The organism is Alcaligenes pakistanensis (assembly GCF_014652815.1).
GTDB lineage: Bacteria > Pseudomonadota > Gammaproteobacteria > Burkholderiales > Burkholderiaceae_B > Alcaligenes > Alcaligenes pakistanensis.
The window spans coordinates 901,708-959,378 of sequence record NZ_BMZN01000002.1 but is presented as its reverse complement, the minus strand read 5'-3'; the positions used below and the strand labels follow the sequence as shown (position 1 = coordinate 959,378).

Genomic DNA, 57,671 nt, shown 5'->3' with positions numbered 1-57,671 from the left:
CTAACTGCTCTCTGTAGCGCTTCGGGGTAAACCCCTGTCTGTGCTGCAGCGAGAAAAGAACTATAGCACGATGAATTTGCGGCTTGCAAGCGTTTTCATAGGGAAAAGCTAGATTATTTGCCCTCACTTTCCCTGAAACTCGTTAAGCCCATGAATTATAAGGAAAAGCTATTTTAATAAATTTTTATACTAGCGCGTGAGTCAGTAGCCCCCCTGCTCCTCGCATTCCACTACTACTGTTTTTCGCCTCCTTTCAACCCATTCAATCCTTGGCTATCGCCTCCCCACCCAGAAAAGTAGTGAAAGTTATTGATTGTGTGACCTGCTCCATCCATCCATCCATCCATCCATCCATCCATCCATCCATCCATCCATCCATCCATCCATCTAGCTGACTGACTGACTGACTGACTGACTGACTGACTGACTGACTGACTGACTGACTGACCAAGCTACAAAAAGAGGTTCTATTCATCCCTCTATATATAGAGGGGCGTAATGGACGCCTTAGCAATCCCCGAAACCCAGGCCGCCATTAGCCATACAAGTACAGGGAAGTGCTAGCAAGCCCGATTAGGGAAGCACTCTCTATCTATAAAGACTCTATATAGTCATAAAGGCGTAGCAGCCTCACAGACTTGGCCCTACACTAGCCCGGAACAGTCATTCCTAAGCGAAACTACTATGCATGAAGACATCCTGATTAACGTTACCCCTTTTGAAACCCGTGTTGCCCTGGTCGAGCAAGGCGCTGTCCAGGAAATTCATATTGAACGCAGCATCCAACGCGGCTATGTGGGAAACGTCTATCTGGGTAAGGTGGCTCGAGTTCTGCCAGGCATGCAAAGTGCGTTTATTGATATTGGCCTGGAGCGTGCGGCCTTTATCCATGTGGCCGATTTGCGGCAAAACCGTGCCGAACGCAATCAAGGCACCACCACTACGCCCATTGAGAAGCTCTTGTTTGAGGGCCAGTCTCTATTAATACAAGTCATCAAAGATCCACTGGGCACCAAAGGCGCGCGCGTCTCCACCCAGATCAGCATCGCCGGTCGCATGCTGGTGTATCTGCCTTTTGATCCCCATATTGGCGTGTCTCAGCGTATTGGCTCAGACGCAGACCGTATTGAACTACGCGAGCGCGTCAGCCGGCTGATGCCTGAGGATGAAAAAGGCGGTTTTATCGTGCGCACTCAGGCTGAATGCGCCAGTGATGAAGAAATTAGTGCTGACCAGCAATACCTGCGTACTTTATGGACACGTATTCAGGAACGCATCCGTGAACAAGGTGCCCCTTCGGTCCTTTATACAGACTTGAGCCTGGCGCAACGTGTTTTGCGCGATATGGTCACCCCAAATACCCAGTCCATCATTGTGGACTCGCGCACAGTCGTGCAAGAGATGAAGGAGTGGGCGCAGATCTATACCCCTTCTGTGCTAGAGCGTATCAGCCACCATAAAGGCAGCCGCGCTCTATTTGATACAGCCCATGTCGACGAGGAAATTAACCGAGCCCTGTCGCGCCGGGTGGATTTGAAGTCCGGTGGCTATTTAATTATTGATCAGACAGAAGCCCTGACGACTGTGGATGTGAACACAGGTGGTTTTGTCGGTGGCCGCAACTTTGATGACACGATTTTTAAGACCAATTTGGAAGCCGCGATCGCTCTGGCGCGTCAACTGCGCCTGCGTAACCTGGGCGGCATCATCATTTTGGACTTTATTGATATGGACGACGCCACTCACCGGGAGTCTGTATTACAAGAGCTGCAAAAAGCCCTGTCCAAAGATCGCACCCGTGTGACTATTAATGGCTTTAGTCAGTTGGGTCTGGTGGAGATGACGCGCAAGCGCACCCGTGATTCGTTAGCACACCAATTATGCGAGCCCTGCCCGACGTGCCAATCGCGGGGCTCGGTGCGCACTGCCCGCACGGTCTGCTATGAAATCCTGCGCGAAGTTCTGCGCGAGGCCAAGCAGTTCAACCCCAAGGAGTTTCGTATCTTGGCGGCCCAGGAAGTGGTGGACTTGTTTCTGGAAGAGGAAAGCCAGCATTTGGCTGTGGCGGGTGACTTTATTGGCAAACCTATCTCGCTGGAAGTAGATCCACACTACTCCCAGGAGCATTACGACATTATTTTGCTGTAAGCGTCATTTTTGGGACGGAGGATTGGCTCTGCAGCCAGTCCTCTCCATGCACCACGCGCCCACCCAACAAGGTCAACAAAGATTGCGTCTGGTGTAATTGACGAGCAGGTACACGCAACGGGTCCTGATTCAATACGGCAAGATCGGCTAACTTGCCTGCCGCCAGACTGCCCCGCTTATCTTCAGCAAAGGCCAGCCACGCGGCGTCTCTTGTGTAGAGCGTCAAAGCCTGTTCGGGTGTGAGCAGCAAATCCGAACGGCGCTGGACGACTCCGCCCAAGGAACGCCCCGTCACCTGATACTCAATGGCCTGCCAGACTCCAGCCACTCCAATACGCGTGGCATCTGTTCCGCCCGCCACCTTCATACCCATGTCTAGCGCTGCCTTAGTAGGCGGGCTTTGCTCGGCGACCCGAGGACCGTTAGCAGCCAGAATGGCGGGGGCTTCGAAGTAAGGCCCCATTTGTACGCTAAAGGCCAGTCCCAGCTTCTGCATGCGCTGCAAAGTTTGGGCTGATCCGGTATTCAAATGCGCCAATGACCAGCGCAAATCCTTGATCGGGTACTCACGAGCGACTTCTTCAATCGCATCGAGAATAGCTGCAGCGCTGTCGTCCGTATAGGCGTGCAGCTCGACGGGAACACGACGCTTTGCGGCATAACTCAGCGCCTTGCGCATCTCCTGTTGATCCCTTGGTGACGATGCAAAACCCGGTTCCATACGAACGGCGTCATTCATCCCCATGATCAAACTCTCACCCAACCCCAAAAAGGCTAGATAGCCATCATCATGGACAGAGGACCGATACGCCATATGGGTCTGAACCCAGGCTGTCTCATTTCCGCCGGGTGGAGGAGACAGGCGATAGCCCACACGGATATTCAGCGCCCCCTGCCGATGAAGTGAAAAAAGAGGCTCAAAAGCAGCAGGGCCACCCGCCGAGGGATCAATAAAGCCGGTCACCCCGCGCGCATTCAAATCCTGAAAAAATGCTAGAAGATTAACTTCCTGATCCAGGCCTTGGCTGATCTGAGCAAACAAGGCATTGAATGACCCTATTCCCCCCAACAGTTTCCCTGTTGCCTTGCCTTCCTCGTCCCGCTCTATGGTGACGCCCACAGGTACCAATGGCTGGGGAGTGTTCAATGCCAACACGGCGATTCCACGACTATTGACCAGAGCGTAGTCATAGAGTGACTGCACATAAACAGGGTGCTCAGGCAAGGCGCGATCCAGATCAACAAGGGTGGGCGCACGTTTTTCTGCAAACTGCTGGGGAATCCAGGACCCGACCACAGCCAGCCACTGATCCGGACTGCGCGTTTGTGCGGCGCGCTGTAGCTCCAAGAGCCCGGCTTGCAGGCTGAGCGCATCGTGCCAATACGTCTCGAACAAGTACGTCTGGCCACCGCGTATGCCATGCAGGTGAGCATCAATCAGACCCGGAATCACGACATGCCCTTTGGCATCCACCACGTGCGTGTCGGGACCTATTTGCGTTTGAACATCCGCATCATCACCGACTGCGCTCAAGTACCCTCCCCGTACCGCCAATGCCGTGGCTCTTGGCTGGTCTGGATTCACGGTCAACACTTGGGCATTACGAATAACGATATCGGCAGTGTCTTTTGTCCGGTTTGCAGCGCTGCCCAGACTATCGGTTCCGGGCTGAGCATAAGCCATAGCACTGCTCAGACTAATAACGGCCAGCAAGCTGCGCACTAGTAAGTGATCAGAGGAAAGGCAGCTCAAGGCATTACTCATCATAGTCAGGGTTTCCTGTTTCGGAGTTTGGACGTTATCAGCAGACAAATAGCGGGCTCAATTAATACCAAGGTAAAGCCACGCTTCAAAGTTTTGTCTGCCGGCGTCTAGTCAGCAGCGAGTCCCAAGAACAAGGGTTACGGGCTAGCCCAAGCTGCTGCATAAAAGCACCAGCATCGCGGAATGGGGAAACTCACTATAAACAGCCGAAAACAAGCTCGGTAGTAGGCATGGGGACACCTCAGCGTCTCATATTTGGAACAATGAGCGCGATCTGGTTGTGATTACCCAAAACTCAAGGGCTTTACGACACAATGCTTTGAGCTTGCCCAGCCTGAGCATCACTTTGAGAATAGGTCACTCTGTGACCGGGTGATGGATGATCTGAAAACCCTCTGACTCTTGAGGCGCCACAAAATAACGGCTGAACAAATCAAACTGCGCCTCGGTGGTTTCAAAGGGATGTTCACCACCCGCATTGCGAGCATGCAAACGCGCCTTGCATATCTGATCCGACACATCCAGGTAATGCAGCTCGTGGGCAGCCGCTGATTGCTCAATCAATCCGCGTGCCCAAGCTCGGGTAGCCAAGGTGTTGGATGGAAAGTCCAGCACTGCCGATACGCCTGCCCGCAGCAAATCTGCAATATGTGCGGCCATTGCAGCACGCAGTTGCGCCGAACAACGGGCGTAATCTTCCAGGGACTTGATTTGACCGGGATACAAGTTCGCCAGCCAAAAGTCCTCACTAATCAGGACCGTCTGCACCTGTTCGGAGAGTTTCCTGGCAAAGGTCGATTTGCCCGCCGCAATTTTGCCGCAAATCAGATAGAGCGTCGCTTTTGTGGTGGCTGTCTGTTTGGGGCTGGGCGTAGAAGCAAAATCCATAATGGTCTCTAGTGATAAGAAGGGCTTGGAAACAATAAACCCGCCTGAAAAGGCGGGTCAAGGTACATCACAGCGAAGTTCGAGAAAGCAGGCATCAGCCACTTGATGAGAGCGAACAAACACCTCCCGAACAAAACCTATGGATTTATACTGGTGCAACGGGGACGAAATCATCCTCGGGCAAGACTTCTTTAGGCGCGTCATCCGGATTACACACGCCAGGTGCTCGGATCGACGTGAAAATCTCCTTGATTTCTGCCTTTACGTCAGCACGATAGCTGTACACCTTGGCATCGACCCAGCCTTTTTGCATCAGAGTCAGGTCAACCAGAATGGATTTATCCCAGCCCGCCCCTGGCTCCAGTTCAAAGCGCAAGGTGCCGTAGCTGGCCTGGCGCTCGTCCATCTTGAACACTGCCGCTTTGCCACATTCGGCCTGATGTTTGAACAAAGCACGCTGAATACCGACAAAATCAGTGTTAATGCGTCGCTCAGTCTTGAAATAACTGGGACGTCGCAAATCCTGTTCTCGCAATTCCCCGGGCTGCGTGGCGCAACCCGCCAAAACAGCCAGCCCGGCCAGCGCAAGAATGATTTTTTTCATGATGTTCCTTATCGTGCAGCACCGGGCTGCTTATTCGTTGAACTGAAACTGCATTTGGTAGAAACCAGCATAGACGCCGTTACGGGCCAGCAATTCATCATGACGGCCCTGCTCAATAATCTGTCCTTCGTCCAGCACCAAAATCTGATCAGCATTTTGTACGGTAGACAGACGATGCGCAATCACCAAAGTGCTACGCCCTTTCATCAGGGTTTCCAAGGAGAGCTGAACCTGACGCTCGGACTCGTTATCCAAAGCCGAGGTCGCTTCGTCAAGAATCAGAATAGGTGCGTTTTTGATCAAGGCACGGGCAATGGCCAGACGCTGACGCTGTCCACCGGACAGGGTGTTAGCGTTCTCTCCCACCATGGTGTCCAGGCCTTGGGGCAAGCCTTCGACAAACTCACGCAAATTAGCTGCTTCCAATGCTTCCCAAATGCGCTCGGGGGGAACGTCGGCACCCGCGCCGTAAGCGACGTTCTGGCCAATACTCGCTTCAAACAGCACCACATCCTGGCTGACCAAGGAAATCTGGCTGCGTAAGCTGCGCAGGCTGAGCTCGTCCAAAGGAATCCCATCTACTCTGACCTGTCCGCTGGTCGGTATTAAAAAGCGCGGCAGCATATTGGCTAAGGTCGTTTTTCCACTCCCCGATCGGCCGACCAAGGCGATGGTCTGACCAGGTTGCACCGCAAAGCTGACATCCGACAGAGTGTCACGATGCGAATTGGGGAAACGATGACGAACCGCTTCAAACTCAATATGCCCACGCACGGGCTGAGTGAATTCGCGGGTCCCGGTATCAGGCTCCGGATCTTGGTCCACCAGTTTGAAGACGCTTTCCGCTGCCACCAGCATGCGCTGCATGGTGCTGGTGATATTGGTCAACCGCTTGATAGGATCAAAAATCTGGCCCAAGGCTGCCATGAAGGCAGCAAAGCTACCAATGGTCAGGGTGCCGGTATTGGCTTGATACAGCGCCACAAAAATGACCCCCGCCACGGCAAAGGACACAAACAGCTGGGTAATGGGTGACAAGGCGGCATCTGCCGACGCCGCACGCATGGCAAAGCGCCGCAGACGTGCGTTCACATACATAAAGCGGGTATTTTCACGCTCGTAACCATCAAACAGTTTGATGACGCGTTGAGCATCAATCGCTTCGCTGACGACACGGGTCAGCTCGGCATTCATATTGACGGTGTCGCGGTTGATGCGTCGCAGACGGCGTGACACCAGTTTGGCAACGAACACCGAGGCGGGCATTACCAAAAACACAATGACGGTCAATTGCCAGGACATGTAGAGCAGAACGCCCAGCAAAGCAATGACCGTAAGGGTTTCACGCACCACAACGGTGATGACTTCCGTGGCAACCCCGGTCATCGTGCCGGCATCAATCGTGAAGCGATTGAGCAAACGGCCTGTATCACCTTGTTTGAACTCTGAGTCCGACAAACCGAGCAGCCGGGAAAACATATCCGCCCGTAAAGTCAGCAACATTTTGTTGGCGACCCAGGCAAACAAATAAGAGCTACCGTAACTGGTCACACCGCGCACAAACATCAGCCCGATCACCGCCAGCGGGATGGACCAGATATAGTCAGGATTGGTGCCTGTAAAGCCACCGTCCAGCAGGGGCTTCATGATCACCGCCAGCACGGGCTGTGTCGCCGAGGAGATACTGACCAGAATCAGCGCCAAGCCGACTACCTTCCAATAAGGCAGCAAACGACTGTAAATGCGCTTCCAGAGATCAGATTTGACGGGATCGTGCCCAGCAGGCTTGATTTTGGTTTCTATGGCGTTGGACAACGAGGACACCTATATACTATCTAATTGTGTTTATTCTAACGCTCATTGCCTGAATCAAGCGTCCCCGCTCTCTTTCGTTATGCCTAGTTGTCCTGTTCATGTCTGATCCCTCTGCCCTTTATTTGCGATTGCCTAATTGGCTAGGCGATGTATGTATGAGCCTGCCATGTCTGCAGACTCTGCTGGACACGGGTGTACCAGTGGTCGTTTGCGCCCGTCCATGGGCCCGCGAACTGCTGTCCGCTTACCCTTTGCATGGCTTCATTCCCATGACCAGCCACTGGCGGCAAGATGCCAAAGCCATACGCCGCTATCGCCGCCAGCACGGTCACCGCAACGCCTACGGCGTCCTGCTTCCTGACTCGCTCAGCAGTGCCCTTAGCTTCAAGCTGGCCGGCCTGCCCTCTTGCGGTTACCGCGATGATGGCCGTAGCCTTTTATTACGTTGGCCTTTAAATAAGCCGCAAAACCAGTTGCACGCGGTGCAATCCTGGTTCTATATTGTTCAACAGGCACTGGGCCTGTGGAATCTGGGCCCAGTCCCTGAGCAAGCCCCGGCCACCCTGGATTTAACGCTTAGCCCCCTGCAACGGCAAGAAGGTGACAACAGCCTGCGCCAAGCCGCCCTGCGCCCCGGCGACTATATTCTGATCGCCCCCACCGCAACGGGATTGCATAAAGGCCGCGTTAAAGTCTGGCCTTATTTCGACCAACTGACCCGCCATCTGCAAGCCCAAGGCAAAACCGTCATTATGTGCCCCCCGCCCAACGAGCATGAGGCTGCCCTGCACAATGCGCCCAGCGCACGTTGCTTGCCGCCCCTGCCTTTAGGGGCCTTTGCACGGATTTGCCAACAGGCGCAGTGGGTTATTTGCAATGACTCTGGTGTCTCGCATATTGCCGCGGCCATCAAGGCCCAGCAGCTGACTTTGTGCGGCGTAACCAACCCTGAGGACACTGGTCCCTGGTCACCCCGGGCTCTTTCCCTGGGTCGTGACGGCCAATGGCCTACGCTGGACGAAGTGGTGCATGTCCTGGAGTCAGAGCGGGAGCACCCATGAATGTATCAACCATCCTGACCAGCCTGGTCATTCCGCTGAATTTGTTTGCCGCCCTCTTGTTGGTGGCTGTCTTGCTGTTCATCGTGCGACTGCGCAAAACCGCTGTTGCCCTGGCTCTGGCAGGTTTGCTCTGGACAGGTGCCTGGTCCTTGCCAGCGACCAGCCTGTATGCCGGCGGGTACTTGGAAAGAATGTACCCCTACCAGGCGGCTGACCAAGTGGCCGAGGCCGATGCCATTGTGGTTCTGGGCGGCCATACGGCCCAAAACCGCAGCAATTGGTTCCTGCCTCAAACAGCACAGAAAACCTCGGCACGGGTAGAACGAGCAGCGGATCTGTATAAAGCAGGCCGCGCTCCCTATATTGTTCTGTCGGGTGCGGCTTTGGACGGCGGAATCAGTGAAGCCCAAGTCATGGCTAACACCTTGAAAAATCTGGATGTTCCTGCCTCGGCCACCTTAATGGAAAACAATAGCCTGACCACGCAGCAAAACGGCGAATACACCGCCCACCTGCTGCAGGAAAAACAGGCCAAGCAGGTACTGCTGGTAACTTCTGCCCTGCATATGCCGCGTGCTATGGCCATTTTTCGCAAACAAGGCGTGAGTGCGATTGCTGCAGGTGCCGCTCCCCAGCTGACCGTACCGAATGATCCTGAGTTTTCCATGTGGAAACCCAACTTGATGGCCTTGCAGTCCAGCCGTTCCATCATCAAGGAATACGTAGGGATTCTGGTTTACTGGTCTCGAGGCTGGGCGTGATTTGTCGTTCTGAATGTGGAGCCTGCTGCATTGCTCCCTCTATTTCCAGCCCCATTCCGGGCATGCCTCACGGCAAACCGGCCGGCGTGCCCTGTATTCAATTAGATGAACAACTGCGCTGCCGGATTTTCGGTCAGCCAGAGCGACCTGCTTGCTGCTCTGGCCTGCAGGCCTCGCAAGAAATGTGCGGCAGCCAACGAGGAGAGGCCCTGATCTGGTTGGCCGAACTGGAAGCCCTGACCGCTCCACCTATCAAGAACTGAACATAAAAAAAGGCGTTCTGAAATAAACCCAGAACGCCCTTTTTATCAGAACCCAAGCCCACTGAGCCTTATAGCGCTCGCGCTTTCAAGTAGGCCTGATAGGTATCAACTGAAAAACGCTGCGCATCAAAGCGCATCTCTGCCCGTACCCTGGCCCGCTGACCCACTGTTTTCAAACAGTATTTTTGACACAGCATTTCCCGCAGGTGGGCTTCGATGGCATCTACATCGCCAGATGGCACCACCCAGCCTTCATGCAAATGCTCGATGCTCTCAGGCAAACCGCCAGCATTGGAAATAAGCACAGGCAAGCCCAAGGCCAAAGATTCGTAACAAGCGTAGGACGCTGACTCTTTGTAAGACAGAACAAAGCCCACATCACAGGCTGCCAGCACTGAGCGTACATCCTTCACCAGACCAGGAAAGACCACTTGCGCCGCGCAGCCCAGAGCCTGCACTTTCTCGCAAACAGCGGCCGTCGGCGGGTCTCCCGCAACCAGAATACGAACCCGCTGCTTTAACTCCGGCTCCAGACGAGCAACGGCCTCCACCAGCAGCATCCAGCCTTTTTCCAGATCCGTTCCTCCCACTGAGCCCAGAACCAGACAGTCCTCGGGTAGATCCGGACCAAAAAGCGCCAAACGGGCTTCCTGCTTTTCCTGCGAGGGGACAGGGCGGTAATGGTCCAGATCCAGCCCGTGATAAATCCGTTCAACCTGACAACGCCGGTAATCGGAATTTGCCAGTTGCCGGGCGACATAATCGCTGACCGCAATGCAAAGATCCGTTCCAAAGCGCGCCCGTAAACGGTTGCCCATGCTGTGAAGGCGATTCGTATTGTGTTTGGTCCAGATAATGACCGGGGGATTGGGCAAGGTCTTACAGGCAATCATCACATGGCGGTGATCGGTACTGCCATTGCAATGCACAATATCAAAGGCTTCGCGCTGAAGAAAACCGCGCAAACGCCATATTTCTGACAAGGCGCGACCTATACGGGCTGTATAGAGCCCCGGCAGCACTCTGACACCCGGTATCTGCAAGGCCTCACGATACAGTCGGCCCGTTGCTGGCGCTGCCAGGGTGAATTCACACTGATCAGCCAAACCACGCAACAAACCCAAAATGTAGGTGACATGGCCGCCGCCATTCCCATGGTGAATATCAGTGATCAGAACCTTCAAAACTCGCTCCGCCAGCGGCTGGCAATGACAGACAAATGCTCAGGCCGAGCATCGATAGGCCACAAAGTGTATCCGCTATTACGTAAGCTGAACAATGACTGAACAGCAGTTTTGACGTTTTAGTACCAGCAAGAGAGAAAACAGCGTTTCAAAGCCATTAAGCTTGGCGGCGTTGCAACACTTTTTGATAGAGTTCCTGATACCGAGTCGCGACCGCTGGCCAACTGAACTGAGCCAGCAGCTCGCGGGAATTCTCGACCAGATTACGGGCCATGACCGGATCCCGGCTTATTTTTTCTATGGCCTGGGCCAGTTCTTCAGCATTTTCCGGATGCGTCAGCAACAAGGCGTGATAGCCGCCCTGAACATATTGAGCAAAGCCGCACCAGGGGCTGGGACTTAAGACAACCGGCAAGCCATAGGACATAGCCTCCAGGGGCGCCATGCCAAAGCTGTCGTTCAAGGTTGGATGCACATAGACATCCGCAGCGCGATAAAAGGGTTCGACATTAGATGTTTCGCCCTGCAAGATCACGCGATCTTGCATATTCAAAGCCTGCAACTGCTGACGCATCTGGTCACGCAGGCCCGGCTTGCCTCCCACTACCAAAAGGCGGTAATGAGACGGCAGTTGTGCCAAGGCTTCCAGCACCGTATTCAAGCCTTTACGCAGCGGATTGCGTGCCACCAATAAGCAGACGACCTGATCTTTACTAAAGCCTAAGGACTCGCGAACCTTGGCTCGTTCCTCGCCGTGGTGATCGGCCTGCGGCAAGGCAACGCCTGGAGCGATAACCGGATATTCATGCACGCTGCCATATGCCTGTTGCAACTGCTCGGCAATCAAGCCAGAAACAGCGACAACTGCATGGGGGCCGGGGCGCAGACGGCGCTTTTCCAGACCCAGATATCCCCAAACCCGAGGGCTAAGATACGAGCCCAGTTTTTTAAGCCAGGGCAGCGGCCGCACACGCCAGTTAAAACGTACGGGGGTGACATGAACCACTTCCACATCCCCACACCAGCCATTCATGTGCGAGTGCACAATATCGAAACCTTGGGCCGTGGCTTTAGCCGCCTGACGGGCAAACAAGATGCCGCGTATCCAGCCGGGCCAATGTGACCAATGGCGTATAGGTACATAGGCCAGTTTCAAATCACAGCGGCTGTCGTATTCACGCGCAAACACCGTGATTTCGTGTTTTTGGACCAGCTCGCGCATCAACTCCACACCATAGGCTTCAGCACCACCAAAGCGGTTGCCGAAACGATCGACGACAAAGGCAATGCGCAGGCGTTCCGGGACAGGGTTGTCGTGAGCTTGGTCGGGGTTCATGAGCGGGAGACCGTTCTGCGCTTGTCTTCCAAGCGTGTCACGCACTTTTGCACGAAGCGCAAAATATTGGTGGAACGCGAGACGGTGACACGTGGCAGATCAAATAAATCATCATCTGAACGAACCAGCCCACGATTGGTCGTGGTGGCATTCAGATAACCGGCCTGGCGCACCTGTTCACGGATAGCCTGATTCTGATCACCATAGGGATAGCAAAAGGCACTGACGTCCACTTGCAGCGCATCTTGCAGCTCTGCTTTGGATTGCACTATCTGGTAGTGAGCAATCTCGGAGGATACGTCGGTCAGATGCACGTGATCCAGCGTGTGCGAGCCCGCTTCATGGCCTGCGTTCACCCAAGCACGCAGCTCAGGTAGAGACATCAGGCCGGAATGCGGTACACCTTTAGGCTGATCCCAAAAGTTGGAGCCGTCCAGATGCCGGGCGACGATGTAATTGGTGGCCGTAAAGCCCAGTTCGTCCAGCACCGGCATGGCATTTTGAAAGACGTTGCGGTAGCCGTCATCAAAGCTGATTCCCACGACCTTGCCTTGCTTTTCACCACGCAAATACGGCATTAACTGCGCCATGGACAAACCACGGTAGCCCAAGCGCTTCAACCAGGTCATCTGGCGTCGGAAATCGGTGGGGTGCACGGTCAAACCGCGATACGGCGAGCCCTTGGGAGCAGGCACCCCGACCTGGTGGTACATAAGAATCGGAATCATAGGCGGCATTATAAGGGGCTAATCAGACTTCTGACGGGTGTAATACCAGAGCTTACTATAACGAAACAGGCTGCCAGAAGCGGCCATACACGCCAGGATAAAGCCTTGCGGGCCGTCCAGAAAACCTCTGCGCACCACGTAATGCCGCACAAAGGTCCAGCTGGCATGAGCAGCAATGCCCGGCAGGCTGGTGGTCTTGCCCTTGGCCTGCATCTGACGTGCCGCGTCCGAAGAATAGCGGTTGATCTTGTCGATGAAGACTTCAAGGCTGGCGTAAGGGTAATGTAAAAAATGACCATCCAGAACCAAGACAGGATGCTCGGTTTGCACACTTTCATGGACTTGGGCGTCGTTAAAGCGGGCCGTGCCGCGCTTGAACAGGCGCAAGACCCGGTCTGGCCACCAGCCACTATGGCGCATCCAGCGTCCGGCAAATTCGGACAGGCGGGAGATTCGGTAAGCCATAGCGCGCGGCTGGGCTATTTCCTGCTGAATCAACTGGGCCAGCTCCGGGGTGACACGCTCGTCCGCATCAATGGACAGCACCCAGTCGCCCGTTGCCTGATCCAGAGCACGGTTTTTTTGCGGTCCAAATCCGGGCCAGTCCGGGGTAATAGTGACTTTCGCCCCCATAGACCGGGCAATTTCCACAGTGTCATCGCTACTGCCTGAGTCCACCACGATGATCTCGTCCGCAAAAGACACTGATTCCAGGCACGCACGAATATGAGCCTGCTCATTTTTGGTAATCAAGATAACGGACAGGCGCTTGCCGGAGCCAGACACCCCGCCGTGGTCTACTTCTGTCGTTGACGACGACGCCATGCTTTCCACCTATTGAAAATCGGACCAATCACGGGGTGTATCGCCACGTTCAGCCTGCGCCCTATCGATACGCCAGTGGTATCGCGCACGGCAAAACGATAAATATGCAGCGGGTCGCTACCGGGCTGGTTGGAGCCGAAGGCTTTAGTCGTATACAGGTAGCGAAACCCCGCCTGCTGAGCGATCTGTACGTAGTCAGGATCAAAATAGCCCTGCGGCCAGCACAACTGATCGGAAACGCTACCCATATTAGCCATCAAGGTCTTGCGAGACTGCTCCAGCTCCCAGCGCATCTTGTCATTCTTTTGATCACGCTGCTCACTTAAATCCCAGCGGGTATGTGTGTGCGTGTGGCTGTGGAACTCAAATACGCCCTCGGCCTGCATGGCGTGGATTTCACTCCAGCGCAAAATAACTTCGTCGCTACGTCCCTGCTCGATACGCGCTTCACATTCGCGGTGTACCGGACACGCTGGCAGGTCCTGAGCTTGACCCCGATAAGGGCGCACCGGGCCGTCTTTGATCCAATCCGTCACCAGAAAGATCACTGCATTGAAACCATATTTTTTCAGCAAAGGGTAGGCATACACCCAATTGTCCAGGTAGCCGTCATCAAAGGTGATCAGCACCGATTTGGGTGGAACGCCCTGCCCTTGCAGATGGCCCACAAACTGTTCCGTTGTCAGGCTGGTCCAGCCATGGCGCTGCAACCATTGCAGATGCTGCTCGAAATGCTCGGGGCTGGCATTGATCATGCCCCCTTCAGGGGTGACATGGTGGTACATCATGACGGGTACCGTGCTGGCTACTTTCATCCCTGCAGCTCCTTTAACCAACGGTAATATGCGCTTTCGAGCCGATCGCCCATGGCAATAGGCGTAAAGCGCTCGTCGCTGCGGCAAAACACTCGGCCGGCGGCTCCCATTTCCTGACGTAGTTCGGAGCTTTGAATCAGTTTCTCCAAAGCGGCACGCCACTGTTGGGCATCATGCAGATCCGCCAAGAAGCCGCTGCGGCCTTCCTGCATCATCTCAGACACACCGCCTACGCGGCTGCCCAGCACTGGAATGCCTGCACTGCCAGCTTCTACAAATACGGTACCCGAGGCTTCCATATGTGTCGCCAGGGCAAAGATATCCAGATTAGGCAGAATCGACGGCACGTCCGAGCGAGCGCCCAATAGATGTACCCTGCCCTGCAAGCCAAATTCGGCGATCAAAGCCTGTAGCTGCTCATAACCTGGCGAACCGCCCCCGACCAAAACCAGATGCAATTGGGGATAGTGGGCAAACAAAGGCTGCATGGCGGCGATCAGTTCGTGATGGCCTTTTTCGCGTCGCAATACAGCGACGCAACCCACCAGCAAGGTATCCGCTGCCAAACCCAACTCAGCACGTAAATCTAAGGCTGGGGCAGCATCGATCACATCAGGATCGACACAGGGATACACCACCTGCACATGCTCGGGTTTGATCCCACGCTCAATCAGATGGTCGCGCACATAATCGCTGGGGGTAATAACTCGTTTGGGCACAATGGTGTAGGACATCAAGGAGCCTACTTTCTTGGCCAGATGGCGTGTACGCACAATCAGCGGCGTACCAGCCAGACGTCCCGCCACCCCCGCCAGCATGGTGTCCCGGCGGCTATGGCTATTGAGCACATCAAACTTTCCCTGACGTAAGACTCCACGCAGCTGACGTACACCACGCATATAGTTGGCCGGCCCGTCCATCAACAAGGTATGAACCACAAAGCCTTCTTCGCGCAAGCGCTCGGTCAACTGGGCATGAGGTTGGCACGCGGCCTCCACCTGGTGCCCACGATCGCGCAAGATACGCATGGCACGCAGGATGTAATTCTCCTGACCGCCAAAGCTGGTGGCCGCTTCCGAGTGCAAAATGCGCAACGGCCTCATCGGTAGCTGATCTCCACCTCGTGCGTGGCATCCCATCCTTCCAGCTGCTCGAGCAGAGAATCTGCCAGACGGACACGCCATTGCGGGCCTAACTGCACCACGCATTCGTAGTCAGGACGCAGTAGCTGCACTTCAACCGGCACGCCACCTTGCTCTTGAGCCCGATGCGGTGTCAGCAAGGTCTGCAGGCGTTGTGCATCCGCATTATTATTCAGGCCAATGCTCAGGCAACTGGCACGCGCTTCACGGGCCAACTGCAGGTCAAAAATCAAATCAGCATTGATACGCAAACCGCCGGTGTAATCATCGTTACTGACCTTGCCCTGGATGATGATCAACTGGTCTTCTTTCAGACGCTGACGGTGCTCTTCAAATAATTCATTGAAGATAGCCACTTCCAGCTGGGCCGAACCGTCGTCCAACATGGCATACAGCATCTTGCCGCGACGGGTCATACGCACGCGCACGGCGGACAGCACGCCCGCAAACCACTGCGGGCTGCGTGAAGCTTCCAGGCGGGCCAAGGGCGTAGGTGCGAAACGGCGAACTTCATCACGCCAAGCATCGAACAAGTGGCCACTGAAGTAAAAACCCAGGGCCGTCTTTTCCTGACGCAAACGATCTTGCAGGCTCCAGGGGGCCACTTTCGCGACCTCACCTTCCACAATATCGTTGGAGTCATCAGCAAACAGCGAAGACTGATTCGCGCTGCGTTCAGCCTGATCAGCCGCTTCTGTCGCTGCGCCAATGCTGGCCAGCAAAGCGGCGCGGTTTTCATCAATCGAATCAAAAGCACCGGCGCGGACCAGGGCTTCAATAGTGCGCTTGTTAACCTGATGACGGTCCACACGGCGGCAGAAATCGAACAGGCTGGTGTAGGGCCCAGCTTCTTTACGTGCCTGCACAATGGCTTCCACCGCAGACTGCCCGGTTCCTTTCACCGCTCCCAGACCAAAACGCATGGTGCGAGGTGGCAAGCCTTTTTCGGTGTAGCTGTCCTGGACAGGCTCAAAGCGGTAGTTGGACGCGTTGATATCTGGTGGCAGCACGGCCACACCGTTGGCGACCGCATCTTTCCAGAAAATCTGCACTTTGTCGGTATCGTCCATATCGGACAGCAAGGTTGCCGCCAGGAACTCTGCCGGATGGTGCGCCTTCAACCACGCTGTTTGATACGCAATCAGTGCATAAGCCGCCGAGTGACTCTTGTTAAAGCCGTAACCCGCAAACTTTTCCATCAGGTCAAACAGCTTGACCGCCAACTCGGGGTTGTGGCCTTTTTTAACCGCCCCTTCCTCGAACAAGACCCGGTGCTTGGCCATTTCCTCGGGCTTTTTCTTACCCATGGCGCGACGCAGCAAGTCGGCGCCACCCAGCGAGTAGCCACCGATAATCTGCGAGATCAGCATCACCTGTTCCTGGTAGACGATGACCCCGTAGGTGCTGCTTAGCGTGCTCTCCAGATCCGGATGGAAGTAATCGACTTCGGCGCGACCGTGCTTACGGTTCACGAAGTCCACGACCATGCCCGACTCCAGTGGCCCCGGACGATACAGGGCCAGCATGGCGATAATATCTTCAAAGGTGGAGGGCCGCAGGCTGCGCAGCAGCTCTTTCATACCACGCGATTCCAGCTGGAACACCGCCGTGGTATTGCCCTCACACAAGATCTTGTAGGAAGCGTCGTCATCCAATGGCAGGGCCATGATGTCGAAATCACGCTTGTCCGCATTGAACTGGCGCACGTAGCGCACAGCCCAATCCAGAATGGTCAGGTTACGCAAGCCCAGAAAGTCGAACTTGACCAGGCCGGCGGCCTCCACATCGTCCTTGTCGAACTGGGAGACGGCATTGGCATCGGGGCCAGGCTGTGCATACAGGGGGCAGAAATCAATCAACTTGCCCGGAGCAATCAACACGCCCCCAGCGTGCATACCTACGCTACGGGTCAGGCCTTCCAATGGACGGGCCAGATCAATCAGGGCTTTGACTTCCTCGTCGTTCTCGTAGCGCTCACGGAAGGCGGGCTCATCGGCCAGCGCACGTTCCAGCGTCCAGGGATCGGCGGGATTAAAAGGAATCAGTTTGGACAGGCCGTCGCACAGACTGTAGGGTAGCTCCAGCACCCGGCCTACGTCGCGCACGACGGCCTTGGCGCCCAAGGTACCAAAAGTGGCGATCTGGCTTACCGCCTGACGGCCGTATTTCTGTTTGACGTAATCAATGACGCGTTCGCGGTTGTCCTGGCAAAAGTCCACGTCAAAGTCAGGCATGGAAACCCGCTCGGGGTTCAGGAAACGCTCAAACAGCAAGTCATAGCGCAAAGGGTCCAGATCGGTAATGCCCATGCTGTAGGCCACCAGAGAGCCGGCACCCGAGCCTCGACCCGGCCCCACTGGCACGCCGTTGTGCTTACCCCAGTTAATGAAGTCCGCCACGATCAGGAAGTAGCCGGGGAAACCCATGGAAATAATGGTGTTGCATTCCCACATCAAGCGCTCTTCGTAGGTCGGACGCTGTTTTTCGCGCTCGACAGGATCGGCGTACAACTGCAGCAGACGGGTCTCCAGACCTTCTTTCGCTTGTTGAATCAGGAAGTCGCCCAGCGACATACCTTCAGGCGTGGGGAAGTCCGGCAAATAAGGTTTACCCAGCTCCATTTCCAGATTGCAACGTTTGGCAATTTCCAGCGTATTTTCCAGCGCAGCAGGCACATCAGCAAAACGCTGCTGCATGTCGTCCGTGCTCAGGAAATACTGCTCAGGCGTAAAACGCTTCACACGCTTTGGATTAGCCAGTTGTTCGCCTTCGGCAATACACACGCGCACTTCATGAGCGCGGAAATCGTCAGGAGCAATAAACTGAACCGGGTGCGTAGCCACCACGGGCAAATCCATATCTGCAGCCAGCCGCATGGCGGCCTGCACATACTGTTCGTCACCGTCCGCACCGCTACGCTGCAATTCAATATAAAAAGCGCCCGGAAACAGGTCTTGCCAGTGGCGGGCACAGTCGCGTGCCTGTTCCAGGTTGCCATCGGCCAAAGCCTGCCCCACATCACCCATACGTCCACCAGACAGGGCAATCAGGCCACTACACTCTTTCAGCCAGGCACGCTGTACTTCCGCCCGCCCCTTGTACTGGTTACCCAGCCAGGCACGCGTCAAAATATCGCACAGGCTTAAATAGCCCGCTTCGTTTTGCACCAGTAAAAGCAAGCGCGACGGTTTTTCACGGTCTTCCTCGTTCTGTAGCCAAATATCACAACCCATGATGGCTTTCAGCCCGGCTTTACGCGCCGAGGTATAGAACTTGATTTGTCCAAACAAGTTGCACAAATCCGTCAAGGCCAGTGCAGGCTGCCCATAGGCCTGCGCTTTTTTGATCATTTCGGGAATACGGGAGATGCCGTCCACCACGGAGAACTCCGAGTGGGATCGCAAATGGACAAAGGAAGGGGTGATTTCGCTCATGATGGAATTGTACTTAAGCCGATAGACATTGGTGACCCTGTTAACAAAAACCCTAGCGCTGCAGCGCCGCCCAGGCTTTTTCCAAGCGTTTGACCGAAACCGGCATGGGCGTACGCAACTCTTGTGCAAACAAGGACACTCGCAACTCCTCCAACATCCAGCGGAAATCCCGCAACCCGCTATCGCTGGCCCCTTTCAGCGCCGCCACGGCACGCTGATACTTCGTCAACAGAACAGACATATCCTGCATCAAGCGTTGATCACGGGCCGGATCGGCACGCAGCTTGTCCACCCGCGTCTGCACTGCTTTCAAATAGCGCGGCACATGCGCCAGCTGCGCGTATTCATTACTTTCCAAAAACAAAGTGGGCATCAAGACATTCAATTGTTGCTGTATGTCTTTCAACGCTTCTGGGTGGGCTTTGATCTGGGCCAGTTTTTTCTGTGCGGCACTCCATTCGATCAGGATTTGTCCTGCCAGACGTGCGACCTCCTGGGCTACCAAGCCTAAACGACTGCGGCCTTCCTGCGCCCGCGCATCGAACTCGGCCTGGTTTTTCGGCCAGGGCTCCATCATGCAGGACTGCTCCAGAGCCACATCGATAATCTGGTCACGCAATTGTTCCTGTGTCCCCAGATTGATGTACAGCATGCTGATACGGGTCAGGTCCGTAATGTTCTTTTCCAGAAAACGCACCTGCTCGCGTAAGGCAAGGCGGAACAAACGGCGTAGTCCTTGGCGATGCTGGCGTTGGGCCTGGGCCGGATCGTCAAACACATCCAGGTCACAATGGGTTTTCTTGTCGATCAAGGCAGGGTAGCCAATAAAGCTGCGGCCTTTGCGCTTGATTTCCATAAGCTCCGGCAACTCGCCAAAACTCCAGCTGGTGAGCTGCTCGTGATCCAGCACCTGTGCCACCTGCTCGTCACCAGCAGCCATTTGTTGGAATGACGCCTGGGCCTGACGGCCATGCTCGGCCTTGAGCTGGTCCAGATTGCGCCCGCCGGACAACATGCGGCCATGCTCATCAATGACCCGGAAGTTCATGAACAAGTGTGTTGCCAGGGTTTCAGGCTTGAAGTCACTGCGTTGCGGTCTTTGTTTGACCTGCGTCCACATATCCTGGGAAATGGCATCCAGCAGACTCATGCCCGGATCGGCCGCTTTTTCAAACCAACGCTGGTGGAAGGCAGCGGCGTAGTCGGGCAAAGGCACGCAATGACGGCGGATACGCTGCGGTAAGGACTTCAACAAGGCCAGCACTTTTTCCTTGAGCATGCCAGGCACCAGCCACTCGCAACGGGCAGCATCGATCTGGTTCAAGGCGAACAAAGGCACACTGAGCGTGACACCATCACGCACCGAACCCGGCTCGAAGTGATAATCCAGCGCCATCTTCACGCCCTGCCACTCCACTGAGCGCGGGAACACCTCGGTGGTGATACCGGCCGCGTCGTGTTGCATCAGTTCGTCGCGATTCAGCTCTAGGCCTTTCGCTTCTTCTTTGGACAAGCCCTTGAACCACTTTTCCAGCGTGGCGGTCTGGTAGATGTCCTGGGGAATGCGCTGATCGTAGAAAGCGTAAATCAGCTCCTCATCCACCAAAATATCAGGACGACGAGACTGGTGCTCCAAGCGTTCGACGGCTTGAATCTGCTGCCGGTTATGGCGTAGGAAAGGCAGATTGGAATCAATCTCGCCCGGTACCAACGCTTGGCGCAAGAACAGTTCACGGGACTGAGCCGGGTCAATACGGCCAAAGTGAATGCGTCGGCCACTGTAAATCAGCAGGCCGTAAAGCGTGGCACGTTCATTGGCCACCACCTGCCCGGCTTTTTTCTCCCAACGCGGATCACCCCAGGTTTTGCGCATCAAATGCGCGCCCACCTTCTCAATCCATTGCGGCTCGATACGAGCGATGCAACGGGCAAACAGGCGTGTAGTTTCCATCAACTCACCGGCCAGAATCCAGCGGCCCGCTTTTTTGACCAGCTTGGAACCGGGGTGAATGACAAAGCGCAACTCACGCGTTCCTTGGTAGACACCAGTTTCTTCGCTCTTGTAGCCAATATTGCCGATTAGCCCTGTCAACAGGGCCAGATGCACCTGCTCGTACGTGGCAGCGGAGGGGTTGGCGACCCAGCTTTGCTCCTGCACCAGACTACGCAACTGGGTGTGCACATCACGCCACTCCCGAATTCGCAAGGGTGACAGCAAGGCTTGTTTCACACTATTGGCAAATTTGCGCTGCGAGCTTTGTTCCTGCGACAAGTCCTCCAGCCAGTTCCACAATTTCACGTAGGACAGAAACTCGGACTTGTCGTCATTGAAACGGGCATGGGCTTGATTGGCCGCTTCCCGCTCATGCACGGGGCGATCACGCGGATCTTGCACCGACATGGCCGAGGCCACAATCAGCATTTCTGTCAGACAATGATGTTCGTGACCAGCCAGAATCATACGGGCCACACGCGGGTCTACTGGAAGCTTCGCCAGGGAGCGGCCTACCTTGGTCAGGCGCTGCTGTTCATCCAGCGCGCCCAGCTCTTGCAGGATTTGATAGCCATCGGCAATCGCACGGCCAGTAGGTGGCTCTACGAAAGGAAAGGTTTCCACATCCTCCAGATGCAGGGCCTTCATGCGCAGAATCACCGAGGCCAGGGAGGAACGCAGAATCTCCGGATCGGTAAAGGGAGGACGGCTCTTGAAGTCTTGCTCGTCGTACAGACGAATACAGATACCGGGGCCAATACGGCCGCAACGTCCTGCCCGCTGGCTGGCCGACGCCTGGCTGATCGCTTCAATGCGCAGCTGCTCGACCTTGTTGCGCCAGGAATAGCGCTTGATGCGAGCCAAGCCGCTATCGACCACAAAACGAATGCCGGGCACTGTCAGCGAGGTTTCAGCCACGTTGGTGGCCAGCACCACACGGCGGGCATTGCCTTTGGGCCGGAAAATACGTTCCTGATCCGCCTGCGACAGGCGCGCAAACAAGGGCAGGATCACAGTATTAATGGGTTTTTCTTTTTCCAGCGCCTCCGTGGCTTCACGGATTTCGCGTTCACCCGGCAGGAAAACCAGAATGTCGCCCGTACCATGCCGTGCACACTCTTTCACAGCATCCACAATGCCCTGCATCAGATCGCGCTCTTCCTCCGAGGCAGACCGACGCTCCTCGGTATCGACCAAAGAGGGGTCCTGAATCGGGCGGTAGACAATATCGACCGGATACAGACGTCCCGAGACTTCGATGACGGGGGCGGCCTTGCCCTTTTGGGCAAAGTGCTGCGCGAAGCGATCGGCATCAATGGTTGCCGAGGTAATGATCAGTTTCAGATCACGACGGCGTGGCAGCAACTGTTTTAAAAATCCCAGCAGAAAATCAATGTTCAGACTGCGTTCGTGGGCTTCGTCAATGATGATGGTGTCGTAACGACTTAATAAAGGATCTCGCTGGGACTCGGCCAGCAAAATCCCGTCCGTCATCAATTTGATGGCCGAGCGCGGCCCGGTCTTGTCGTTAAAACGAATTTGGTACCCTACCCAGTCACCGATCTCGGACTGCAGTTCCTGGGCAATGCGCTTGGCCACGGAAGTGGCCGCCAGACGACGGGGCTGGGTATGGCCGATAATCTTGCCCTTGAGCCCACGGCCCATCTCCAGGCAGATTTTGGGTAGCTGAGTGGTTTTGCCCGAGCCGGTTTCACCACACACAATGACCACCTGATGGTCTTTGATCGCCTGCGCAATTTCGGCCCGTCGGGCGCTGACAGGCAGGTCATCAGGGTAGGAAATTGTTGGTAAAGAGTGTGGGTTTTCAGTCAATTCGTCGGACTCGTGCATGAAAGGTAGTTTCTGGTACAGACATCATTATAATTTTGGCTTGAAACCATTTGGACGCAAAGATCCCCCGCAATGAACACAGACATCCCCGACTCGTACAACGCCATCGAACCACCTGATGAATCCCAGGCACAATTTGTGCGATGGTTCAGGGAAGTGGCGCCTTATGTACACGACTTTCGTGGCAAGACGTTCGTAGTGGCCTTTGGGGGCGAGCTCATCAATGATGGACTGCTCTACACCCTGATCCCGGACTTGTCGCTGCTGTCGGCCTTGGGCATCAAGCTGGTGCTGGTGCACGGCTCACGCCCCCAGGTCAATGAGCAACTACGCCTGAAGGGCGAGACCACGCAATTTGGTCGCGGTACGGAACCCACCAGCGCCGTCGCTCTGGAATGTGCCAAAGAAGCGGCCGGTGAGATTCGCCTGGATATTGAAGCAGCTTTCAGCCAGGGTTTGCCCAACACACCGATGTCACACGCCCAGATTCGCATTATTTCGGGCAACTTTGTAACGGCGCGTCCGGTGGGCGTCATTGACGGCCTGGACTTCAAGCATTCGGGTGCAGTGCGCAAACTGGATGTGGATGCAATGCGCGTCTTCATGAATCAAGGAGCGCTTATTCTACTCTCCCCATTGGGTTTTTCCCCAACTGGCGAGGCCTTTACCTTGGACATGGAAGATCTGGCAACCAGCACAGCCATTGCCCTGCGTGCAGAAAAACTGATTTTCCTGACGCCTGAGCATATCGGTCACTCCAATAATCTGGATATTGACTCGGAACTGGCGCGTGCCGATGCCGACGCCCTGCTGGCCTCGGGCAAGCTGGACGAGGACTGCTCCACCTTCTTGCACTACGCCTCTCAGTCCGTCAAACGCGGGATTGCCCGTGCCCACCTGGTGCCCTACAAGCAGGACGGCAGCATTCTGCTGGAAATCTTCACCCACGATGGGGTGGGCACCATGGTGGTGGAAGACACACTGGACGATTTGCGCCCAGCCAACCTGGATGACGTCGGGGCGATTGTGCAATTGATCGAACCGCTGGAGATCGACGGTACGCTGGTACCACGAGGCCGCTCCGTGATCGAGCGCGAAGTGGAACAATTCACGGTTCTGGAGCACGACGGCATTATCTATGGCTGCGTGGCCCTGATCCCTTACGAAGAAGACAGCATGGCCGAAATGGCCTGTCTCATCGTTCACCCAGAATGGCAAGGTTCGGGCGAAGGCGAAATCCTGTTACGCCACACCGAGGCCAAAGCCCGTGCGGCCGGTTTCAAGCGTCTATTTGTACTGACGACCCGAACCTCACACTGGTTTATAAAACGGGGTTTTGTACAAGGTGGCGTGTCGGACCTGCCCAAGGGTAAGCAGTCGCATTACAACCGTTCGCGTAACAGCATGGTTTTTATTAAAAAGCTGTAAGCCGGTTTGACCCCTCTACCCCCCTCAGTACAATACGCCCATCCAAGAATTTGATTGAAAAGGAACGCATATGGCACGCATGATTCACTGTGTGAAGCTGAAACAGGAAGCCGAAGGCCTGGATTTCCCACCCTACCCCGGCGAACTGGGCACCAAGATCTGGCATTCGATCTCCAAACAGGCCTGGACCAACTGGATGGATGTGCAAACTCGTCTGGTGAATGAAAACCGCCTGAATCTGGCCGACGCTCGCGCTCGCACCTACTTAAAAGAGCAGATGGAGCAATATCTGTTTGAAGACAAAGATGTGGAAGCCGACGGTTTTAGCGCCCCTAGCGCATAAAGAACCCTGGCCGTATCCGAATACCTAAGCCCTGAGCAGGCTCTTACTGCTCAGGGCTTTTTATTTCACATTTGCTATAGCACCAAGGCTTGTTGAGCACTATCACTGCACAATAAATAGAATTTATCCAAGACGCGGTCACCCTCATTATCTGCCCGTGTTTCCTGAAAGCTGGCCAGCCTGCCGATACGCACCATGAAGGCTTGAACAATCCACAGGTACGGTCAGCCAGCGGCCCCTGGGCTTAGCCACGGACTTGTTCCAAGCTCCCCCACAATCCAGTCAGCAAACGCCCGTGTCTTGGCGGGAACCAGCCTTGCGGAAGGATGCACCAGGTAAACCGTCTCTTTGCTATCAACGGGATGATCAGGCAACACCGGGAGCAGCCGACCACTCCCTAGTTCAGGCCCTGCCAGCCAGTCGGACACCATGGCAATACCCGCGCCTAACACAGCCGCTTGCACCAGACTTTGTGCATCGTCCGTCACCAGCGGGCCCGTAACCCGAACTGACACCGTTTTATCACCATCTTGCAGATGCCAAAGAGGATGCGATGCCAGACGAGAGAACCCCAGGCAGGCATGCTCGACAAGATCAGTCGGGTGCGAGGGCGTACCATGCGCATGTAAATACGAGGGTGATGCACAGAGCATACGGCGCGATGGCGCGAGCCTGCGTGCCACCAGCCTGCTATCGCTCAATGTTCCGATGCGAACAGCCACATCAAACGACTCTGCCACGAGATCAACATAACGATCCTCGAAGGCCATTTCAACAAACAGCTCCGGGTAGGCGGCCAGGAAGGCAGGAAGAATCGGTGCAACCCACATTCGCCCGAAGGCGGCGGGCAAGGCGATACGCAGCGTGCCGCGCACCCCCACCGCGGCTGCAGCGGTATCCTGCTCGATTTCCTGCAAAGTACGCAGAACAGGCAGCATGCGTTGATAAAAAATTTCACCTGCTTGCGTCAATGCAATCCTGCGTGTCGTGCGCTCCAGCAGACGTACTCCCAACCGTTTTTCCAGCGCCGTAATACGTCGCGACAAAATGGAACCGTCGCGCGCCAACGTCTGACCCGCCGCCGTAAATCCGCCATGCTCAACAACAGCTAAAAAAGCCGTGATCTGCTCGAAGTCGCTTCCAGTCATATCTGCATTATTTGCATAAGTTATGTTCGCAAAACCAATATTATCATTTCATAACGAAGCAATTAAGCTGTAGAGCAAGCCCTGGTCACACGCGCATCCGGCGCAGATGGATAGGTGCGTTGGAATTGCAATGAACAAGACATCTATCCCCGTCGCAAGAGGCGACAAAACCAAGGTGCTGGCGGCGATCTGCCTGTCCGCTGTCATTATCCCGCTCGTGTTCACGGGACCTGCGATCTCCACAGTGGCCGTCGGGCGTGACTTGGGCGGGAACCAGTCCGCCTTGAGTTGGATCGTCAATGCATATGCCATCGCATTTGGCAGCTGCGTCATGGCAGCAGGAGCTATTGGCGACCAGATCGGTCGCAAGCGTTGCTTCGTGGCAGGGCTTTGGATTTTTATTCTCACCTCGCTGCTAATCGGCCTGACTCCGAACCTGCTACTGCTCAATCTGCTGCGCGCCGCCGAAGGCATGGGTGGTGCACTGGTACTGACCTCTGCTACGTCCTTGTTGGCGCAAGAATTCGAGGGAGCAGAGCGCACACGGGCTTTTAGCTTCCTAGGAACCGCATTTGGCGTCGGTCTTGCATTTGGACCGATGACATCCGGCTTGCTGATCCTGCACTTAGGCTGGCGCTCGCTCTACTTCGCCATCGCACTGATGGCATTCTTGATCCTGTTGCTGGGCACAAAGCGGATCAAAGAGTCCCGTGCCCCGAATGCCCAAGGCATTGACTGGCCCGGCACAGTGTTATTCACGACCACCCTGGTGTTGCTGACATTCGGCATCGTGTATGGGCCGCAGGACGGTTGGGCGAGTCTGAAGGTTTTGTCGATATTGGGTGGAGCGGCTCTGCTACTGGGAATATTCATCGTCGTGGAACGGCGGCGTACCCACCCCATGCTGGACTTATCCCTGTTTCGCTACCCACGCTTCATCGGGGTGCAGTTATTGCCAGTGGCGACAGGCTTCAGCTTCATTGCCTTAATTGTCTATGTGCCGAACTGGTTCATCACGATCCAAGGCCGCGACGCCTTCACCGCTGGCCTTGCGATCCTGCCGCTCACCGCACCGATGCTCGTGGTGCCACTACTGGCTGGCAGGCTGGCCCAATACCTCTCTCCCGGCCTGCTATCGGGCATCGGTTTTTTCATCTCAGCGCTGGGTACGTGGCTGCTAATAGACTTATCTCCCAACGGGAGTCTATGGGCGATGACAATTCCCCTTTTACTGATCGGTATTGGCAATGGTCTGCCCTGGGGCTTGATGGATGCCTTATCAGTCAGTGTGGTTCCCAAGGAGCGCGCAGGAATGGCTGCCGGCATCTTCACCACCATGCGTGTGGCAGGAGAAGCCATCGCGATCGCAGCTATCGGCGCCACGCTGCTCAGCTTGGCGGCAGGAAACCTGCGTACGGCGGCAGAGGCCCACTCACTATCTTTAGTGGAAAATGCCACGGTGATTGCCAGCCAAATCGGAACCCGTTCCGAGCAGCGCTCATCTATTCACGCAGTCAGTGCCACAGACAAAGTGCTCACAGAACTTACGCATCGTGCCTACACCGCTGCTTTTCACAGTGTCTTCGCGGTACTCGCTATCCTCTCTGTCCTGACAGCGGTGATCTGCATCTTGACGCTACGGAAACCCACCGATGCACCGGAAAAAAAACTTGGGGGCTAGTGCTCCGTAAATACAGATTGAACAAGCATCGCTCCTGCGCCCCCATCCAGTGACGGCATTGATTCTGCCTGCAAGCGATTCAGCCACATCCTCAGCCTTCTTATCAGACTCGCCGCAATGCGCCTCGCTTGCGGTTTTTTGCGTTGACTTAGTACTGCAGCCTATTCTCCGTATGCTAAAGCCCCCTTATCATCAAGGCACTGACCCACCCCTTAAAACGTAATTAAATGAAACCAATAGCGATAATTCCGTTTCAGAGTGGTCAATAATCAAAAGAAATGAGTATTTTCCATAGTTATTAGCACTCCTAAGGCACAAAATCACGACTGCTCTTATACAGGTGCACAGTAAACAGACAAAGGGGCGGGACACAGTACAAACACAGGAATAACTCTGGTCGGCCCATACTCTTCCAGAATGCAGCCGCCCAATCCGCAGCTATAGTCGAGCCCCTGTACAGCACAGCCGCTTACTGCTTTACCCACAGGAAAAGAAGTCCATGAGCCGCCTAGACTTACCCGTGATTGATCAATGCTCCACACACTTACGTCTGTGGCTAGCCAATCTCAGCTATTTGCAGGCTTTGTATGGTTCATCGTTCCATGCATTTGTGCTGAATACCGTGCGGCAACGCTTGCAGGACTGCGGACTGGGCGCGGACGAGATTTTTATCCAGGGTGACTTTGTGCTGATCGCCCTGAACCAGTTGGGCAAGCAGAACCGCTTTCAGCGTGCGCATCCCAATGCCCTAGCCCAACTGCTCGGGGCTGCTCTGGAGTGCGACCCCATCAGTCAGGACGACACCCGTATCTATTTGCATACTCAGGTGGCCTACCACTACGACAGTCGCCAATACGATACGGACACCTTGCACCCACCGGAGCCCAACCCCTGCTCCCATCATCACCCCGCTACTCTGGCCTCGTGGCATAAGGTTTGGGCTAAGACCTACCGAGACGATATGAGCTTGGCAGTGACGATGCTGGATGATCTGCAAGGTGGTCGTCTGACCCTGGCCTTTCAGCCTATCTACCATCTGGGTGATAAGCACAAGAACAAGTATTTCTACGAAGAAGCGCTGATCCGTCACCAGGGCCAGACTAATTACGCGCTGCCGGACGCAATTGCCGCCCTGGAACGGCTAGGTCTGATTCCGCGTTTGGATCGCAGTGTGTTGGGGAGTGTCATTGAGCTTTTGAACACCAAGCCCACGCTCTGTTTGGGCGCAAATCTGTCTGCCGGGTCTTTGCAGGATGATTTGTGGTGGCAGGACTTGTTCAGCTATCTGGATAGCCGGCCGGATGTAGCCCAACGCCTGATTCTGGAAGTAACGGAAACCGGCACGATTGCCCACAAACCAACGGCGCTCCGGCTGATTGCCCAGTTACAAAATCTAGGTGTGCGAATTGCCCTGGACGATACGGGCTCGGGCAATAGCACCCTGGCCTTTCTGGTTCAGACCCACGCCGATATCATCAAGATTGACCGCTCTATGTTGTTGCGAGCGCGCAGCCCCGGACAGCCCACCCATTTGCTGCGCAATCTGGTCAACGTCTGTGCTGACTACTGTCCCTATGTAGTCATTGAAGGCGTCGAGGATGAGGCTGATCTGGAGTTCGTGCGTCAATCCGGCGCACACGGCGTGCAAGGTTTTTTAATGGCCTTACCCACCCTGAGCCCATCGTGGCTAGAGTCACCTGCCGTGATTACCGTCCAAGATGCCGTCACTGTTCGTACTCAGTTCTATCCCGGCCAAGCGCTAGAAGACTACGGCTTCGGTTTTTGACGGGGCGCCCTGCCCTTGAAAACCCACTGCGTTTTACAGCCCCAAAAGTAATCAAGCCCTGCATGAAACCATGCAAGGCTTGACGTCAGAAGGCCTGGATCGGAATCAGATCTTGCCTTCGGATTCCGCTTCCGGCAAAGGCTCACCACGTGCAGTACGTTCGGTGTTTTTCACACCGGTGTGACGGACATCGTCACCACGCACCATGTAGATTACGCGTTCAGCCATATTCTTGGCGTGGTCACCAATACGCTCCAGCGCACGGGCAATAAAAATCAGGTCGATGGAGTGCGAGATCGTGCGTGGATCTTCAATCATATAGGTGATGATGTGACGCAGCGAACCCTTCCATTCACGATCCACTTCCTTGTCGCTGCGCACAATCTGTGCCGCGTGCACGGCGTCCTGGCGCGCAAAGGCGTCCAGTACATCGTGAATCATGCCTGCGACCGAGGAGCTCATGTGACGCAGCTCCACCACGGGCTCGTAGCCGGCGGTGCCTTCGTGCAGACGGCGCGCCATCTTAGCGATGCGTTCGGCCTCATCCCCACAGCGTTCCATATCGGTCAGCATTTTGGAGATGGACAGCAGCATGCGCAAATCAATGGCAGTAGGTTGATTGCGGGCGATCAGGTTGGTGATGCGCTCGTCAATTTCAACCTCCAGGCGGTTGATGTCTTTTTCACGCTCGCGAACCTGATCGACCAGCGACATATCCCCTGATTGCAGGGCTTCGGTCGCACTCCGGACCATAGATTCAACGATGCCTCCCATTTGCAAGAACAGCGAACGGGTGGCCTCCAGATCGGAGTGAAACTGCTTATTGGTATGTTCGTTCATAGTGGCCTTCTGTAACAGCAAAATGGCTCGCGCCAGCGCTTAATCTCCAGATAGATTAAGCACCGATTATGACAGAGACATTAAAATTCAGAAACCAGCATCAGACAGTGTGCGTACACCCTGCTGGCCGGCGATCAAGGCCACACTGGCCGGGGTAATAGCGAACAAACCACAACACACCACACCGGGCATATTATTGATGTAGGCCTCCAGGGCCGCCGGGTCTTCAATCGACAAACCGGACACATCCAGGATCAAGCCACCGTTATCGGTCACAAAACCTGCGCGCTCGACTGGATCGCCACCCAGTTCACGCAGCTGGCGCGCCACGGCATTCTTGGCCATAGGGATCACTTCCACCGGTAGCGGGAAAGCACCGAGACAATCCACCAGCTTGCTTTCGTCCACAATGCACAGGAATTTGTCCGAGACCGAGGCCACGATTTTTTCGCGAGTCAGCGCACCGCCGCCGCCTTTGGTCATGTTCAGGCCAGCGTCGATTTCGTCTGCGCCGTCTACATACCAGTCCATACGTTCAATGGTATTTAAGTCTTGTACTTCAATGCCCAGGCTTTGCAGGCGAGCAGTCGAGCGCTCGGAGCTGGAAGCGGCAGCCTTGAAAGCCTGTTTATGAGCGGCCAGGGCATCAATAAACAGATCCACCGTGGAACCCGTACCCACCCCCAGAATGGAATCAGGAGTCAGGAAAGGGAGAATGTAGTCAACCGCGGCCTGGGCCACCTGTTGTTTAAGTTCGGACTGTGTGTACATGGTAGATATAAAAAAAATCGGGGGCTGAGCCCCCTGTGGTTTATTTAAGAAAACGGGTGGCAAACTTGCCTTCGTTGAAACCCACGCTGACTTCGCCTTCGGGCGTAATCAATAAGGGGCGACGCACCAGGGCAGCAAACTCGGCAATCAAGGCCAGCCACTGCGCATCCTCTGTGGGCTCTTTACGTTCGGCAGGCAAGTTGCGCCAGGTCATAGAGGCGCGGTTGACCAACTTGGGCCAGCCACCCAGCTCCTGAGCCCACTGTTGCAAACGAGCGGGTTCCAAGGGATGTTCGCGGTAATCCACAAAGTTTACTGGCAGACCGTTTTGCTCGAACCAAGCAACCGCCTTTTGGCAGGTGCTGCAATTTTTCAAGCCATACATCGTGAACACGGCAATACTCCTTATCAATCAGACGCGACGCTCGCGGCGTGCCTGCAAGCGACTGGCGACAATCACAAAAATACCAATCACCAAAATAAGCAGGGTTGCCAAGGCATTGATCTCGGGCTTGAGGCCCAAGCGTACGCGCGAAAACACTTCCACTGGCAAGGTGGTAAAACCCGGACCGGACAGGAAGGAGGCAATCACCACATCGTCCAGCGACAGGGTAAAGGCCAGCAACCAGGCCGCCATCAGGGCAGGCACAATCGAGGGCAGAACCACTTGAAAAAAGGCATTCAAGGGCGTCGCACCCAAATCCAGAGCGGCCTCTTCCTGAGAGCGATCCAATTCCCGCATACGGGATTGCAAAATTACTGTGGCATAGGCCGTACACAACACTACATGGCCAATCCAGATCGTGAAAATACCGTTTTGCTCGGGCCAGCCAAACAGAGAGTTCAGCTCCACAAACATCAGCAACAGGGAAATGCCCAGCACCACTTCAGGGATCACCAGCGGAGCGCTGACCAGGCCTATGTACAAAACAAAGCCTTTGAAGCGCCCCATACGAGCCAGCACATAAGCGGCCCAGGTACCGAGAATGGTTGCCATGGTGGCCGTGAGTACCGCAATCAGGAAAGACAATTTCGCGGCGCTTAGCAAGGCCTTGTCTTGAAACAAGGACTCGTACCAGCGGAAGGAAAAGCCCGACCAGGACGTCATGATGGCCGAATCATTAAATGAAAAGACGATCAGAAACAGAATGGGGATGTACAGAAAGCCAAAGCCCAAGGTCAGAACCAGGGCTCGCAGCCAGGGATTAGGCTTGGTCATGAGCGGCCTCCCCGTTGCGCTTCCATCTGTCGCATCTGGCTGTACTGGAACAAAATCAAAGGAATGATCAGCAGCAGAACCATCACGCAGGTAACGGCGGCGGCCATCGGCCAGTCCGCATTATTGAAGAACTCCGTCCACATGACGCGGCCCATCATCAAGGTATCAGCCCCACCGAGCATTTCCGGGATCACGTATTCACCCACCGTCGGGATGAAGACGAGCATGGCCCCGGCAATCACGCCGGACATGGACATGGGCAAGGTGATGTGCCAGAACGCCGACCAAGGGCGCGCGCCCAAATCGTAGGCGGCTTCCAGCATACGCATATCCAGCTTCACCAGATTGGCGTACAGCGGCAGGATGAAGAAAGGCAAATAGGCATAGATCAAGCCAATATAGACAGCCAGGTCAGTGCGGTAGATTTCCAGGGGGGCATCAATAATACCCACCCACAGCAAGGCTTGATTGAGCAGACCATCACCACGCAAAATGCCGACCCAGGCATACACACGCAGCAGCATGGAAGTCCAGAACGGTAAAATCACCGCCAGCAAGAGCAGGTTGCGCACTGCCGGAGACGACCGAGCAATGTAGTAGGCCACCGGATAGCCAATCAGCACGCAAAACAGCGTGGTAACTGCCGCCATCTTCAAGGAACTGATGTAGGTCGCCAGGTACAGATTGTCGCTGAACAGCAGGATATAGCCACGCAGGTTCAGTACAAAGGAAATACTTTCTTCGGCAAACTGGGCCAGCGGCGTATAAGGAGGCACGCCGAAATTAAGATCAGCAAAACTGATCTTGAGCACAAGTAAAAACGGCACCAGCAGAAACAAAATCATCCACAAGAATGTGGGCGCGACCACCAGCGTGCGACTGGTGGGCAGCAGTTTGCGCCAGGACAGGTTCTTCATGTGCTCAGTACCGTTGCGCTGTCGTCGGACCAAGAGACATAGACCTCTTCATCTACGCCGGGGGCATCAGGCTGGGCCAAGGTGCCACTGGGCATTTGGGCCTCGATCAGCATGCCGGCATCCAGCCGAATCTGATAGCGAGTGTAGCTGCCCATCCAGGATACGTGGGTCACCATGCCGTGGCCCCAGTTGGTGTCCTCGTTGGGTAATTCGCGGCCTACCTTGATCTGTTCGGGGCGCACGGACACATACACGTCCATCCCCAAAGGCTCGCTAATGCCGTGGCTGACATACAAGGGGCGGCTTAATTCTTCGCACTCTATGTGGACATGATCCGGCTCGTCCACCGTAACCACACCGGTGAATAAATTGGTGGAGCCAATAAAGCCCGCCACAAAGCTGGAGTTCGGGAAGGAGTACACGTCATAAGGTGTGCCGGACTGGATGATCTGCCCATCGGACATCACCGCCAGACGACTGGCCATGGTCATGGCTTCTTCCTGGTCGTGGGTGACCATAATGCAGGTTACGCCCACGCGTTCCAGAATCTTGACCAGCTCGATCTGGGTTTTCTGACGAATTTGCTTATCCAGTGCGGACATAGGCTCGTCCAGCAAGAGCAGCTTGGGGCGCTTGACCAGACTGCGCGCCAAGGCCACACGTTGCTGTTGCCCGCCCGATAACTGACTGGGCTTGCGACGCGCAAAACCAGCCATCTGCACCAGATCCAGCGCCTCGAACACGCGCTCATGGATTTCATTGCGGGGCACGCCTTCCTGCTTCAGGCCAAATGCCACATTGGCCTCGACCGACATATGCGGGAACAGCGCATAGGACTGGAACATCATATTGACTGGCCGCCGGTAAGGCGGCAGGTCCGTGATGTCCTCGTTGTCCAGATAAATCCGACCGGAAGTCGGCTCCTCAAACCCTGCCAGCATGCGCAGTAAGGTGGATTTCCCACACCCCGAGCTGCCCAGCAGTGCAAAAATCTCGTGGCGGGCAACGTCCAGGCTCACCGACTGAACGGCCACCGTGTCGCCGAAGATCTTAACGACTTCGTCTACACGTACGAATGCATCCTCGCCATCCATCCAGGGCGAGGTTCCGGTACGGATATCTTGCATGATGCCTTAACGTCCAGACTTAAGTTCAGCCCACATGCGCGTTTGCAAACGCTGCACTTTCAATGGCTGCGGTTTGATAACAAATAAAGTCTTGGAGACTTCGGGCGAAGGGTAAATCATGGGGTTGTCAGCCACTTCCTTGACCACAAACTCGCGCGCATCTTTGTTGGCGTTCGGGTAGAACATGGTGTTGGTAATGGCTGCATGCACTTCCGGCGTTTCAATGTAATTAATAAAGGCATGGGCCTCTTTCACATTGTTCGCGCTTTTGGGGATGGCCATGGTGTCAAACCAGACAGGCGCCCCGCCTTGCGGAATGTAGTAATCAATGGCGTAAGACTTTTTAGCCTGACGGGCACGATCCGCCGAGATCATGACATCGCCGGAGAAACCGTAGACCATGCACAAATCACCCGCAGCCAGCTCATCGATATAACCCGAGGAGCTGAATTGACGCACGTAAGGACGGATGGTCTTGAGCAGATCCAGGGCTTCGCGGTAATCGGCTTCGTTGCTGCTATTGGGATCTTTGCCAATATAGTGCAGTACGGCCGGGAACACCTGGGCCGCTTCGTCCAGAATGGAAATGCCACAGCCTTTCAGCTTCTCGGCATTTTCAGGTTTGAACAACATGTCCCAGTTACCCAGGTCCACCTGCTCACCCATGATTTCTTTGACTTTGGTGACGTTGTATCCCAAACCGTTAGTGCCATAGCCCCACGGAATCAGGTATTCATTACCGGGGTCCACATCGGAGAGCAAAGCCATGATGTCCGGGTCCAGGTGGGACCAGTTAGGAATCTGACTTTTATCCAGCTTCTGGAACAAACCGCCTTCGATCTGCCGCGCTGCGTAATGCGTGGAGGGAACCACCACGTCGTAACCCGATTTACCCGTCAACAACTTGGCTTGCAAGGTGTCGTTATTATCGTAAACGTCGTAGCGCACGGTAATACCCGTGGCTTTCTGGAAACCGGACAAAGTGTCGGGCGCTGTATATTCAGCCCAGTTATAAACGTTGACGACCTGATTTTGTGCCTGTGCAACAGGCATGATGGCAGCAGCGGCCAGCAGGCCGACGAGTACCTGTGGTGTGTTCATCCCAAAAGACATCACGAGTCCCCTTCCTATCGAAAGCGAAAAACCCAAAAGGCGAGATGATAAAGCTTTTTTAAGGCCCGTAGTCGTAATTAGCGCTGCGTTTCGCGGTGGTAAGCAGAAAACATCTGCTCCCACCACTGATCGCCACGCGGCCCACACACTTTGAGCAAAGATCGTCGAAGCCGTTGCACATTCCCCAGGGCTTGGGCGGGGCTGACGGGCCCCTGTCGTGCACGGTCAAAATCGATCAGCCAGACTTTGTCATTCGCATCCAGCAAAATATTGTAGGCGTTAAGGTCGGCGTGCCAAACCTCGAATTGGTGCATGCGGACAATCTCGTGCGCCACCGCTTCAGGCGAAGCGCGATCCAGGCTCAGTGCCAAAGGCTGCACATTGGGCACACGCTGGCTTATCAGGGCTGCATGGTACCAAAAACCCTGCTGCCACCACGCACCCGCCAACACTTTGGGCACGGCCAAACCCTTGTTGTACAAATAAGACATCACCTGAAATTCGCGCCAACTGCGCGTACGGGATGCCCCTTGCCACAGATAGGCAGACTCATTGAAGCGGGCTACCAAACCGCCCCGCCGATAATGACGTAGCACAGCCTGCCCAAACGGCCCATTCACAAACCAGGCGGCTTGACGCCCACCCTGCCCCACTTTGCTGGCCTGATCGCCATAGGAGGTCGCCTCGAACCACGCTTGCAGAGCGTCCGGGTTCAGATCCAGCTGATCCACCAATTCCGGGGCCAACAAGGTGCCGCCGCCGGGCAAGGAGAAAACAGTTTCGGACGTCACGTTCAAAGCAGCTCCTTAGGCACGGACCAGCAGCAAGGCCATGATCAGCACCAGCATGCAGGCAAAAATAAACTTCAGGCGATTTTCAGGCAGGCGATACGCCAGACGCACGCCGAAGGGCACCAGCATCAGGCTACCCACAGCCATCGGTATGCCAACCTGCCAAGTGGCTTGACCATGAAATGCGTAGGTCGCCAAGGCGACTAAGGTGCCCGGAATAATCATGGACAAAGCCAAGCCTTGGGCACCAGTTTGGCTATAGCCCATACGGCTGGTGAGAAAGGGCACCACCAGTACTGCGCCACCAACACCAAACACGCCCCCTGCCAAGCCCGCCATCATGCCGACGGCGACATACCAGACCTGGCCAAACGACTCGGGGTCCGGGCGCGGCTTGTCACTGCGACGGCGGCGCCGGGAAAAGCCCAAGCTCTGGTCAAAATAATACAGGGCAATCGCCATCACAAATACCGAGTAGATACGGCGCAGCAAGATGGCGTCCATGCCCAATGCCAGACGCGCACCCAACCAGGTAAAGATGATAGAGGAGATGGCTCCCAGGGCTGCACGTCGGAAATCAATATGATTGCGACGATGGTACTGACGCACCGTCAACAGCACTGCAGGCACCACCATAATCAACGCGGTTCCTTGGGCCGTTTGCTGGTCCATGCCTAGAATCAGCCCCAGCAGCGGAATAGCCAGCAAGCCGCCACCAATACCCAGCACCCCCCCGGTGTAGCCAATAAGCGCGCCTCCCAGCAAGCAGGCCAGGATCAGTTCAATACTTATCATGGCGGCTACAGATTGCGCAGACGTTCGACCGCGTCTTCAACCCGGTCTACGGCCCAAATTTCCAGGCCTTCAACTGCTTGACGCGGAGCATTGCTCTTGGGAATCAAGGCAATGCTAAAGCCCAGCTTGGCCGCTTCCCGCAAGCGCTCCTGACCTCGCGGGGCCGGACGGATTTCACCGGCCAAGCCGATTTCCCCAAACACCACCAAGCCGCGTGGCAAGGGTCGGTTATTCAGGGAAGACAGAATAGCCAAGAGTACGGCCAAGTCGGCAGCGGGCTCGGTAATCTTGACGCCCCCTACCGCGTTCACAAACACATCCTGGTCGTAAGTGACAACGCCAGCGTGCCGATGCATGACGGCCAGCAACATGGCCAGACGCGAGCTTTCCAGACCGACTGACAGGCGGCGGGGGTTGGGCACATGGGCGGTGTCCACCAAAGCCTGAATTTCCACCAGCAAAGGACGGGTGCCTTCCTGAGTGGCCATCACGCAGGAACCGGCGACGGTTTGGGAGTGCTGCGACAAGAACAGAGCTGAAGGATTGCTGACCCCTTTCAGGCCTTTTTCCGTCATGGCAAAGACGCCCAGTTCATTCACCGCGCCAAAGCGGTTCTTGAACGCGCGCACCATGCGAAAGGACGAGTGGGTATCGCCTTCAAAATACAGCACGGTATCCACGATGTGTTCCAGCACCCGGGGGCCGGCCAAGGTCCCGTCTTTGGTGACGTGACCAATAAAAATCATGGAAGTACCGCTTTGCTTGGCCAGCCGGGTCAACTGAGCCGCACATTCGCGCACTTGCGATACCGACCCCGGAGCCGCAGTCAGCTGATCCGAGTAAACCGTTTGAATCGAGTCGATTACCACCACGCTGGGCTTGTGCGTCAACAAAGCCTGATTAATGGACTCCAGACGAATTTCCGCCAGCAGGTCCACCCCTTCAGTAGGTACGCCCAAACGTCGGGCGCGCAGCGCCACCTGTTCAGCGGACTCCTCACCCGTCACATACAGGACTTTGGTTTGCTGCGCCAAGGCAGCCATGGCCTGCAATAAGAGCGTGGACTTGCCCACGCCAGGATCGCCCCCAATCAGGATGACGCCCCCCTCTACTAGTCCGCCCCCTAACACGCGGTCGAACTCGCCTATGCCGGTAGGCACACGCGTCATTTCACGCGCTTGTACGTCAGAAAGACTTTGAACCGGGCTAGAACCTGCCAGAGAGGCATAACGATGGGAGGTGGCGGCCGGCGTGGCCTCCACGGTTTCCTGCAAACTGTTCCAAGCCCCGCAGGCCGGGCATTTGCCCGCCCACTTGGGAGTATCCGCCCCGCACTCTGTGCAAACAAATACGACTTTGGCCTTGCGGGCCGCACGAGCACTGGTGGCCATAATGATTCCTTAGCGTCCGGCTAGACTGCCGCCGCCATCCACGCCCAGATTCTGGCCGGTGATATACGCGGCCTCATCGCTGAGCAAAAAAGTAACGGCAGCGGCCACTTCAGCCGCCTGCCCAAAACGTCCCAGCGGAATAGAGGACAAGCTGCGCTGCTCGGCCTCGCTCCCCACGGGGTGATTGGCACGGAACAATTCGGTTTCGATCGGACCAGGAGATACCGCGTTAACGGTAATGCCATAAGGGGCCAATTCCAGCGCCCAAGTGCGGGTACAACCCAGCAAGGCACTTTTGGCGGCGGCATAGCTGGTGCGGTCGGAACCGCCGTGCACAACACGACTGCAAATATTGATGATACGGCCTTCCTTGCGGGCTTTCATCGAAGGGATAAAGGCCTGAGCCACTTGCACGGCCACACGCACATTCAGGTCAAAGACCTGATAAAGATTACCCAGATCTACCTGGCCAATAGGCTCAGGTGCCACCATGCCCACATTATTCACAACCGCATCCACAGGATACTTTTCACGAATAACGCGCAGCATTTCTTCAGTTTCGCCTGCATTGCTCAAATCGCAGGAGTACAGATAACCGGGGAAATCAATGTTCTCCGTGTGACGGGCCAGACCCACAACGTGGGCCCCGGCATCGGCCAGCCTTTGGCTGATTGCCCAGCCGATTCCTTTGGTAGCGCCGGTAATTAATACACATTTATTTTTCATGGCTATGCCTTATGGGTGTTAATCCTGAATGATGCGCGGGACACGGGGTGCCACCGCACAAATCAATTCGTAGCCCAGTGTGCCGGCGGCCGCAGCCACTTCGTCCACACTAGGCCCTCCTTGACCAAACAACACCGCCTGACTACCTACCCCGGCGGCGGGCACCGGAGTCAGGTCAACTGCCAGCATGTCCATGGAGACACGACCAAGCAAACGGGTACGTACACCGTTGACGGTAATAGGGGTGCCGGTGCCCGCATGACGCGGATAGCCATCGGCATAGCCACAAGCCACCACGCCAATGCGCATGGCCTGCTCTGCAATATAGGTATGGCCGTAGCCAATGCCCTCGCCCTGCTTGACACCGCGCACGCTGATAATTTCTGCGGCCAGAGTCATGCCCGGCTGCAGGCCAAAATCTTCGGCGCTAAAATCCGCAAAGGGCGAGCTGCCATACAGGCAAATACCGGGCCGCACCCAATGATCCGGGCCGGTGGGCATATAAACGCCCAGGTCGGGGCTTAGCGTAGCCGCCGAGTTACACACACTGACCGGACCAGGCAAACCGTCAGTAATACGGTTAAAGCACCGAATCTGCTCCAGCGTGGCATCGATATTGTCGTCGGCGCGCGCAAAGTGCGTCATGCGCCCAACGGAGCCCAGCTTGCCCGCTTTTTGAAGGCGCTGGGCACGCTCGAACGCAGCAGGGTAATCATCCACGCCAAAGCCCAGACGGTTCATGCCGCTGTTTAGCTTGACCATGGCGTTCAGGGCCACACCGCCCTTCCATTGCTCCAGCATCTTGAGCTGTTCATGGCAATGGATAACCGTGGTCAGGCCATATTCGGCCAGCACGTCAAGATCGTCAGGCTGAAAAAAGCCTTCCAGCAGCATGATGGGGCCGGTCCAGCCCGCAGCGCGGCAGCGTACCGCCTCTTTCAGATCCAGCATCGCCATGCCTTCGGCGGCGCTAAAAGCGCGCACGGCATTTTCGATGTCGTGGCCGTAAGCATTGGCCTTCATGACGGCCCAGATATGAGGCCGTTTCACTCCGGATGGAGCCGTGGCGTTATTCAGGCTCTGAATAACCATATCGAGATTGTGACGCAGTGACGCAATATGAATGGTGGCCGAGATAGGACGTGGCATGGTTCTCCCCGAAGCAATACGAAAGTCTAAACCAGCCCTAGTGGAAACGAAAGCGATAGGCTGGCTTCGCCCGCAATAAGGTCTGCCGTATACTGGCGGACTATGTCTATCGAGCACTATGAAAACTTCCCTGTCGCCTCGGTACTGCTACCTCGTCGGCTGCGCCGACCGGTCATCGATATTTATCGTTTTGCACGCAGCGCCGACGACATTGCCGATGAAGGCGATTTAAGCGCTGCCGAGCGCCTGGAACTGCTGGCGCAGTTTGAAACCGGAATAGAACAACTGCAATATCATCAGCCCGTTCTGGCTGATACACCACACAGTGCGATTTTTGTTCCCCTGGCCAGCACCATCAGCAATTTCCAGCTGCCGCTCAAACCGTTTCTGGATTTGCTGTCCGCATTCCGTCAGGATGTCACCACGCATCGCTATACCGATATGGCCCAGGTGCTGGACTACTGTACGCGCTCGGCCAATCCGGTTGGCCGTCTGATGCTGCATCTGTATGAAGCCCACAGTCCAGAGCTGGTCGAGATGTCAGACTCCACCTGTACGGGGCTGCAACTGGTCAATTTCTGGCAGGACGTGGCCCTGGACTGGCACAAGAACCGTATCTATATTCCGCAGGACCTGCTGGCCCAGTACGATCTGGATGATGATTACATCCAGGCCCGCAGCCAGCTGCAGCGTCAGCCCCAGGCCGATGCGCGCTGGCAGGAAATGATGCAGCTGCTGGTCATCGACGCCCGTCAACGCTTGCAAGCTGGCTTGCTGCTGTCCTCCCATCTGCCCGGACGCATCAGTCTGGAGCTGAAAATGATGGTGCTGGGCGGTCTGCGTATCCTGGAACGTCTGGAAGACGTGCAATTTGATGTGTTCAGTCATCGCCCCACCCTGTCCCGTCTGGACTGGCTGCGCCTGATTGCCCGCGGTCTGAGCCGCACCCCTTACCGACCCTGAACGTCCATGAGCCCAGACGAGTATTGTCAGAACAAGGCAGCCCAAAGCGGCTCCAGTTTTTATTACGCCTTTTTGTTTCTGCCACCCGAACGCCGCCGTGCCATTACCGCGCTGTATGCCTTTTGCCGCGAGGTCGATGATGTCGTGGACGAAGTTCACGAAGAGTCGGTCGCCCGCATGAAGCTGGTGTGGTGGCGCACGCAGGTTGCTGATCTGTATGAAGGCCGCGCGCATCACCCGGTCATGCAGGCTTTGGCTCCGCACGTCAAAACCTTTGATCTGCCCCAGGATGAGCTGTTGGCAATTATTGACGGCATGGAAATGGATCTGGATCAGGTGCGCTACCAAAGCTGGAGCGAGCTGGAGCGTTACTGTTGGCACGCCGCCAGTGTGGTCGGCCTGCTGTCGGCCCGTATTTTTGGCCAGACTCAAACGCAAACCAGCGACTATGCCCAAAAGCTGGGCCTGGCGTTTCAACTAACCAATATCATCCGTGACGTGGGCGACGATGCCCGACGTGGCCGCATCTATCTACCCCAGGAAGACCTGGACCGTTTTGGCGTTAGCCCGCACGAGCTGCTGGACCAGCAACACTCGGATCGTTTCGAAGCCTTGATGGCCTTTCAAACTGAACGAGCCCAGGAACTCTATCGTCAAGCCATGCGTGCCCTGCCTGCAGTAGATCGCCGTGCGCAACGCCCCGGTCTATTGATGGCTGCCATCTACCATGCCCTGCTGGTCGAGATCGCCAATGACCGCTGGCATGTACTGGAACAGCGCATCTCGCTGACCCCCATTCGCAAGTTCTGGCTAGCCTGGAAAACCTGGGTATCGGGCGGACGTAACTTGCAGCGCAAACTAAGTCGATGAAAGTCGCGGTTATCGGGGCGGGCTGGGCGGGCTGTGCAGCCGCCTGGCGCTTGAAGACCCAGGGCCATCAGGTCAGCGTCTTTGAAGCCTCGCGCCATATAGGCGGGCGCGCCCGCCGTATCCACAGTCCCAATCTGGGACGCGACACCGATAATGGCCAGCACATCATGCTGGGTGCCTACTCCGTCACGCTGGGCTTGATGGGGGAAATTGGCCTGAGCGAGTCCTCCCGCTTGCTGCGTCAGGATCTGGATGTAATGGCCGCCGATGGCCGCTTTCGCCTACGCAATCGTTCCCTGCCCGCTCCCTTGCACCTGCTAGCCGGTTTGCTGGGTGCACAAGGACTGAGCTGGTCGCAAAAATACAAGATGGCACGGTTTTGCCGCTGGCTGATGAAGCAGCAATGGCGCACCCCGGCCGGTCTGACCGTGCTGCAACTACTGGAACAGCATCAGCAAGACAGCCACCTCATCCGCCTGTTCTGGCAGCCACTGTGCGTGGCCGCCATGAACACCCCGATTGAACAGGCTTGCGCCCAACTCTTTGCCCATGTGCTTCGCGATAGTCTAGGTGGCCTGCCACAAGCCAGCCAAACCTTGATTCCCCTGACAGATTTAAGCCAGCTCTGGTGCGAACCCGCACTGCGCGATATTCAGCTGCAACTGGGCCACCGGGTGCAAAGGTTGGAGCTAACCGAGTCCGGCGTGCAGATTGATGGCCTGCAATTTGATGCCGCCATTGTGGCCTGCCCACCGGTTCAAGCAGCACGCTTGCTGCAGAGCCTGCCCAGCACCCCTGCCAGCGAACAGTTACTGGCGGATCTGGAAGCTTTTACGTACATCCCCATCGCCACTTTGTACCTGGAGCTGGAGCAAGCCTGGAATCTGCCGCACGCCATGTTGATGCTGGACGATACAAACGGCAGTGGCGGGCAATGGCTGTTTGATCACAGCGCCCTGAAACCAGGTAGCGGGGAAACCTTGGTCGGCGTTGTCATCAGCGATGCTGTACGTCTGCAAGCCTTGGACCGCGAGCATGCTATTGCCGCGATTATCGAGCAAGTGCGCACTCAAACACAGCATCTGAAAGCCATGCCTGCGGTACGCGCCAGCGAGCTGATTATCGAAAAGCGTGCCACCTTTGCGGCTATTCCCGGCCTGCGTCGCCCCGCAGTGACTACACCTTGGTCCACTATTCGTATCGCAGGCGATTGGACCGATACGGGCTATCCGGGTGTGCTGGAAGGTGCTGTACGCAGCGGTCTGAAAGCGGCGCATCTGTAAGCACAAAGCCGGAACGGATAAGGGCCGGAAAGAATGCGCTAAGGCACACGGCCCTCGCTGAGGCCATACCTACAATCACCTCAAAGCAAAACGGTGATTAAAAAACCTTATTGCGCCAAAGGCGTCAATAAAGTTTGCGCTGGTTTATGAGCCGCCAGGAATTCAGACTGGAACAGGCACATACGCACCACATCCCGATATTGGCCATTGATGAAGAACTCATGCTTGAGCTCGCCTTCCACCTGAAAACCAAACTTCTGATAAATGTGGATGGCCTTCTGGTTCTCCTTATCCACGATCAGCACAATCTTATACAGGTTCAGCACTCCAAAGCCGTACTCAATCGCCAGCTTGGTAGCGCGTGAAGCAATCCCCTTGCCCTGAAACTCAGGCGCAATAATGATCTGGAACTCGGCCCGGCGATGTACATAATCAATCTCGACCAGTTCCACCACGCCTGAAGGCTGCCCCTCCCACTCCACCACAAAACGGCGTTCACGCTGGTCGTGAATGTGCTCGTCATACAAAGCCGCCAGCTCGCCATAGGTTTCGTAGGGCTCTTCAAACCAGTAGCGCATCACGCTGGCGTTATTGTCCAGCAAATGCACAAAGCGCAGATCTTCACGCTCCAGTGGGCGCAATTTTACGTGAGTCGTTTTACTCATGATTTTTCTATCCTTTCTCTCTGTTCGATAGACAAGCGGCCTATCTGCCTATACCAAAGGCTATAGACATCATGCCTGTGTATCGTGTTTTTTTGATGAAGACCCGATAGAAAAAGTTCAGTCGGCTGTCAAAGGACAACCATGCCCGCCTTCTTGCAAGGCCGGCCCAAAACGCAAAAAACCCCGATTTCTGCTTTCCCGCATAGCAAACTGAAACTGATTCAGGCCAGCAGGAATATCAAAATCGGGGTTTGAAACCACTACCTAGCCACTAACAGTGCGCCGAAAAACAACTCCGGCGCAGATAGTGACCCTAGCGTGGAGCGTGTTCCTCGATGTAGCGGCGTACCTGAGCGACATCCGCATCCATCACGACCACTTTTTGCGGCAAAGCGGCCAGTCCACGCAAGTGCTCAGGCACCGGAGCCGGCTGACCAATAGCCTCTTCGATAGTCTCGGAGAACTTGGCTGGCAAGGCTGTTTCCAGCACCAGCATAGGGATGCCTGCTTCGCGGAAGTTCTGAGCCACCTTAACGGCATCTGCCGTGTGCGGGTCGATCAGAGTTTGGTGTTGCTGGTTCACCTGGGCAATCGTGTCCAGACGATCCTGGTGCGAACTGGCACCGGCGACAAAGCCAAACTCTTCCTTGAAGCGTGGCAAATGCTCGCTCAGGTCAAATTGGCCTTCCTTAGCCAGCTGCTCCCACAATGCCTTGACCTTGCTGCCATCACGGCCCAACAGATCAAACACAAAGCGCTCGAAGTTGGAGGCACGGGAAATATCCATGGATGGACTGGAGGTGGCGTAGGTTTGATCCGAGCCACGAGGACGATATATACCAGTGCGGAAAAACTCTTCCAGCACGTTATTTTCGTTGGTCGCCAGCACCAGCTGATGAATAGGCAAACCCATCTGACGCGCAATATGACCCGACAAAATATTGCCGAAGTTACCCGAGGGCACGGCAAAGGAAACCTTTTGACCAGCTTCTGTTGTGCTGCGCAGCCAGCCCCAGAAGTAATACACCACCTGAGCCGAAATACGCGCCCAGTTAATGGAATTCACCGCGCCCAGATGCCATTGGGATTTGAATTGCAAATCCCCAGCCAAGGCCTTGACGATGTCCTGACAATCATCAAACACACCCTTCACCGACAGGTTGTGGATGTTTTCATCTTGCAGGGAATACATCTGGGCACGCTGGAAGGCGCTCATGCGACCAAAGGGGGAGAGCATGAACACGCTGACGCCACGCTTGCCGCGTAAGGCGTACTCAGCTGCCGAACCAGTGTCGCCAGAAGTGGCACCCACAATGTTCAGGGTGCTGTTGCGCTGTGTCAGCACGTATTCAAAAACCTGACCCAGGAACTGCATGGCCATGTCTTTAAAAGCCAGGGTTGGACCTTGGGACAAGCCCAGCAAGGAGAAACCGGGTTCCAATTCCTTGACCGGTACAACCTGCTCGCTGTCGAACACGCCGGGGGCGTAGGCACGAGCAGTCAATGCGGACAGTTCATCAGCCGGAATATCGGTGACAAACAGGCCCAGCACTTTCGCGGCCAGTTCGGGGTAGCTCAGGGCGCGCCAGGATTCCAGCATGTCGGCACTGACCTGCGGGTAGCTTTCTGGCATGGCCAAGCCGCCATCCGGAGCCAAGCCTTCCAGCAAGATGTCCGAGAATGGCTGGGCCTTCATGCCGCCACGAGTGGATACGTAATTCATTACAGATTCTCCACGCGCAAACGGGTCACGGCAGACTGTACAAACGGCAGATTCTGAATCTGGCTGATCGCGCCATTGATGGCACCTTCACGCGCTTCGTGCGTCAGGAAGATGATATCGGCCTGTTCGCCAGCCGGTTCCTGGAACATGGAACCAATCGAAATCGAGGCTTGAGCCAGAATGCGAGCCACGTCAGCCAACACGCCAGGACGGTCGTCCACACGCAAACGCAGGTAGTACGAGGACACCACTTCATCCATAGGCAGGATGGGGGTATCGGACATGGCGTTGTGCTGGAAAGCCAGGTATGGCACGCGATGTTCGGGTTCTGCGGTTTGCAGACGGGTCACGTCCACCAGGTCGGCTACCACCGCCGAAGCGGTTGGCAAGGCACCGGCACCGGCACCGTAGTACACAGTTTGACCAACGGCATCGCCATGCACCAGCACCGCGTTCATGGCACCTTGCACATTGGCCAGCATGCTTTGCAACGGAACCAGTGTGGGGTGCACGCGCAGTTCAATCCCGTCTTCACGGGCACGAGTAATGCCCAGCAGCTTGATGTTGTAGCCCAGGCGTTGTGCGTGTTGCATGTCTTCCAGAGCCAGGCTGGTAATGCCTTCCACATGGGCTTTGCTAAATTGCACCGGAATACCGAAAGCCAGGGAAGCCAGCAGGCTCAGTTTGTGAGCCGCGTCCACACCTTCAATGTCAAAGGTAGGGTCAGCTTCGGCGTAGCCCAGGCGCTGTGCGTCGGCCAGTGCCTCGGCAAAGCTCACGCCGCGATTGCGCATTTCGGACAGGATGTAGTTGGTGGTGCCGTTAATAATGCCGGCCAGCCACTGAATACGGTTGGCCGACAGGCCTTCGCGAATGGCTTTGATGATAGGAATACCACCGGCCACCGCGGCTTCAAAAGCCACCATGATGCTGCGCTCGTGAGCAGCAGCAAAAATCTCGTTGCCATGTTTGGCCAACAAGGCCTTGTTGGCAGTGACCACGTGCTTGCCCTGGGCAATCGCTTCCATGACCCACTCGCGGGCTAGCGTGTCGCCCCCCACCAGTTCGACCACAATATCAATATCAGGGTTACGCACCACGTCCATGCCGTCTGTGGTCAGGATAACGTCATCCCCAACCAGCGCGCGTGCCTTTTCTAGGTCACGCACAGCAATAGCGGCCACCTCAATACGGCGACCAGCGCGGCGAGCGATTTCATCTGCATTGCGTTTCAATACGTTCCAGGTGCCGCTGCCAACCACACCCAAACCCAGCAAACCTACTTTGATAGGACTCATTGAACAAATCCGTCCTTACGGAACATTTCTTTGATGCCGCGTACCGCCTGACGGGTACGTTGCTCGTTTTCGATCAGCGCAAAGCGCACATAGTTGTCGCCATACTCACCAAAGCCGATGCCGGGGGATACGGCTACTTTGGCATCGCTCAGTAAGCGCTTGGCAAACTCCAGCGAACCGATGTCCTTGTAGAACTCGGGAATCTTGGCCCAGATATACATTGATGCTTTAGGAACATCGACCATCCAGCCTGCTTCATGCAGACCCTTGGCCAATACGTCGCGACGGCGGCGGTACTGCTCCACCACCTCGGTAACACAATCCTGTGGCCCTTCCAGCGCCGCAATGGCGGCCACCTGAATCGGTGTGAAGGTGCCGTAGTCGTGATAGCTCTTGATACGCGCCAAAGCATTGACCAGCGAGGCGTTCCCCACCATGAAACCAATACGCCAGCCTGCCATATTGTAGCTTTTGCTCATGGTAAAAAACTCGACGGCCACATCGCGCGCACCTTCCACCTGCATGATGGACGGGGCCACGTAGCCGTCAAAGGTAATGTCGGCATAGGCCAGATCGTGTACCACCAGGATATTGTGCTCGCGTGCCAGCGCCACAATACGCTCAAAAAAGGACAGCTCCACACACTGGGCCGTCGGATTGCTGGGAAAACCCAGAATCATCATTTTGGGCTTGGGAATGGATTCACGCACGGCTTTTTCGATTTCTTCAAAAAAGTCCACGCCGGGAATCATCGGCACCGAACGGATATTGGCACCGGCAATGACGGCACCATAAATATGAATCGGGTAGCTGGGGTTGGGCACCAGAACGGTATCGCCTTTATCCAGGGTCGCCAGCATCAAGTGAGCCAGACCTTCTTTGGAACCGATGGTAACAATCGCTTCGCTATCGGGGTTCAAGTGCACATTGTAGCGGCGCTCGTACCAATTGGTCACGGCACGGCGTAGACGCGGGATGCCCTTGGAGACAGAATAACCATGAGTATCGGGGCGACTGGCCGCCTCCACCAGCTTTTCCACGATGTGCGCCGGTGTTGCTCCGTCTGGATTCCCCATGGACATATCAATAATGTCCTCGCCGCGATGGCGGGCGGCCATTTTCAGCTCACCGGTAATATTGAACACATAAGGCGGCAAACGCTCGATGCGCGGAAAGCGAATCATGATATTCCCTGATAGAAAAAAAGCGAAGACCCAAACCAAAAGGCAAAAGTTAATCAAAGAGTTTAATCCATGATTGACTTACTGAGAATCACCGCAAACAGATCAGGTGCCGCATCGTCCATGGCGCTTTGCGCTATCATCGACCCTGTAACGGGAGAGACTTATCGTGCAACTGCAACGCGAACACAATCCAGCCCTAAATGCCATCACCGCTTACGGTGAGGACTATGTGGCGATCAACTTTAAAAACCACGATCATTCCATCTTCTTTAGTCCCGAAGGCCCCGTGCAGGACCTGGCCATTCAAGGTGCTTCCGAGCTGACAGCCGTGCTGCTGCGCCGGATCGCCGGACTGGAATCGGTCAAGCAAGACCCCATGGCATTTCTGGACGACGCCCCGCTGGCGCGCCCTGACAACGCCCCCGAACTGATTTTGATTGGCACTGGCCAGCGCCAGCATTTTTTACACCCGGCCGTCACGCAGGAAATGCTGCAGTGGGGTATAGGTGTGGAAATCATGGATACCCAGGCCGCCGCCAGAACCTACAATATCCTCATGGCTGAGGGCCGCAAAGTGGTCGCAGCCTTACTGATACAGGAAAAAGCATGACTGCCGTACAAATTGGCGCCCCTATCCCCGACTTTTCTGTCCCCTCCACCCAGGGCGAGTTCAGCGCGGCTGAACTAAAAGGAAAGATGACAGTGTTGTACTTTTACCCCAAAGACAACACACCGGGCTGCACCACCGAATCCCAGAATTTCCGCGATGCCCTGCCCGAGTTCGAGGCAGCTGGCGCGCAGATTATCGGCGTTTCACGCGACTCGCTGGCCTCCCATGAACGTTTTATCGACAAGCAAGCGCTGAACTTCGCCTTGCTTGCCGACACCGAAGAGCGCTTGTGCGAACTGTTTGGGGTCATGAAAATGAAAAACATGTACGGTAAACAGGTACGAGGCATAGAGCGCAGCACCTTTTTGATCGACGCCCAAGGTGTGTTGATTCAAGAATGGCGTGGCCTTAAAGTGCCCGGCCATGTGCAGGCCGTATTACAGGCTGTCCAGCAAGCCGCCTGAAACCTTACCGTGCCGGCCGACAGGCCGGTGCACAACCAGGAGTACGTGTTATATGCCGCTACCAACGTTGCCCACCAAGCTGGGAACCCTGCTTAGCGAAAAAGATGACAGCGTCATCGTTGCCGATCCACCCGTACCACTAGCCGAACCATCCAGTCCCCCTGCCCGTCCGAAAGCAGCACCGACTAAAGCCAGCACCGAGCCACGCGCCAAAAAAACAGCGCCGGTAAAAACTGCGTCTGCGAGACCGGCCCGAGCTCCTGCTTCCGTTCCAGTACCTGCAGCAGCGCCTGCACCTGCACCTGCACCTGCCAGCGTAGCCAAAGCGGCTCCCAGCAAAACTGTCGCCAGTCCTGCTCATCAGCCCAAACCGACACCAGGATCGGCCCGCAAACGCACCCGCCTGGCCCCTGCCTTGCGCAAGCTGTTTGTGCTGGACACCAATGTCTTGCTGCACGACTCCAACTCTCTGTTCAAGTTTGAAGAGCACGATATCTTCCTGCCCATGATGGTGCTGGAAGAGCTGGATCACCAGAAAAAGGGCCTGTCTGAAGTAGCACGCAATGCGCGCCAGGTCAGCCGCTCCCTGGAAGGTCTGGTGGGTGATCATGGCCTGGACAAGCCCATTCATCTGGATGGCATTGGCAATGCCGAGGCCCTCGGCGACGTTACTTTCCAGACCAGTGCCCTGGACACCAGCCTGCCTATCCAGTTGCCTCTGGGTAAAGCGGATAACGCCATTTTGGCCGTGGTCAATGCCCTGACCCAGAGCCTGCCCAAGCGTGAAGTCGTCCTGGTGTCCAAAGACATCAATATGCGCCTGAAGGCCAAAGCATTGGGCTTGCTGGCGGAAGACTACCGCCACGACCATGTGCTGGATGACTCCGACTTGCTGTATGACGGTGTCATGCCCTTGCCGGACAATTTCTGGACCAAGCACGGCAAGAATATGGAATCCTGGCAACAGGGTGGTACCACTTTCTACCGCATCAGCGGACCGCTGTGTAGCCAGTTCATGGTCAACCAGTTCGTCTTTACCGAAGGCGATGATCCCTTGATCGCCCAGGTACGCGAAACGGCGGGCAACACAGCTGTTTTGGCAACCTTGCGCGACTACAGCCACGGCAAAAACAATGTCTGGGGCATTACTGCTCGCAACCGCGAACAGAATTTTGCCCTGAACTTGCTGATGAATCCCGACTTTGATTTTGTCTCACTCTTAGGCCATGCCGGTACGGGTAAAACGCTGCTGGCGCTTGCCAGTGCGCTAACCCAGACCCTGGAAACCAAGCGCTACAACGAAATCATCATTACCCGTGCCACGGTGCCGGTGGGTGATGACATCGGCTTCCTGCCCGGTACCGAGGAAGAAAAAATGCAGCCCTGGATGGGTGCGCTGGAAGACAACTTGGAAGTGCTGCACCTGGGCACAGGCAAGTCCTCCGGCAACCTGAACAACGCACAAGGGACCGAAGCGGCCCCTCGTAACTCCACCATGGAACTGGTGCGCTCCAAGATCAAGGTTAAATCCTTGAGCTTTATGCGTGGCCGCACTTTCATGAACAAGTTCCTGATCATCGACGAGGCCCAGAACCTGACGCCCAAGCAGATGAAAACACTGGTGACGCGCGCCGGTCCAGGAACTAAAATTGTCTGCTTGGGCAATATTGCCCAGATCGACACGCCCTACCTGACCGAGGGCAGTTCGGGACTGACCTACGTAGTAGACCGATTCAAAGGCTGGCCGCATGCAGGCCATATCACCTTGCAACGTGGTGAGCGCTCCCGTCTGGCGGATTACGCCAGCGACGCCCTCTAAACGGAATCCCTACTCACTCAAACCGGGTCTTGGACCCGGTTTTTTTTTACCGCCAGGCCGCCCTAAGGTAAAAGGCGCCCCTTTGGGGTCAACAAGCCGAAAGCGCAGCGTGGGGGCTTTTTATTGACCACTATGAAACGTACCGCACAGCCCATCGGGCTCACTATGGGCGATGCCGCGGGCATAGGCCCGGAAATCATTGCCCGCCTGATTGTTGAAGGCTTGCCGCACCCGGCCGTCGTCTATGGTGATGCTGGCGCACTGCGCCGTGCCTTGACACTGATTGGCGCGGACCCGAACTGGCAGGTGGAAGAGGTAGCGCAACCCGTCTGCACACCCGCAGGCACCATTGCTGTGCTGAACCGCTGGCAGCCTTTGCCCAAGGACCTTCCTTACGGACAAATCCATGCTCTGGCCGGACGCGGTGCTTACGAGTACCTTTGTCATGCTATTGACGATGCCCAAGCCGGGCTGATCCGTGCCATTGTCACCGCGCCCCTGAATAAGCTGGCCATGCAAAAAGGCGGTATTGACGCCCCCGGCCATACCGAAATCCTGGCCGAACGAAGCCAGACCGAACACTACGCCATGATGCTGGCCAACGAGCACCTACGCTCCATTCTGGTCACCATCCACGAGCCTCTGTCACGCGTCCCTTCCCTGATCACCAAGGACCGGGTACTGCAAACTATTAGATTGGCCCAACTGGCCTGCACGCAGGCTGGAATTACCGAACCCCGCGTAGCCGTTGCAGGCTTGAACCCTCATGCGGGTGAAGGTGGCAAATTTGGTTCTGAAGATATAGAACACATTGCACCAGCCATAGAGCAGGCCTGCGCCGAAGGCATACAAGCCAGCGGCCCCTGGCCCGGAGACACTATATTTATGCGTGCCCGTCAGGGGGAGTTCGACATTGTAGTGGCCCAATACCATGATCAAGGCCTGATCCCCATCAAGCTGCTGGGCCTGGATGAAGGAGTCAACGTAACGGTGGGACTGCCCTTTATCCGCACCAGCGTTGATCACGGCACGGCCTACGATATCGCCGGACAAGGCAAGGCCGACGCGTCCTCCCTGGGGTATGCCTACCGTATGGCCCTTTCCATGAGTGCTCATCAGGCATGATCAAACGTTTGTCGATTGACCCGTTTTTACTAAAGCTGTTTGCCACGGTTGCCCTTGCCAGCCTGTTGCCCGCTCAAGGCTGGGGTGTGGCCTTGTTTCAACACAGCACGCAGATCGCCATTGCCTTACTATTTTTTCTCCATGGTGCCCGCCTGTCCCGTGAAGCGATTTGGGGCGGTTTGTCCCATTGGCGTCTGCACCTGCTGATTCTTTCCGTCACCTTCCTGCTCTTTCCCATTTTGGGCAGCGGCGTCGCTGCTGTGCTGCGCCCTTGGCTGACAGACAATCTGTACCTGGGAATTCTGTTTCTGGCTTGTCTACCCAGTACCGTGCAATCTGCCGTGGCCCTGACCGCAATGGCACGCGGTAATGTGCCCGTTTCGATTTGCAGCGCTTCCGCCTCCACCTTGCTGGGTGTGTTCATCACCCCCTTGCTGGTCGGCGTTATGCTGGCCGGCGCCACCAGCGCCCAAGCGACTGTCTCGCTGGAAGCCGTAGGCAAGATTATGTTGCAGCTGTTTTTCCCCTTCGTCTTCGGGCATTTGCTGCGCCCGTTGATCGGTGCCTGGGTGATGAAACGTCAGAGATTACTGAAGGTAGTGGATCAGGGATCGATACTGCTGGTGGTATATACGGCTTTTTCGGGCGCAGTCGTGGGAGGACTCTGGTCCTCTACCCCTCTGAGCGCCTTGGGCCTGATTATTTTGGCCAACGCTGTTTTACTGACCCTGGCACAATTGCTGGCCTGGAATCTGGGGCGCTGGCTGGGCTTTTCGTTTGAGGACCGTGTCAGCCTGCTAATGTGCGGCTCCAATAAAAGCCTGAGCAGCGGTATTCCGATTGCCAATGTAATTTTCCCCAGTGCCATGGTGGGGCCTATTATCTTGCCGATTATGTTGTTTCACCAATACCAGCTACTGGTATGCGCGTGGCTGGCTAAACGACTGGCAGCCCGCAACGGCGACTAAGGGGGCTATGAAACCCTGCTCCCAGGATGGTTCAGCAACACACAATAAAGGGGAGGCATACCAAGGTATGCCTCCCCTTTTATTCTTCACCCTGCCGACCGCGGTACGCGTATAAACACGGGCATGTATACAGCGCCTACCCGACTACGTTGGCATGTAATCCAAAAAGCGCGTACTGGCACCGGCAAAGGTCAGACGTACCGAACCGATAGGACCGTTACGCTGCTTACCAATAATGATTTCAGCCGTGCCTTTATCCGGCGAGTCAGGGTTATAGACCTCGTCCCGGTAAATAAACAAGATCAAGTCAGCATCCTGCTCAATAGCACCTGACTCACGCAAGTCGCTCATCACAGGACGTTTGTTGGGTCGTTGTTCCAGGCTTCGGTTCAACTGCGACAAAGCGATCAGGGGGCAATTCAACTCTTTGGCCAAACCTTTCAAGGAACGACTGATTTCAGAAATTTCAGTCGCCCGGTTCTCGCCGCCGCTTGAAGACATCAGCTGCAAATAGTCGATGATGATCAAGCCCAGCTGACCACACTGCCGTGCCAGTCGTCGAGCCCGTGCCCGCACTTCCATGGAAGACAGGCCGGGCGTCTCATCAATATAAATCTGGGCTTCCTGCACCTGCTGCACCGCGTGCGTCAGGCGCGGCCAATCGTCTGCAGTCAGCTTACCGGTACGCATACGATGCTGATCCAGCAAGCCTACCGAACCCACCATACGCATGGCCAGCTGTACCGCACCCATTTCCATGGAGAACACGGCAACTGGCAGGCCCTGCGCAATCGCAACATGCTCGCCTATGTTCATGGAGAAAGACGTTTTACCCATAGAAGGACGGCCTGCCACAATAACCAGGTCACCGGCCTGCAGGCCCGAGGTCATCTTGTCCAGATCCGCAAAGCCCGTGGGCACGCCAGTTACTTCCGAATCACCTTCACGGTGATAGAGCTCATCGATACGTTCAACCACCTGACTGAGCAGAGGCTGAATTTCCAGAAAGCCTTGCGAGCCGCGCGCGCCTTCCTGAGCGATCTGAAACACACGGGTTTCCGCTTCATCCAGAATCTGGCGGGCTTCTTTGCCCTGGGGGTTAAACGCCGCCGAGGAAATATCATCAGCCACCGTCACCAGTTTGCGTAGCGTGGAGCGCTCGCGCACGATCTCGGCGTAGCGACGGATATTGGCTGCCGAGGGCGTGTTATGGGCTAACGCATTCAAATACGCCAGCCCCCCCACATCTTCCTGCTTACCAGCAGTAGACAAGGACTCAAAAACGGTCACCACGTCGGCAGGTCGGGCCAGACCAATTAAGCGGGTAATGTGTTGCCAGATCAGTTTGTGATCAAAACGATAAAAGTCCTCGTCGGTGACAATATCGGCCACTCGGTCAAACGCGGCATTATCGAGCAACAAGCCACCGAGCACCGACTGCTCCGCCTCAATGGAGTGAGGGGGAATCCGAAGATAATCCAGCGTTGAATCGGATTTGGCTGACTTGCTTTCCATGCATATACCTTCAAATCAAGGAAAAAAATCGATGCCGCAGCCAACAAGAGACGTTGTGCGGTCTTAAACAGTATGTCTGTGTATCTGGGGTCAGAACAGTCAGGCTCAACAGGGTATTGAGCTGACAGGACCTAAAGCGGCAGCACAAGCACACTAGCAGTGTGCGGGCCCTCTCCGTACAAAGGGAGAGAAAACAAAAAAGCCGGCTTGCACCGGCTTTTTTGAGCTTGGCAGATACATCCCACGAAAGAATGTACCATGCGTCAACGCAGTAGTCTTAGGCTACGTCGCCTTGAACCACAACGCTGATTTCAGCAGTCACGTCAGGGTGCAGAGCAACCTGAACGGGGTATTCGCCAACTGCTTTCAGGTGACCGTCTGGCAGACGAACCTGAGTCTTGACCAGATTGTCAAAACCAGCAGCTTGCAGAGCTGTAGCGATGTCCATGGTAGTCACGGAACCGAACAAACGGCCATCCACACCGGCTTTTTGAACCAGAGTGAAAGTTTGACCGTTCAGTTTTTCGTTCTGAGCCTGAGCAGCGGCCAGCTTTTCAGCTTGCAGCTTTTCCAGTTCGGCACGGCGTGCTTCGAACTCTTGCAGAGCAGCGGCCGTAGCACGGCGAGCAACTTTGCGTGGCAGCAGGAAATTACGAGCGTAACCATCACGTACGCGCACCACATCACCCAGATTACCCAGGTTGGCGACTTTTTCGAGCAAAATAACTTGCATGACTAAGGTTCCTCTGGATTATTTGTGGTTGTCGGTGTACGGCAACAGAGCCAGGAAACGAGCACGCTTGACAGCGGTATCCAGCTGACGCTGGTAGTGAGCTTTAGTGCCCGTCAAACGTGCAGGGATGATCTTGCCATTTTCCTGGATGAAATCACGCAGGGTGTCCAGATCTTTGTAATCAATTTCTTCAACGCCAGCGACGGTGAAGCGGCAGAATTTGCGGCGCTTGAACAGTGGGTTCTGTTGTGCAAATTTGCGTTTTTTGTCTTTGCCTCTACGGAAAGCCATTTTGTGCCTCGTTAGTAACCGGGCTATACCCGGAAGAATTCAGTGTGAAGCGAGGTGTTGAACACTTCGCGACGATCGAGCCAGACTGGTCAGACCGTAACAGAGCCTTGCCCAGGAAAGTAACGCTGATAGTTCTGTACATGCAGTACCAAACGCGTCGAGCCTTTACGGGCAGGAGCAATAAAACCTTGTAGCTGCAAACGGGCTCCTAATGGAGTGTCTGACAAACCCAGCGCATTATTACCCAAAGCCACTACCTGCATCGCCAGAGCGATTTGCCGGGAGTGACCGGCTTCCATTACGGAAGATTCGTGTTCCAGTACCAATTCCAGAGCAGGGACACCAGCCGGCGTATAACGCAAAGGCTTGATATCGATAAGTTGCCCGTCAAGGGTGAACTGGTTCACGCAGTCGGAACTATTACTCTTCAGCTTGAGCTTCGGCCTCAGCTTCAGCAGCCACAGGGGCGCTGGCTTCGGTGCTTGCTTTACGAGCTTCTTCGCGTTCGACAGACTTCATCATGACCGAAGCGCCTTCAGGGGCTTTCTTCGTGCCAGCGATGAGGTAACGCAAGATAGCGTCGTTGTAGCGGAAGGAATGCTCCAGCTCGTCCAAGATGGACTGACCGCATTCGATGTTCAGGCACACGTAGTGAGCCTTAACCAGTTTCTGGATTGGGTAAGCCAGTTGACGGCGGCCCCAGTCTTCCAGACGGTGAATAGCACCGCCTGCGGAAGTAACAATCGCCGAATAGCGCTCGATCATGGCGGGCACTTGCTCGCTTTGATCGGGATGCACAATGAACACTACTTCGTAGTGACGCATGGAACAACTCCTTGTGGATATCGCCTACTACCTACTGGAAACCAGTCAGGCACCAAGCGCGACAGCCCGCCCATTCAATCCGGGTCGAGCAAGAAACCATAGATACTAGCACCAAGAAAGGCCGGCTGACAAGCCAAAAGCCTTAGCCCTGCACGCTTGCGTAGGCAGAGTGATTATGAATAGACTCAAAATTCTCGGCTTCGATGCTATAACGCAACACTCCGGGCAGACTACGAACGCTAACGGCCACGTCCCGCACCAGGTCTTCAACAAACTTGGGATTGTCGTACGCGTATTCGGTAACGTATTTTTCGTCCGTGCGTTTCAACAAACCCCACAGCTGGCAAGAAGCCTGCTCTTCTACCGATTGGATCAAGGTAGGCAAGTCCAGCGCCGCCGGATCAGCAAACACGGCCTGCACAGTGACATGCGAACGCTGATTATGCGCCCCATATTCAGAAATAGCCTTAGAGCACGGACACAGGCTGGTGACAGGCACCAGCACCGACAGTTCGAACTCCGGCTGGGCATCCACACCGACGCGCGCCGTCCAGCTGACGGTGTAATCCATCAGGCTGGCCACGCCCGACACGGGAGCAATTTTTTCCAGAAAAACGGGGAAAGACGCAGTCATGTCGCCCCGTCCGGCATTGAGCAAAGGCAACATCGCCTGGGCCATCTGCACAAAACCGGCCGGCGTCATAGGCTGACGGCGGTATTGTTCCAGCAAGGCCACAAAGCGCGACATATGGGTGCCTTTTTCTTCAGGTGGCAAAGCCACCGTCAATTCCCACTGCGCCACGGTAGGCACGGCCTGCCCTTGCAAGTCCAGCATCATCGGATGCCGCACCCCGCGCACACCCACGCGCTGAATGGCAACACGACGTGTATCCATGCTGCTTTGCACATCTGGCATGACCAAAGGCGATTCCGACACTGTATTCATATCCATCAGGTTCAGCTACGACAGAGCCGTAACCGCAAATAAAAACAATAATGAATTATTATCTTACGCTTATCGCAAGCGGGGTTCGATAACCTTAACAACAACACGCATATTGAGGTATTTAATGCCTCAAATACGCCGCAATTGCATCACGCCTCAAGCAAACTTGAGAAACGTTCACGAATAGAGCGTTCGATTCCCGCTGCGTCCAAACCCAGATCCTGAGCAATTTTCTTCTGATCGCCGTGATCAATGAACTCGTCCGGGTAGCCCAGTTGCAAAACAGGCATGACCAGGGCATCGCGGCTGACAAACTCCAGCACCGCACTGCCTGCTCCCCCCATCAAACAGCCCTCTTCCACCGTCACGAATGCCTGATGGCTTTGGGCCAGTTCCTGCAGCAGAACTTCGTCCATGGGTTTGACAAAGCGCATGTCCACAACCGTGGCATCCAACGCCTCGGCCGCCTTCAAGGCTTCGTGCAAAATAGGGCCGAACGCCAAAATAGCCAGATTTTTGCCCTGACGACGCAAATTGGCTTTGCCCAGCGG

At 55.6% G+C, this 57,671-nt stretch carries 52 protein-coding genes (1 of these 52 running past the window's edge); 16 read left to right on the top strand and 36 right to left on the bottom strand.

Features of this window, described 5'->3' with window-relative positions:
* Positions 1-684: 684 nt before the first annotated feature.
* Positions 685-2,148, top strand: coding sequence for a ribonuclease G (rng, locus tag IE156_RS09295; RefSeq protein ID WP_189392215.1), 1,464 nt, complete (start codon positions 685-687; stop codon positions 2,146-2,148).
* Here rng and IE156_RS09290 read toward each other — a convergent pair.
* From IE156_RS09290 to msbA, 4 genes are all read right to left on the bottom strand, one after another.
* Positions 2,135-3,916 (bottom strand): amidohydrolase, encoded by a 1,782-nt coding sequence (locus tag IE156_RS09290; RefSeq protein ID WP_229841148.1) that lies wholly within the window; start codon positions 3,914-3,916, stop codon positions 2,135-2,137. The genes rng and IE156_RS09290 overlap by 14 nt on opposite strands.
* Positions 3,917-4,270: 354 nt before the next feature.
* The gene (locus IE156_RS09285) at positions 4,271-4,801 is read right to left on the bottom strand and encodes a P-loop nucleotide/nucleoside kinase family protein (protein WP_189392214.1); all 531 of its coding nucleotides are present in this window, start codon (positions 4,799-4,801) and stop codon (positions 4,271-4,273) included.
* A 145-nt stretch (positions 4,802-4,946) separates the two neighbouring features.
* On the bottom strand, positions 4,947-5,405 hold the full coding sequence (locus IE156_RS09280) for a hypothetical protein (protein ID WP_189392213.1): 459 nt from the start codon (positions 5,403-5,405) through the stop codon (positions 4,947-4,949).
* Between the two features lie 30 nt (positions 5,406-5,435).
* Positions 5,436-7,229: a lipid A export permease/ATP-binding protein MsbA gene (gene msbA, locus IE156_RS09275; RefSeq protein WP_373296507.1), complete on the bottom strand. Its 1,794-nt coding sequence runs from the start codon at positions 7,227-7,229 to the stop codon at positions 5,436-5,438.
* A 146-nt stretch (positions 7,230-7,375) separates the two neighbouring features.
* Between msbA and IE156_RS09270 the strand changes: the two genes are divergently transcribed.
* From IE156_RS09270 to IE156_RS09260, 3 genes are read left to right on the top strand one after another with little or no spacing between them, the layout of a single operon-like run.
* Positions 7,376-8,281, top strand: a complete 906-nt coding sequence (locus IE156_RS09270; RefSeq protein WP_189392211.1) for a glycosyltransferase family 9 protein — start codon at positions 7,376-7,378, stop codon at positions 8,279-8,281.
* Positions 8,278-9,042, top strand: coding sequence for a YdcF family protein (locus IE156_RS09265; RefSeq protein ID WP_189392210.1), 765 nt, complete (start codon positions 8,278-8,280; stop codon positions 9,040-9,042). The genes IE156_RS09270 and IE156_RS09265 overlap by 4 nt, the downstream gene beginning before the upstream one ends.
* Positions 9,039-9,305: a YkgJ family cysteine cluster protein gene (locus IE156_RS09260; protein ID WP_189392209.1), complete on the top strand. Its 267-nt coding sequence runs from the start codon at positions 9,039-9,041 to the stop codon at positions 9,303-9,305. Before IE156_RS09265 ends, IE156_RS09260 begins: the two co-directional genes overlap by 4 nt.
* Before the next feature lie 68 nt (positions 9,306-9,373).
* Here the strand turns inward: IE156_RS09260 and IE156_RS09255 are convergent, their stop codons facing one another.
* The 8 genes from IE156_RS09255 to hrpA all read right to left on the bottom strand — a co-directional run bounded on the left by IE156_RS09255 (position 9,374) and on the right by hrpA (position 22,613).
* Entirely contained in the window at positions 9,374-10,489 is a 1,116-nt protein-coding gene (locus tag IE156_RS09255; protein WP_189392208.1) for a glycosyltransferase family 4 protein, read from the bottom strand.
* Between the two features lie 157 nt (positions 10,490-10,646).
* Positions 10,647-11,825: a glycosyltransferase family 4 protein gene (locus tag IE156_RS09250; protein WP_189392207.1), complete on the bottom strand. Its 1,179-nt coding sequence runs from the start codon at positions 11,823-11,825 to the stop codon at positions 10,647-10,649.
* A complete protein-coding gene (locus tag IE156_RS09245) occupies positions 11,822-12,538 on the bottom strand; it encodes a polysaccharide deacetylase family protein (protein ID WP_373296513.1) in 717 nt (238 codons plus the stop codon). The genes IE156_RS09250 and IE156_RS09245 overlap by 4 nt, the downstream gene beginning before the upstream one ends.
* Positions 12,539-12,571: 33 nt before the next feature.
* Complete coding sequence (locus tag IE156_RS09240; protein WP_189392205.1) at positions 12,572-13,378, bottom strand: glycosyltransferase family 2 protein; 807 nt, start codon at positions 13,376-13,378, stop codon at positions 12,572-12,574.
* Positions 13,351-14,193 carry a polysaccharide deacetylase family protein gene (locus IE156_RS09235; RefSeq protein WP_189392204.1) on the bottom strand — a complete coding sequence of 281 codons (843 nt, stop codon included), beginning with the start codon at positions 14,191-14,193 and terminating at the stop codon, positions 13,351-13,353. Before IE156_RS09235 ends, IE156_RS09240 begins: the two co-directional genes overlap by 28 nt.
* Positions 14,190-15,296 (bottom strand): glycosyltransferase family 4 protein, encoded by a 1,107-nt coding sequence (locus IE156_RS09230; RefSeq protein ID WP_189392203.1) that lies wholly within the window; start codon positions 15,294-15,296, stop codon positions 14,190-14,192. The genes IE156_RS09235 and IE156_RS09230 overlap by 4 nt, the downstream gene beginning before the upstream one ends.
* Entirely contained in the window at positions 15,293-18,769 is a 3,477-nt protein-coding gene (dnaE, locus tag IE156_RS09225) for a DNA polymerase III subunit alpha (RefSeq protein ID WP_189392202.1), read from the bottom strand. Before dnaE ends, IE156_RS09230 begins: the two co-directional genes overlap by 4 nt.
* Positions 18,770-18,821: 52 nt before the next feature.
* Positions 18,822-22,613, bottom strand: a complete 3,792-nt coding sequence (gene hrpA, locus IE156_RS09220; protein ID WP_189392201.1) for an ATP-dependent RNA helicase HrpA — start codon at positions 22,611-22,613, stop codon at positions 18,822-18,824.
* 72 nt (positions 22,614-22,685) lie between these two features.
* Here hrpA and argA point away from each other — a divergent pair, with 72 nt between their 5' ends.
* Together argA and IE156_RS09210 are read left to right on the top strand one after the other, a co-directional pair.
* Positions 22,686-24,041 (top strand): amino-acid N-acetyltransferase, encoded by a 1,356-nt coding sequence (gene argA / locus IE156_RS09215; RefSeq protein WP_189392200.1) that lies wholly within the window; start codon positions 22,686-22,688, stop codon positions 24,039-24,041.
* A 70-nt stretch (positions 24,042-24,111) separates the two neighbouring features.
* Positions 24,112-24,384: an oxidative damage protection protein gene (locus tag IE156_RS09210; protein WP_189392199.1), complete on the top strand. Its 273-nt coding sequence runs from the start codon at positions 24,112-24,114 to the stop codon at positions 24,382-24,384.
* Between the two features lie 224 nt (positions 24,385-24,608).
* Here IE156_RS09210 and IE156_RS09205 read toward each other — a convergent pair whose 3' ends face one another.
* A complete protein-coding gene (locus IE156_RS09205; protein WP_189392198.1) occupies positions 24,609-25,532 on the bottom strand; it encodes a LysR family transcriptional regulator in 924 nt (307 codons plus the stop codon).
* A 130-nt stretch (positions 25,533-25,662) separates the two neighbouring features.
* Between IE156_RS09205 and IE156_RS09200 the strand changes: the two genes are divergently transcribed.
* Positions 25,663-27,213 (top strand): MFS transporter, encoded by a 1,551-nt coding sequence (locus tag IE156_RS09200; protein WP_189392197.1) that lies wholly within the window; start codon positions 25,663-25,665, stop codon positions 27,211-27,213.
* Positions 27,214-27,712: 499 nt separating this feature from the next.
* Complete coding sequence (locus IE156_RS09195; protein ID WP_189392196.1) at positions 27,713-28,999, top strand: EAL domain-containing protein; 1,287 nt, start codon at positions 27,713-27,715, stop codon at positions 28,997-28,999.
* Between the two features lie 105 nt (positions 29,000-29,104).
* On the opposite strand, the gene phoU is transcribed toward IE156_RS09195, so the two are convergent.
* The 12 genes from phoU to alr form a co-directional block, all read right to left on the bottom strand.
* The gene (phoU, locus tag IE156_RS09190; protein ID WP_189392195.1) at positions 29,105-29,839 is read right to left on the bottom strand and encodes a phosphate signaling complex protein PhoU; all 735 of its coding nucleotides are present in this window, start codon (positions 29,837-29,839) and stop codon (positions 29,105-29,107) included.
* An 87-nt stretch (positions 29,840-29,926) separates the two neighbouring features.
* Positions 29,927-30,610 (bottom strand): ribose-5-phosphate isomerase RpiA, encoded by a 684-nt coding sequence (gene rpiA / locus IE156_RS09185; protein WP_189392194.1) that lies wholly within the window; start codon positions 30,608-30,610, stop codon positions 29,927-29,929.
* Between the two features lie 40 nt (positions 30,611-30,650).
* Positions 30,651-30,995, bottom strand: coding sequence for a Spx/MgsR family RNA polymerase-binding regulatory protein (locus IE156_RS09180; protein WP_373296512.1), 345 nt, complete (start codon positions 30,993-30,995; stop codon positions 30,651-30,653).
* Between the two features lie 27 nt (positions 30,996-31,022).
* Positions 31,023-31,829, bottom strand: coding sequence for an ABC transporter permease subunit (locus IE156_RS09175; RefSeq protein ID WP_189392193.1), 807 nt, complete (start codon positions 31,827-31,829; stop codon positions 31,023-31,025).
* Positions 31,826-32,746 (bottom strand): ABC transporter permease subunit, encoded by a 921-nt coding sequence (locus tag IE156_RS09170; RefSeq protein ID WP_189392192.1) that lies wholly within the window; start codon positions 32,744-32,746, stop codon positions 31,826-31,828. Before IE156_RS09170 ends, IE156_RS09175 begins: the two co-directional genes overlap by 4 nt.
* Positions 32,743-33,873: an ABC transporter ATP-binding protein gene (locus IE156_RS09165; protein ID WP_189392191.1), complete on the bottom strand. Its 1,131-nt coding sequence runs from the start codon at positions 33,871-33,873 to the stop codon at positions 32,743-32,745. Before IE156_RS09165 ends, IE156_RS09170 begins: the two co-directional genes overlap by 4 nt.
* 6 nt (positions 33,874-33,879) lie before the next feature.
* A complete protein-coding gene (locus IE156_RS09160) occupies positions 33,880-34,986 on the bottom strand; it encodes a polyamine ABC transporter substrate-binding protein (protein ID WP_189392190.1) in 1,107 nt (368 codons plus the stop codon).
* Positions 34,987-35,063: 77 nt separating this feature from the next.
* Positions 35,064-35,777, bottom strand: a complete 714-nt coding sequence (locus IE156_RS09155) for a 3-deoxy-D-manno-octulosonic acid kinase (protein WP_229841179.1) — start codon at positions 35,775-35,777, stop codon at positions 35,064-35,066.
* 15 nt (positions 35,778-35,792) lie between these two features.
* The gene (locus IE156_RS09150) at positions 35,793-36,572 is read right to left on the bottom strand and encodes a sulfite exporter TauE/SafE family protein (protein ID WP_189392188.1); all 780 of its coding nucleotides are present in this window, start codon (positions 36,570-36,572) and stop codon (positions 35,793-35,795) included.
* Between the two features lie 5 nt (positions 36,573-36,577).
* A complete protein-coding gene (gene radA / locus IE156_RS09145) occupies positions 36,578-37,963 on the bottom strand; it encodes a DNA repair protein RadA (protein WP_189392187.1) in 1,386 nt (461 codons plus the stop codon).
* 9 nt (positions 37,964-37,972) lie between these two features.
* The gene (locus tag IE156_RS09140; RefSeq protein ID WP_189392186.1) at positions 37,973-38,689 is read right to left on the bottom strand and encodes an SDR family oxidoreductase; all 717 of its coding nucleotides are present in this window, start codon (positions 38,687-38,689) and stop codon (positions 37,973-37,975) included.
* Between the two features lie 18 nt (positions 38,690-38,707).
* The gene (gene alr, locus IE156_RS09135) at positions 38,708-39,838 is read right to left on the bottom strand and encodes an alanine racemase (RefSeq protein WP_189392185.1); all 1,131 of its coding nucleotides are present in this window, start codon (positions 39,836-39,838) and stop codon (positions 38,708-38,710) included.
* A 102-nt stretch (positions 39,839-39,940) separates the two neighbouring features.
* On the opposite strand from alr, the gene hpnC reads away from it, so the two are divergent.
* The 3 genes from hpnC to hpnE are packed head-to-tail and all read left to right on the top strand — an operon-like array spanning position 39,941 to position 42,954.
* Entirely contained in the window at positions 39,941-40,801 is an 861-nt protein-coding gene (gene hpnC / locus IE156_RS09130) for a squalene synthase HpnC (RefSeq protein WP_189392184.1), read from the top strand.
* Between the two features lie 6 nt (positions 40,802-40,807).
* A complete protein-coding gene (gene hpnD / locus IE156_RS09125; protein WP_189392183.1) occupies positions 40,808-41,671 on the top strand; it encodes a presqualene diphosphate synthase HpnD in 864 nt (287 codons plus the stop codon).
* On the top strand, positions 41,668-42,954 hold the full coding sequence (hpnE, locus tag IE156_RS09120) for a hydroxysqualene dehydroxylase HpnE (protein WP_189392182.1): 1,287 nt from the start codon (positions 41,668-41,670) through the stop codon (positions 42,952-42,954). Before hpnD ends, hpnE begins: the two co-directional genes overlap by 4 nt.
* A 107-nt stretch (positions 42,955-43,061) precedes the next feature.
* Here the strand turns inward: hpnE and speG are convergent, their stop codons facing one another.
* From speG to alaC, 4 genes are all read right to left on the bottom strand, one after another.
* Positions 43,062-43,619, bottom strand: a complete 558-nt coding sequence (speG, locus tag IE156_RS09115; protein WP_189392181.1) for a spermidine N1-acetyltransferase — start codon at positions 43,617-43,619, stop codon at positions 43,062-43,064.
* A 313-nt stretch (positions 43,620-43,932) separates the two neighbouring features.
* Complete coding sequence (gene thrC, locus IE156_RS09110) at positions 43,933-45,342, bottom strand: threonine synthase (RefSeq protein ID WP_189392180.1); 1,410 nt, start codon at positions 45,340-45,342, stop codon at positions 43,933-43,935.
* Positions 45,342-46,640, bottom strand: a complete 1,299-nt coding sequence (locus tag IE156_RS09105; protein ID WP_189392179.1) for a homoserine dehydrogenase — start codon at positions 46,638-46,640, stop codon at positions 45,342-45,344. Before IE156_RS09105 ends, thrC begins: the two co-directional genes overlap by 1 nt.
* Positions 46,637-47,824, bottom strand: a complete 1,188-nt coding sequence (gene alaC / locus IE156_RS09100; RefSeq protein WP_189392178.1) for an alanine transaminase — start codon at positions 47,822-47,824, stop codon at positions 46,637-46,639. Before alaC ends, IE156_RS09105 begins: the two co-directional genes overlap by 4 nt.
* Positions 47,825-47,990: 166 nt before the next feature.
* On the opposite strand from alaC, the gene IE156_RS09095 reads away from it, so the two are divergent.
* From IE156_RS09095 to IE156_RS09075, 5 genes are all read left to right on the top strand, one after another.
* Positions 47,991-48,434 carry an Mth938-like domain-containing protein gene (locus IE156_RS09095; RefSeq protein ID WP_189392177.1) on the top strand — a complete coding sequence of 148 codons (444 nt, stop codon included), beginning with the start codon at positions 47,991-47,993 and terminating at the stop codon, positions 48,432-48,434.
* Complete coding sequence (locus tag IE156_RS09090) at positions 48,431-48,898, top strand: peroxiredoxin (RefSeq protein ID WP_189392176.1); 468 nt, start codon at positions 48,431-48,433, stop codon at positions 48,896-48,898. The genes IE156_RS09095 and IE156_RS09090 overlap by 4 nt, the downstream gene beginning before the upstream one ends.
* Before the next feature lie 52 nt (positions 48,899-48,950).
* Positions 48,951-50,717, top strand: coding sequence for a PhoH family protein (locus tag IE156_RS09085; protein ID WP_189392175.1), 1,767 nt, complete (start codon positions 48,951-48,953; stop codon positions 50,715-50,717).
* Between the two features lie 132 nt (positions 50,718-50,849).
* The gene (gene pdxA / locus IE156_RS09080; RefSeq protein ID WP_189392174.1) at positions 50,850-51,842 is read left to right on the top strand and encodes a 4-hydroxythreonine-4-phosphate dehydrogenase PdxA; all 993 of its coding nucleotides are present in this window, start codon (positions 50,850-50,852) and stop codon (positions 51,840-51,842) included.
* Complete coding sequence (locus tag IE156_RS09075; protein ID WP_189392173.1) at positions 51,839-52,810, top strand: bile acid:sodium symporter family protein; 972 nt, start codon at positions 51,839-51,841, stop codon at positions 52,808-52,810. Before pdxA ends, IE156_RS09075 begins: the two co-directional genes overlap by 4 nt.
* A 144-nt stretch (positions 52,811-52,954) precedes the next feature.
* On the opposite strand, the gene IE156_RS09070 is transcribed toward IE156_RS09075, so the two are convergent.
* The 7 genes from IE156_RS09070 to dxs form a co-directional block, all read right to left on the bottom strand.
* Positions 52,955-54,325 (bottom strand): replicative DNA helicase, encoded by a 1,371-nt coding sequence (locus tag IE156_RS09070; protein ID WP_189392172.1) that lies wholly within the window; start codon positions 54,323-54,325, stop codon positions 52,955-52,957.
* A 277-nt stretch (positions 54,326-54,602) separates the two neighbouring features.
* The gene (rplI, locus tag IE156_RS09065; RefSeq protein ID WP_189392171.1) at positions 54,603-55,058 is read right to left on the bottom strand and encodes a 50S ribosomal protein L9; all 456 of its coding nucleotides are present in this window, start codon (positions 55,056-55,058) and stop codon (positions 54,603-54,605) included.
* A gap of 18 nt (positions 55,059-55,076) precedes the next feature.
* Complete coding sequence (gene rpsR, locus IE156_RS09060; RefSeq protein ID WP_003802444.1) at positions 55,077-55,349, bottom strand: 30S ribosomal protein S18; 273 nt, start codon at positions 55,347-55,349, stop codon at positions 55,077-55,079.
* An 89-nt stretch (positions 55,350-55,438) separates the two neighbouring features.
* On the bottom strand, positions 55,439-55,756 hold the full coding sequence (priB, locus tag IE156_RS09055; protein WP_189392170.1) for a primosomal replication protein N: 318 nt from the start codon (positions 55,754-55,756) through the stop codon (positions 55,439-55,441).
* 13 nt (positions 55,757-55,769) lie between these two features.
* Complete coding sequence (gene rpsF / locus IE156_RS09050) at positions 55,770-56,174, bottom strand: 30S ribosomal protein S6 (RefSeq protein ID WP_189392169.1); 405 nt, start codon at positions 56,172-56,174, stop codon at positions 55,770-55,772.
* Positions 56,175-56,316: 142 nt separating this feature from the next.
* The gene (gene folE2 / locus IE156_RS09045; protein WP_189392268.1) at positions 56,317-57,120 is read right to left on the bottom strand and encodes a GTP cyclohydrolase FolE2; all 804 of its coding nucleotides are present in this window, start codon (positions 57,118-57,120) and stop codon (positions 56,317-56,319) included.
* Positions 57,121-57,269: 149 nt separating this feature from the next.
* Positions 57,270-57,671: the final stretch of a 1-deoxy-D-xylulose-5-phosphate synthase gene (dxs, locus tag IE156_RS09040; RefSeq protein ID WP_189392168.1), read on the bottom strand. 1,464 nt of this gene lie beyond the right edge of the window; the window shows 402 of its 1,866 coding nt (coding positions 1,465-1,866); its start codon lies off the right edge, out of view; its stop codon occupies positions 57,270-57,272.

Bases quoted from the DNA above. Each gene is read 5' to 3' on its own strand.
- rng (WP_189392215.1), top strand. From the start codon at position 685: ATGCATGAAGACATCCTGATTAACGTTACCCCTTTTGAAACCCGTGTT.
- IE156_RS09290 (WP_229841148.1), bottom strand. From the start codon at position 3,916: ATGATGAGTAATGCCTTGAGCTGCCTTTCCTCTGATCACTTACTAGTG.
- IE156_RS09285 (WP_189392214.1), bottom strand. From the start codon at position 4,801: ATGGATTTTGCTTCTACGCCCAGCCCCAAACAGACAGCCACCACAAAA.
- IE156_RS09280 (WP_189392213.1), bottom strand. From the start codon at position 5,405: ATGAAAAAAATCATTCTTGCGCTGGCCGGGCTGGCTGTTTTGGCGGGT.
- IE156_RS09270 (WP_189392211.1), top strand. From the start codon at position 7,376: ATGAGCCTGCCATGTCTGCAGACTCTGCTGGACACGGGTGTACCAGTG.
- IE156_RS09265 (WP_189392210.1), top strand. From the start codon at position 8,278: ATGAATGTATCAACCATCCTGACCAGCCTGGTCATTCCGCTGAATTTG.
- IE156_RS09250 (WP_189392207.1), bottom strand. From the start codon at position 11,825: ATGAACCCCGACCAAGCTCACGACAACCCTGTCCCGGAACGCCTGCGC.
- IE156_RS09245 (WP_373296513.1), bottom strand. From the start codon at position 12,538: ATGTACCACCAGGTCGGGGTGCCTGCTCCCAAGGGCTCGCCGTATCGC.
- IE156_RS09240 (WP_189392205.1), bottom strand. From the start codon at position 13,378: ATGGCGTCGTCGTCAACGACAGAAGTAGACCACGGCGGGGTGTCTGGC.
- IE156_RS09235 (WP_189392204.1), bottom strand. From the start codon at position 14,193: ATGAAAGTAGCCAGCACGGTACCCGTCATGATGTACCACCATGTCACC.
- IE156_RS09230 (WP_189392203.1), bottom strand. From the start codon at position 15,296: ATGAGGCCGTTGCGCATTTTGCACTCGGAAGCGGCCACCAGCTTTGGC.
- dnaE (WP_189392202.1), bottom strand. From the start codon at position 18,769: ATGAGCGAAATCACCCCTTCCTTTGTCCATTTGCGATCCCACTCGGAG.
- hrpA (WP_189392201.1), bottom strand. From the start codon at position 22,613: ATGCACGAGTCCGACGAATTGACTGAAAACCCACACTCTTTACCAACA.
- argA (WP_189392200.1), top strand. From the start codon at position 22,686: ATGAACACAGACATCCCCGACTCGTACAACGCCATCGAACCACCTGAT.
- IE156_RS09210 (WP_189392199.1), top strand. From the start codon at position 24,112: ATGGCACGCATGATTCACTGTGTGAAGCTGAAACAGGAAGCCGAAGGC.
- IE156_RS09205 (WP_189392198.1), bottom strand. From the start codon at position 25,532: ATGACTGGAAGCGACTTCGAGCAGATCACGGCTTTTTTAGCTGTTGTT.
- IE156_RS09200 (WP_189392197.1), top strand. From the start codon at position 25,663: ATGAACAAGACATCTATCCCCGTCGCAAGAGGCGACAAAACCAAGGTG.
- IE156_RS09195 (WP_189392196.1), top strand. From the start codon at position 27,713: ATGAGCCGCCTAGACTTACCCGTGATTGATCAATGCTCCACACACTTA.
- phoU (WP_189392195.1), bottom strand. From the start codon at position 29,839: ATGAACGAACATACCAATAAGCAGTTTCACTCCGATCTGGAGGCCACC.
- rpiA (WP_189392194.1), bottom strand. From the start codon at position 30,610: ATGTACACACAGTCCGAACTTAAACAACAGGTGGCCCAGGCCGCGGTT.
- IE156_RS09180 (WP_373296512.1), bottom strand. From the start codon at position 30,995: ATGTATGGCTTGAAAAATTGCAGCACCTGCCAAAAGGCGGTTGCTTGG.
- IE156_RS09175 (WP_189392193.1), bottom strand. From the start codon at position 31,829: ATGACCAAGCCTAATCCCTGGCTGCGAGCCCTGGTTCTGACCTTGGGC.
- IE156_RS09170 (WP_189392192.1), bottom strand. From the start codon at position 32,746: ATGAAGAACCTGTCCTGGCGCAAACTGCTGCCCACCAGTCGCACGCTG.
- IE156_RS09165 (WP_189392191.1), bottom strand. From the start codon at position 33,873: ATGCAAGATATCCGTACCGGAACCTCGCCCTGGATGGATGGCGAGGAT.
- IE156_RS09160 (WP_189392190.1), bottom strand. From the start codon at position 34,986: ATGTCTTTTGGGATGAACACACCACAGGTACTCGTCGGCCTGCTGGCC.
- IE156_RS09150 (WP_189392188.1), bottom strand. From the start codon at position 36,572: ATGATAAGTATTGAACTGATCCTGGCCTGCTTGCTGGGAGGCGCGCTT.
- radA (WP_189392187.1), bottom strand. From the start codon at position 37,963: ATGGCCACCAGTGCTCGTGCGGCCCGCAAGGCCAAAGTCGTATTTGTT.
- IE156_RS09140 (WP_189392186.1), bottom strand. From the start codon at position 38,689: ATGAAAAATAAATGTGTATTAATTACCGGCGCTACCAAAGGAATCGGC.
- alr (WP_189392185.1), bottom strand. From the start codon at position 39,838: ATGCCACGTCCTATCTCGGCCACCATTCATATTGCGTCACTGCGTCAC.
- hpnC (WP_189392184.1), top strand. From the start codon at position 39,941: ATGTCTATCGAGCACTATGAAAACTTCCCTGTCGCCTCGGTACTGCTA.
- hpnD (WP_189392183.1), top strand. From the start codon at position 40,808: ATGAGCCCAGACGAGTATTGTCAGAACAAGGCAGCCCAAAGCGGCTCC.
- hpnE (WP_189392182.1), top strand. From the start codon at position 41,668: ATGAAAGTCGCGGTTATCGGGGCGGGCTGGGCGGGCTGTGCAGCCGCC.
- speG (WP_189392181.1), bottom strand. From the start codon at position 43,619: ATGAGTAAAACGACTCACGTAAAATTGCGCCCACTGGAGCGTGAAGAT.
- thrC (WP_189392180.1), bottom strand. From the start codon at position 45,342: ATGAATTACGTATCCACTCGTGGCGGCATGAAGGCCCAGCCATTCTCG.
- IE156_RS09105 (WP_189392179.1), bottom strand. From the start codon at position 46,640: ATGAGTCCTATCAAAGTAGGTTTGCTGGGTTTGGGTGTGGTTGGCAGC.
- alaC (WP_189392178.1), bottom strand. From the start codon at position 47,824: ATGATTCGCTTTCCGCGCATCGAGCGTTTGCCGCCTTATGTGTTCAAT.
- IE156_RS09090 (WP_189392176.1), top strand. From the start codon at position 48,431: ATGACTGCCGTACAAATTGGCGCCCCTATCCCCGACTTTTCTGTCCCC.
- IE156_RS09085 (WP_189392175.1), top strand. From the start codon at position 48,951: ATGCCGCTACCAACGTTGCCCACCAAGCTGGGAACCCTGCTTAGCGAA.
- pdxA (WP_189392174.1), top strand. From the start codon at position 50,850: ATGAAACGTACCGCACAGCCCATCGGGCTCACTATGGGCGATGCCGCG.
- IE156_RS09075 (WP_189392173.1), top strand. From the start codon at position 51,839: ATGATCAAACGTTTGTCGATTGACCCGTTTTTACTAAAGCTGTTTGCC.
- IE156_RS09070 (WP_189392172.1), bottom strand. From the start codon at position 54,325: ATGGAAAGCAAGTCAGCCAAATCCGATTCAACGCTGGATTATCTTCGG.
- rplI (WP_189392171.1), bottom strand. From the start codon at position 55,058: ATGCAAGTTATTTTGCTCGAAAAAGTCGCCAACCTGGGTAATCTGGGT.
- rpsR (WP_003802444.1), bottom strand. From the start codon at position 55,349: ATGGCTTTCCGTAGAGGCAAAGACAAAAAACGCAAATTTGCACAACAG.
- rpsF (WP_189392169.1), bottom strand. From the start codon at position 56,174: ATGCGTCACTACGAAGTAGTGTTCATTGTGCATCCCGATCAAAGCGAG.
- folE2 (WP_189392268.1), bottom strand. From the start codon at position 57,120: ATGAATACAGTGTCGGAATCGCCTTTGGTCATGCCAGATGTGCAAAGC.